This window comes from Luteibacter sp. HAY1-4A (assembly GCF_056755355.1).
In genome coordinates this window covers 57,672-103,235 of record NZ_JBNDHZ010000007.1, presented here as the reverse complement: position 1 = coordinate 103,235, position 45,564 = coordinate 57,672, and the positions used below count along the sequence as shown (strand labels likewise).

38 protein-coding genes and 2 pseudogenes (1 of these 40 cut by a window edge) are annotated in these 45,564 nt (G+C 66.2%); 18 read left to right on the top strand and 22 right to left on the bottom strand.

Annotated elements, in window-relative coordinates; all coding sequences use genetic code 11:
• The 5 genes and pseudogenes from ACPYOD_RS03820 to ACPYOD_RS03800 form a co-directional block, all read right to left on the bottom strand.
• A partial coding sequence (locus ACPYOD_RS03820) for an oxidoreductase (RefSeq protein ID WP_481300403.1) occupies positions 1–678 on the bottom strand: 678 nt, incomplete at its 3' end.
• 88 nt (positions 679–766) lie between these two features.
• Positions 767–2,311: an alpha/beta hydrolase gene (locus ACPYOD_RS03815; protein WP_481300402.1), complete on the bottom strand. Its 1,545-nt coding sequence runs from the start codon at positions 2,309–2,311 to the stop codon at positions 767–769.
• Positions 2,312–2,420: 109 nt separating this feature from the next.
• Positions 2,421–2,783: pseudogene (locus ACPYOD_RS03810) on the bottom strand (response regulator); the annotation flags it as partial.
• Between the two features lie 99 nt (positions 2,784–2,882).
• A pseudogene (locus ACPYOD_RS03805) lies at positions 2,883–4,004 on the bottom strand (ATP-binding protein); the annotation flags it as partial.
• Positions 4,005–4,106: 102 nt separating this feature from the next.
• Positions 4,107–4,943, bottom strand: a complete 837-nt coding sequence (locus tag ACPYOD_RS03800; RefSeq protein ID WP_481300401.1) for an alpha/beta fold hydrolase — start codon at positions 4,941–4,943, stop codon at positions 4,107–4,109.
• A 129-nt stretch (positions 4,944–5,072) separates the two neighbouring features.
• On the opposite strand from ACPYOD_RS03800, the gene ACPYOD_RS03795 reads away from it, so the two are divergent.
• The gene (locus tag ACPYOD_RS03795; protein ID WP_481300400.1) at positions 5,073–7,097 is read left to right on the top strand and encodes a M13 family metallopeptidase; all 2,025 of its coding nucleotides are present in this window, start codon (positions 5,073–5,075) and stop codon (positions 7,095–7,097) included.
• Between the two features lie 15 nt (positions 7,098–7,112).
• Here the strand turns inward: ACPYOD_RS03795 and ACPYOD_RS03790 are convergent, their stop codons facing one another.
• Both ACPYOD_RS03790 and ACPYOD_RS03785 read right to left on the bottom strand, forming a co-directional pair.
• Entirely contained in the window at positions 7,113–8,102 is a 990-nt protein-coding gene (locus ACPYOD_RS03790) for a zinc-dependent alcohol dehydrogenase family protein (RefSeq protein ID WP_481300399.1), read from the bottom strand.
• 129 nt (positions 8,103–8,231) lie between these two features.
• The gene (locus ACPYOD_RS03785) at positions 8,232–9,086 is read right to left on the bottom strand and encodes a LysR family transcriptional regulator (RefSeq protein ID WP_481300398.1); all 855 of its coding nucleotides are present in this window, start codon (positions 9,084–9,086) and stop codon (positions 8,232–8,234) included.
• A 148-nt stretch (positions 9,087–9,234) separates the two neighbouring features.
• Between ACPYOD_RS03785 and ACPYOD_RS03780 the strand changes: the two genes are divergently transcribed.
• Positions 9,235–10,149 carry a hypothetical protein gene (locus tag ACPYOD_RS03780; protein WP_481300397.1) on the top strand — a complete coding sequence of 305 codons (915 nt, stop codon included), beginning with the start codon at positions 9,235–9,237 and terminating at the stop codon, positions 10,147–10,149.
• Between the two features lies 1 nt (position 10,150).
• Here ACPYOD_RS03780 and ACPYOD_RS03775 read toward each other — a convergent pair whose 3' ends face one another.
• Positions 10,151–11,689, bottom strand: coding sequence for an FAD-dependent oxidoreductase (locus ACPYOD_RS03775; RefSeq protein ID WP_481300396.1), 1,539 nt, complete (start codon positions 11,687–11,689; stop codon positions 10,151–10,153).
• Positions 11,690–11,966: 277 nt separating this feature from the next.
• Between ACPYOD_RS03775 and ACPYOD_RS03770 the strand changes: the two genes are divergently transcribed.
• The 3 genes from ACPYOD_RS03770 to ACPYOD_RS03760 are packed head-to-tail and all read left to right on the top strand — an operon-like array spanning position 11,967 to position 13,549.
• Positions 11,967–12,305, top strand: coding sequence for a DUF6152 family protein (locus tag ACPYOD_RS03770; protein WP_481300395.1), 339 nt, complete (start codon positions 11,967–11,969; stop codon positions 12,303–12,305).
• Positions 12,305–12,784: a DUF6644 family protein gene (locus tag ACPYOD_RS03765; protein ID WP_481300394.1), complete on the top strand. Its 480-nt coding sequence runs from the start codon at positions 12,305–12,307 to the stop codon at positions 12,782–12,784. Before ACPYOD_RS03770 ends, ACPYOD_RS03765 begins: the two co-directional genes overlap by 1 nt.
• Before the next feature lie 6 nt (positions 12,785–12,790).
• Complete coding sequence (locus ACPYOD_RS03760) at positions 12,791–13,549, top strand: YoaK family protein (RefSeq protein ID WP_481300393.1); 759 nt, start codon at positions 12,791–12,793, stop codon at positions 13,547–13,549.
• A 23-nt stretch (positions 13,550–13,572) separates the two neighbouring features.
• Here the strand turns inward: ACPYOD_RS03760 and ACPYOD_RS03755 are convergent, their stop codons facing one another.
• Positions 13,573–14,529 (bottom strand): NADP-dependent oxidoreductase, encoded by a 957-nt coding sequence (locus ACPYOD_RS03755; RefSeq protein WP_481300392.1) that lies wholly within the window; start codon positions 14,527–14,529, stop codon positions 13,573–13,575.
• A 99-nt stretch (positions 14,530–14,628) separates the two neighbouring features.
• Positions 14,629–15,180, bottom strand: a complete 552-nt coding sequence (locus tag ACPYOD_RS03750; protein WP_481300391.1) for a hypothetical protein — start codon at positions 15,178–15,180, stop codon at positions 14,629–14,631.
• A gap of 121 nt (positions 15,181–15,301) precedes the next feature.
• Here ACPYOD_RS03750 and ACPYOD_RS03745 point away from each other — a divergent pair, with 121 nt between their 5' ends.
• From ACPYOD_RS03745 to ACPYOD_RS03735, 3 genes are all read left to right on the top strand, one after another.
• Positions 15,302–15,895, top strand: coding sequence for a TetR/AcrR family transcriptional regulator (locus ACPYOD_RS03745; protein ID WP_481300390.1), 594 nt, complete (start codon positions 15,302–15,304; stop codon positions 15,893–15,895).
• Between the two features lie 95 nt (positions 15,896–15,990).
• Complete coding sequence (locus ACPYOD_RS03740) at positions 15,991–16,926, top strand: GlxA family transcriptional regulator (protein ID WP_481300389.1); 936 nt, start codon at positions 15,991–15,993, stop codon at positions 16,924–16,926.
• 103 nt (positions 16,927–17,029) lie between these two features.
• Entirely contained in the window at positions 17,030–18,022 is a 993-nt protein-coding gene (locus ACPYOD_RS03735; RefSeq protein ID WP_481300388.1) for a VOC family protein, read from the top strand.
• A gap of 23 nt (positions 18,023–18,045) precedes the next feature.
• Here the strand turns inward: ACPYOD_RS03735 and ACPYOD_RS03730 are convergent, their stop codons facing one another.
• Complete coding sequence (locus tag ACPYOD_RS03730) at positions 18,046–20,244, bottom strand: prolyl oligopeptidase family serine peptidase (protein WP_481300387.1); 2,199 nt, start codon at positions 20,242–20,244, stop codon at positions 18,046–18,048.
• A 107-nt stretch (positions 20,245–20,351) separates the two neighbouring features.
• On the opposite strand from ACPYOD_RS03730, the gene ACPYOD_RS03725 reads away from it, so the two are divergent.
• From ACPYOD_RS03725 to ACPYOD_RS03705, 5 genes are all read left to right on the top strand, one after another.
• The gene (locus ACPYOD_RS03725) at positions 20,352–20,918 is read left to right on the top strand and encodes a DUF924 family protein (RefSeq protein ID WP_481300386.1); all 567 of its coding nucleotides are present in this window, start codon (positions 20,352–20,354) and stop codon (positions 20,916–20,918) included.
• A gap of 97 nt (positions 20,919–21,015) precedes the next feature.
• Complete coding sequence (locus ACPYOD_RS03720) at positions 21,016–22,794, top strand: thiamine pyrophosphate-requiring protein (RefSeq protein WP_481300385.1); 1,779 nt, start codon at positions 21,016–21,018, stop codon at positions 22,792–22,794.
• A gap of 83 nt (positions 22,795–22,877) precedes the next feature.
• Positions 22,878–23,942 (top strand): glycosyltransferase family 4 protein, encoded by a 1,065-nt coding sequence (locus tag ACPYOD_RS03715; protein ID WP_481300384.1) that lies wholly within the window; start codon positions 22,878–22,880, stop codon positions 23,940–23,942.
• Positions 23,943–23,949: 7 nt separating this feature from the next.
• Complete coding sequence (locus ACPYOD_RS03710; RefSeq protein WP_481300383.1) at positions 23,950–26,091, top strand: amylo-alpha-1,6-glucosidase; 2,142 nt, start codon at positions 23,950–23,952, stop codon at positions 26,089–26,091.
• Positions 26,092–26,182: 91 nt separating this feature from the next.
• On the top strand, positions 26,183–28,405 hold the full coding sequence (locus ACPYOD_RS03705; RefSeq protein WP_481300382.1) for a TonB-dependent receptor: 2,223 nt from the start codon (positions 26,183–26,185) through the stop codon (positions 28,403–28,405).
• Between the two features lie 25 nt (positions 28,406–28,430).
• Here ACPYOD_RS03705 and ACPYOD_RS03700 read toward each other — a convergent pair whose 3' ends face one another.
• From ACPYOD_RS03700 to ACPYOD_RS03680, 5 genes are read right to left on the bottom strand one after another with little or no spacing between them, the layout of a single operon-like run.
• Positions 28,431–29,915, bottom strand: a complete 1,485-nt coding sequence (locus ACPYOD_RS03700) for an efflux transporter outer membrane subunit (protein WP_481300381.1) — start codon at positions 29,913–29,915, stop codon at positions 28,431–28,433.
• A gap of 13 nt (positions 29,916–29,928) precedes the next feature.
• Positions 29,929–31,056: an ABC transporter permease gene (locus ACPYOD_RS03695; RefSeq protein WP_481300380.1), complete on the bottom strand. Its 1,128-nt coding sequence runs from the start codon at positions 31,054–31,056 to the stop codon at positions 29,929–29,931.
• Complete coding sequence (locus ACPYOD_RS03690; RefSeq protein WP_481300379.1) at positions 31,053–32,177, bottom strand: ABC transporter permease; 1,125 nt, start codon at positions 32,175–32,177, stop codon at positions 31,053–31,055. The genes ACPYOD_RS03695 and ACPYOD_RS03690 overlap by 4 nt, the downstream gene beginning before the upstream one ends.
• On the bottom strand, positions 32,174–33,958 hold the full coding sequence (locus ACPYOD_RS03685) for an ATP-binding cassette domain-containing protein (RefSeq protein ID WP_481300378.1): 1,785 nt from the start codon (positions 33,956–33,958) through the stop codon (positions 32,174–32,176). The genes ACPYOD_RS03690 and ACPYOD_RS03685 overlap by 4 nt, the downstream gene beginning before the upstream one ends.
• Entirely contained in the window at positions 33,955–34,968 is a 1,014-nt protein-coding gene (locus ACPYOD_RS03680; RefSeq protein ID WP_481300377.1) for an HlyD family secretion protein, read from the bottom strand. The genes ACPYOD_RS03685 and ACPYOD_RS03680 overlap by 4 nt, the downstream gene beginning before the upstream one ends.
• A 103-nt stretch (positions 34,969–35,071) precedes the next feature.
• Between ACPYOD_RS03680 and ACPYOD_RS03675 the strand changes: the two genes are divergently transcribed.
• A complete protein-coding gene (locus ACPYOD_RS03675) occupies positions 35,072–35,761 on the top strand; it encodes a TetR/AcrR family transcriptional regulator (RefSeq protein WP_481300376.1) in 690 nt (229 codons plus the stop codon).
• A gap of 7 nt (positions 35,762–35,768) precedes the next feature.
• Here the strand turns inward: ACPYOD_RS03675 and ACPYOD_RS03670 are convergent, their stop codons facing one another.
• Complete coding sequence (locus ACPYOD_RS03670; protein WP_481300375.1) at positions 35,769–36,950, bottom strand: lactonase family protein; 1,182 nt, start codon at positions 36,948–36,950, stop codon at positions 35,769–35,771.
• A 633-nt stretch (positions 36,951–37,583) separates the two neighbouring features.
• Between ACPYOD_RS03670 and ACPYOD_RS03665 the strand changes: the two genes are divergently transcribed.
• Positions 37,584–38,618 (top strand): alpha/beta fold hydrolase, encoded by a 1,035-nt coding sequence (locus ACPYOD_RS03665; protein ID WP_481300374.1) that lies wholly within the window; start codon positions 37,584–37,586, stop codon positions 38,616–38,618.
• Between the two features lie 65 nt (positions 38,619–38,683).
• Complete coding sequence (locus ACPYOD_RS03660) at positions 38,684–39,526, top strand: class I SAM-dependent methyltransferase (protein ID WP_481300373.1); 843 nt, start codon at positions 38,684–38,686, stop codon at positions 39,524–39,526.
• Between the two features lie 8 nt (positions 39,527–39,534).
• On the opposite strand, the gene ACPYOD_RS03655 is transcribed toward ACPYOD_RS03660, so the two are convergent.
• Positions 39,535–40,320 carry a LytR/AlgR family response regulator transcription factor gene (locus tag ACPYOD_RS03655; protein ID WP_481300372.1) on the bottom strand — a complete coding sequence of 262 codons (786 nt, stop codon included), beginning with the start codon at positions 40,318–40,320 and terminating at the stop codon, positions 39,535–39,537.
• Positions 40,317–41,432, bottom strand: a complete 1,116-nt coding sequence (locus ACPYOD_RS03650; protein WP_481300371.1) for a sensor histidine kinase — start codon at positions 41,430–41,432, stop codon at positions 40,317–40,319. The genes ACPYOD_RS03655 and ACPYOD_RS03650 overlap by 4 nt, the downstream gene beginning before the upstream one ends.
• 173 nt (positions 41,433–41,605) lie before the next feature.
• Here ACPYOD_RS03650 and ACPYOD_RS03645 point away from each other — a divergent pair, with 173 nt between their 5' ends.
• Both ACPYOD_RS03645 and ACPYOD_RS03640 read left to right on the top strand, forming a co-directional pair.
• Positions 41,606–41,935, top strand: coding sequence for a hypothetical protein (locus tag ACPYOD_RS03645; protein WP_481300370.1), 330 nt, complete (start codon positions 41,606–41,608; stop codon positions 41,933–41,935).
• An 81-nt stretch (positions 41,936–42,016) separates the two neighbouring features.
• Complete coding sequence (locus ACPYOD_RS03640; RefSeq protein WP_481300369.1) at positions 42,017–42,670, top strand: DUF6766 family protein; 654 nt, start codon at positions 42,017–42,019, stop codon at positions 42,668–42,670.
• A gap of 6 nt (positions 42,671–42,676) precedes the next feature.
• On the opposite strand, the gene ACPYOD_RS03635 is transcribed toward ACPYOD_RS03640, so the two are convergent.
• The 3 genes from ACPYOD_RS03635 to ACPYOD_RS03625 form a co-directional block, all read right to left on the bottom strand.
• Positions 42,677–43,771 (bottom strand): ATP-grasp domain-containing protein, encoded by a 1,095-nt coding sequence (locus ACPYOD_RS03635; protein ID WP_481300368.1) that lies wholly within the window; start codon positions 43,769–43,771, stop codon positions 42,677–42,679.
• Between the two features lie 58 nt (positions 43,772–43,829).
• Entirely contained in the window at positions 43,830–43,967 is a 138-nt protein-coding gene (locus ACPYOD_RS03630) for a hypothetical protein (RefSeq protein WP_481300367.1), read from the bottom strand.
• 188 nt (positions 43,968–44,155) lie between these two features.
• Positions 44,156–45,564 carry the 3' portion of an MDR family MFS transporter gene (locus ACPYOD_RS03625; protein WP_481300366.1) on the bottom strand. It continues 103 nt past the right edge of the window, so the window shows 1,409 of its 1,512 coding nt (coding positions 104–1,512); its start codon lies beyond the right edge, outside the window; it ends in the stop codon at positions 44,156–44,158.

Genomic DNA, 45,564 nt, shown 5'->3' with positions numbered 1-45,564 from the left:
GGCCTTGCGCGGATCGCCCAGCTGCTTGCCGCTCACCTCTTCCCGGGCGCGGCGGATGGGGTCGAACAGTGCATCGTAGTCGGGGATGCTCCGTGGCGATCGACGCATGGACCGGCCGGCCCAATCCGTCCGGAAACTGCCCGGCGCCACGGCGGTAACGTGCACGCCGAGGGAACGGAGTTCCTTGCCGAGCACTTCGCTGATGCCCTCCAGGGCAAACTTGCTTCCGCAGTAGTACGCGATGCCGGGCATCGTGATGTAGCCGCCCATCGAGGTGATATTGATGATGTGCCCTTGACGGCGCTCGCGAAAACGAGGCACGAAGGCCTTGGTCACCGCTACCGCACCGAACACGTTCACATCGAACTGGCGGCGCATTTCCTCGAGGGGCGATTCCTCCAGGACGCCTTCGTGGCCGTATCCTGCGTTGTTTATCAGCACATCGACGGGCCCGAAGCGCGACTCCGCTTCCGCCACCACGTCGGGAATCGCGTCCGTGTCCGTGACATCCAGTATGACCGCATGCGCCTCGCCGGCATTCGCGGCGAGGAACGCCTGCCGCGAATCCTCGTTGCGAACCGTGCCTATGACACGGTGGCCCGCGCTTATGGCTTCAGCGGCAATCGCAGCGCCAAAGCCGCTGCTCACGCCTGTGATGAAAATCGTCTTCGTGTTCATGGATTGCCTCCAGATCGGGACCCGGGGCAATCGTACGTGTCACACGCAAGTCACCCCATGGCCCAGGGTATGGGGGCATTGCCTGATCCTATGGAGCGCTCGCCACGACGCTCGCTTGTCGCGCGGGCGGCGCGAATTCCGGGATCTTGAACGTCGGCGCGGCCAGGGTCACTTCCGATGGAAGATCCTTCAGTTCCCCTGTGCGCAGGAACGCATAGACCGCGTTCTTCGCCGCCGGCTCGCCGCGCAATTGGTAGAACGTGCCGTCGTGACCGCCACGGTGCACGACGATGCCGTGGCCCTTCGGAAAATAGGCCAGCTGCATGAGCATGTTTTCGATCGGCGTCGACGTGTCCCAGTCGCCGTGCACCAGTATCACGGGAATCGTGCTCGGCGCGAACGCACGGAAAGCGTCGCCCATGTCCGGTGTCGGCCAGTCCTTCGCGGATGCGATATAAGGCGCGAAACCACCGGTGCCCAGCAGGGGTACCACGGGATCGTTGCGCAATTGGAACTCGCGTGCGGGCGAGGCGCCCAGGCTCGTGTCGATCAGCGGGCCGATGAGCTTGTATGGCTGGGCCTGCCGTTCCTCGATGGCCGACTTCGCCCATGCATCGTTATGGCCGTAGTACAGCGAGAGGACGAACGCGGGCCAGGTTTCCGGGTCGCTCGCTTCGTCCAGGAGAGACGACTGGAAATCCACCTGTCCGAGCACGATGGCCTGCTCCTTCCCGTCGCTTCCCTTCACCTTTACCCGCACGGGCGCCTTGGCGAACCGTTCTTCCAGCGTGCGGACCGCCGCCATCAGTCCGCCCTTGGGCAGGTAAGGCGCCAGTCCCGCATCCTTGTCGGCATCGAAGGCTATCCGCTGCATGGCGGCGTACAGCTGCGAGGGCATGTCGTAGCCGTAGTCGAGGGGCTCGACCGCGGAGAGCACCGCCCGCGCCACGATCTCCGGATGCAGCCGCATCACGGCGAAACTCCACTGCGAGCCGAAGCTGCCACCGAAGAGGCTGATGCGGTCGTAACCGAGCGCGCGCCGCAAATCGTTCACGTCGTCCGCGCAGGCCGCAATGGTGTAACCGGCCAGGTCCTTCGTCGGGTTCGCCTTCACGGCCGCTTTCGCGAGCGCGATGGTGGTGGCGACATCCGCGTCCACGCTGCCAGGACGATCCAGCGGCGACGCCGGTGCCGTGATTTCCAGGCGTTCGCCGCGGATGGTGTAGCCGCGCTGCTCGATCACTACCAGGTCGCCCACGCCGCCATAGCTCAGCCATGAATCCAGTCGCGAACGTGCCGCGGGGCTCTTTCCGTCGAAGGCATCGAGCACGCTCAGACCCGGCCCGCCCGGCAACCAGAAGACAGGCGGGGCCCCGGTGGGCACCTTTGCCTTCAAGCGTGCGAAACCCACGCCGATCAATCGGCTGGTCGGCGATTGGCGGTTTTCCGGCACATAAAGCGTGCCGATCTCATACGGAACGGTCGAGCCATCGGCGGCATGCACGACACCCGTTTCGATCTCGACGTCACCGGCTTTGGGCGTTGCGGCGCGGGCGGCGTGGGGGAAGAAAGTGCAGGCCAACCAGAACGGGACGGCGAGTGCTATCGAACCAAGCGGATACCTGGACTGCATGCGTCAGACTCCCCGGGCGAGGCGGCAAGCTTCCCCGGCGTGCCTCGCCATGTCAATCGCATGCAGAATCGGCTCTCGTCAGACTGCGGGCCAGCCTGCAAAAGCGCAATCAAATGGGAACGCCCGATCCGTTCGGCGGGACGAACCTCTGGGCCGCGGCCGCGATGGCCGAGGCCAGCGCCGCCCTGTCGAAGGGCTTGGAAAGACGCGTGATGCCGGGACCTGCCGCCGAGAGCGCTTCCGCGTAGCCGGTGGCGACCACGATGGGCAGGTCGGGCTGGAGCCGTCGCAGCGCCTCGGCCAGTTCCGCACCCGTCATGCCGGGCATGGAAAAGTCGGTGACGAGGAGATCGAATTTCCCCGGCGTCTCGAAGGCCACGATGGCGTGCTTCGCGGATTCCGCGGCGACCACGACGTGGCCCATGTCTTCCAGCATGGCGCAGAGGGTCTCGCGTACGAGCGAGTCGTCATCCACGGCCAGGATCTTCAGCGACGGGCCCGATCGGAGATCATTCGTCGGGGCGCCGCCCTGCGTGTCGCCGCCGGACGGTACGTTATGCACCGAAGCCACCGGGAAGCGCAGTGTCACCGTCGTGCCCTTCCCTGGTTCGCTCTCGATCGAAAGGCGACCGTTCGATTGCTCGGCCAGTCCATGGACCATGGACAAGCCCAGTCCCGTGCCTTTGCCGACGCCCTTCGTCGTGAAGAACGGGTCCGCTGCCCTGGCGAGGGTTTCCGGCGGCATGCCTTGCCCATCGTCGGAAACCGAAAGGCACACATAGCGACCTTCCGCCAGTCCCGACGGATGGCCCGCACGGATCGATTCCACCGAGCCCGAGATCTCGATGTTGCCGCCCGAAGGCATGGCATCGCGCGCATTGACGAGGAGGTTAAGCAGGGCCAGCTCGAGTTGGTGGGGATCGACCATGGCACGCGCGAGCGACAGCGGGAAGCGCGTGGTCACCATGATGCGCGAGCCGAGTGTCGTCTTCGTCATCTCGCTCATCCCGAGCACCAGCGCAGGGATGTCCACCGCCGTGGGGCGAAGTTCCTGTCGCCGGGCGAACGCCAGCATGCGCTGGGTGAGCGAGGCGCCGCGGTTCAACCCCGCCATGGCGGTCTCGAAGATCGACTGGGTCCGTGCGTCGTCGGGCAAGCGCTGGCGAAGCAGTTCCAGGGCGCCCTGCACCGCCATCAGCAGATTGTTGAAGTCGTGCGCCATGCCGCCGGTCAGCTGGCCGATGGCTTCCATTTTCTGCGCCTGGAACAACGCTTCGCGAGCCTGTTCCAGTTGTTGCGTGGCAGCGCGCTGCTCGGTCACGTCGCGCGTGATCTTCGCGAAGCCTATCAGTTCGCCCTGCTCGTCGAGGATACGGTCGATGACCACATGGGCCCAGAAGCGGGTGCCGTCTTTCCGGACACGCCAACCTTCGTCTTCCACCCGCCCCGTGCTGTTCGCGATGCCCAGGTTTCGCTCGGGCACACCGGCGGCACGGTCTTCCTCGGTGTAGAACTGCGAGAAATGCGTACCGATGATCTCTTCCAGCTGGTATCCCTTGATCCGTTCGGCTCCGGGGTTCCAGCTCGACACATGCCCGGTCGGGTCGAGCATGTAGATCGCGTAGTCGCCGACGCCCTGCACCAGGATCCGGAACTGGGTTTCACTGGTGCGCAAATGTTCGTCCCTGCGCATCTGCTCGCTATCTGTATGGTTCTCGCTCAACGTGTGTCTCGCTTCTACGGCGTGGCCGTCTGTTAACAGGGCGAGGCTGGAGAATCATTTGTGAAGGGGGTGTCAAAGCCGCGATGTGCCGCGCTTCGCATGCACTTCCGCCAGGAACTCCAGCATGGCCCGGTTGAACGCGTGCGGGCGCTGCAGGGGCGCGAAATGGCCGACGGAAGGCAACAGGACGAAGCTGGCGCCGGGAATGCCGCGGGCAATGGCTTCGGCGTGCGCTCGCTCGATGAACTCGTCGTGCTCGCCCAGCACACTCCAGACCGGCACCGCCACCTCGCCCAGTTCCCGCTCGCCAAAGTCGGGCTGGGTGGCCTGCATCAGGCCAAGATCGTCGCGCATCGCTTCGAAGGCGCCCGGCAGCGGAGCCAGTCTCGCGTAGTCCGCGACATGATGCGCGTACACGCGGTCGATGAGTGCCGACGCCTGGAAAGGCTTCGCGCCGGTGCTGTCGACGTTGCAGGCGAAGAAGAACACGCCCGAGGAACGCGCCGGCGTTTCGCGAGAGAGCACGAGGGCAGTGTCGGCACCGTCGCTCCAGCCGATGAAGGCCGCCCTGGCGACACCCAACGCGTCCATCACAGCACGCGTGTCGGAAGCCATGAGCTGGTAGCTGTAAGGCCTAGCGTCACGTGTCGAGCGGCCCTGTCCGCGGCTGTCGACGAGGATCGCACGATAGCCGGCATCGACCAGGGCCGGAACCTGGTACCCCCAGTTGTCCGCATTGCCCAGGCCGCCATGCAGCAGCGCCACGGGTTCGCCCGAACCCACGCTGGCATACCAGATGCTTGCGCCTTCGTTGATGGCGTAGCCACTTTGCACCGGCGCCGGCAGCGGCGGAATGCCATGCGCGGCGAAGTGGGTCAGGTCGTCGTCCTCGAACGGAGCGTCGTTCATCGCGAATCCGGAGCGTTGGTTGGCGCATGTTATACGGCCATGGCGGGCCCGCCGTCCCGTGCGGATGGTTGGCACGGCCGGCCGTCCCCGATAGGCTCCGATGTCCACAGAGGTGGCGGGACCAGGGGCATGAAGACAGTCGGCGTGGCTTTTCTTTCGATGGCATTGGCCTGCGGCATCGCGCGCGCGGTGGCCGCCGAACGGCCCACGCAGCCGGAAATCCGCCCCTTCGGTTTCGACCTGGCCGGCATGGACCGTTCCGTCGCGCCGGGCTCGGATTTCTATCGCTACGCGAACGGCGCGTGGGAGCGCACCACGTCCATCCCCGCGGACAAGTCGAACTTCGGCATGTTCACCCGCCTCGACGACCTCAACCGCGAGCGTGTGAAGGGCCTTCTCGAAGGAAGCCGTGGCGATACGCACAGCAGGGCCGGCACGGCCTACGCAGCCTTCCTCGACGAGGCGGCGATAGAGAGCCGTGGGCTCGCTCCGGTACGACCGTGGCTCGACCGCATCGACACCATCGCCACGGCGGAGGATTTCGCGCGCGTCGCGGGACAGGCCCTGCGCGAAGGCGTGGCCGTGCCATTAGAGGTGAACGTCACCCAGGACGACCGCCATCCGGATGCCTATGTGTTGAAGCTCGGCCAGGGCGGTCTGGGGCTGCCCGACCGGGACTATTACCTGGGAACGGACGACGCCATGGCGCGGATGCGCGTTGCCTATAAGGCCCATGTCGCGCGCTTGCTCGGACTGGCCGGGCTCGCGCCGCACGATGCGGCGAACCGGGGCGAGGCCATCCTGGCGATGGAAACGCGTATGGCGAAGGTCAGCTGGAGTCGCGTCGACAGCCGCGATGCCGCCAAGACGTACAACCGTCTGACCCGAGCGCAGGTGCGCGACCTGGCCAAGGGCTTCGACATCGAGGCGTTCCTCCATGCCGCGGGCGCTCCTGCGCGCGACGTGGTGGTGATCCAACCGAGCGCCGTCGGCGGCATCGCCGGCGTCGTCGGATCCACACCGTTGCCGGTGCTGAAAGACGCCCTGCGCGTTGCCGTGCTGGATGCCTATGGCGACGTACTGCCGCGAGCCTTCGCGCAAGAGCGCTTCGATTTCCACGATCGCCTGCTGAGCGGTGCCGAACAGCCCGAGCCGCGCTGGAAGCGCGCGGTGGCCTTTGCCGTCGACGCCGTGCCCGATGAGGTCGGCAAGGCCTATGTCGCCCGCTATTTCCCCGCGGACCACAAGGCGGCCGCGGAGTCGCTGGTACGGAACCTGGTGGCGGCCATGGACAAGCGCATCCAGGCCCTGGATTGGATGACGCCGCAGACGAAGCGCCGTGCACGGGCCAAGCTGGCCGCCTTCCATCCCAAGGTGGGCTATCCCGAACGATGGCGGGATTATTCCGGGCTCGACATGCAAGCCGGCGATGCGTTCGGCAATCGCCTGCGTGCGCGCACCTTCGCCTTCAACCGCGAGATGCGCAAGATCGGTCAGCCCTTCGATCGCGACGAATGGCGCGTGACGCCCATGACCGTCGATGCGTTCGCGAACTTCTCCGCTGTCGAGATCGTCATTCCCGCGGCCATCCTGCAACCGCCGTTCTTCGATCCCGCCGCCGATTCCGCGGTGAACTACGGTGCGATCGGCGCCTCCATCGCCCATGAAATCACCCACCAGTTCGACGACCAGGGTTCGAAGTACGACGAACACGGCCGCCTTACGACCTGGTGGACTCCCGAGGACCTCGCGGGATTCGAAGCGCGAACCAAGGTCCTGGCGCGGCAGTACGACACCTACGAGCCGCTGCCCGGACAGCACGTCAACGGCGCCCTGACCCTTGGCGAGAACATCGCCGATCTTGGCGGCCTCGCCATCGCCCACGACGCGTGGCGTCTCTCGTTGGCGGACCGCGAGGCACCGACGCTGGACGGCTTCACCGGCGAGCAGCGGTTCTTCCTCGGCTGGGCGCAGATCTGGCGCCTCAAGTACCGTGATGCCGACCTGCGCCAGCGCCTGCTGACAAATCCCCACGCGCCCGCGGCCCAACGTGTGTGGACTTCGCGCAACCTCGATACCTGGTACAAGGCATTCGACGTTGGGTCAGGGCAGTCGCTGTACCTTCCGCCGAACGAGCGCGTCAGGATCTGGTGAGCCTGACGCGGTCCGTTACGCCACGTCCACGACCACGCGTCCGCCCGCTGCGGGCGTCCCGACGAGCGCATGCGCCTCGGCCACGCTCTCCAGGTCGAACCGGTGCGGACTCATCCGCGGCACGAGCGCGCCTGCATCCGCCAGGCGGGCGGCCTCGCGCAGGATGTCCCCGTGATGCGTGCGCCCCGCCCCGGTAAGCAGGGGTAACAACGTGAACACCCCCGAATAGGTCGCGGCACGGAACGACAGCGGAGCCAACGCGTGCGTGCCCCAGCCCAGGGCGCTGACGACATGACCGAAGCGGCGCACCGCCCGGAAGGAGTCGTCCAGCACCGCGCCGCCTACCGTGTCGTAGACGATGTCGAAGCCTTCGCCGCCCGTGTGCAGCGCAACGTATGCCTCGACGCCCATGTTCCTGTCGACCGGGATCGCCCCGAGTGCCATCAGTTCCGAGTCGCGTTCCAGCCTGTCGGTGGCATACACATGGGCTCCGCGTGCCTTGGCGAGCTGGACGGCGACATGGCCCACGCCGCCGGTACCGCCTTGCACCAGCACCTTCATGCCCGGCTGCACGTTCGCCCGGTCCACGAGGCCTTCCCAGGCCGTGATGAAGACGAGCGGAAGCGCCGCCGCCTGGCGCATCGAGAGCGTGGCCGGCTTCGCAGCCAGGAGCCTGGCATCCACGGCCGCGAACTCCGCAAGGCTGCCCTGGTGGCCGCCGACACCGCCGGTCATTCCCCACACCTCGTCGCCTGGCCGGAAACCTTCGGCACCGGGTCCGACCGCCTCGACCACGCCGGCCAGGTCGATACCGAGCACCGCGGGAAGTGGGCGGCGAGCGTGCTCCGCCCGTCCGGCGCGGATCTTGGTGTCGAGGGGATTCACGCCGCTGGCGTGGATGCGCACCAGGACCTCCCCCTCGCGGGGAACGGGCCTGGGCAGGGTCTTCAGCACGAACGGGCCATCGGTGGTCTCGACGACGGCCGCACGCATGTCGCTGTGCATGGTGAGTGTCTCCTGTGAAACGGTTCGATTCGACAGGTGGATCCCTCACCCCGTGCTTACCATCCCCAGATTCGCATGAGCTCCATGCGTACCTGCATGATGCATTCGCTTCAGACGCTTCGCTGAGGTCTATGCCGGTGCGAGCCTCGCCACGATCAGGTCGATGAGGACACGCAGGCGCTTCAGGTGCCGCAGGTCGCGGTGGTAGCCGATCCACGTGGTGCGGGTGGGCGGTTCGTCGCCGAGGTCGATACGTTCCAGTTCGGCGTAATGCTCTGCCAATGGAATGGGCAATACCGCCACGCCTGCGCCATGGGCACACAACCGCGCCTGTGCATCGCGATTGTTGCTCCGGTAGGCCACGCGCGCGTTGGGAAGCCGCTCGCGAATCCAACTCACGTCCGGCATCGAGGCGAAGGCCGTATTCATCGTAACGATGGTGGCGCCCGCGCCGTCGCCTGCCACGGGAGGCGGGGCGCCTTTGCGGATGTAGGCGCCGTAATGCATCGTCAGCACCGCGCGCGACACGATGTCCGGTTCGTCGAACGGCCGTATCCTGAAAGCGAGGTCGGCTTCGCGCCGGGCCAGGCTGTAGAACCGCGACGACGTCAGCAGCTCCACGGTGACCTGCGGGTTGGCCGCGCCGTACTCGGCGATGATCGGCGCCAGCATGTAGGCCCCGAACCAGTCGGAAGCGGTGATGCGGATCGGCCCCTCGACGAGATTGCCCTGCCCTGCAAGCCTCCGCTGGAACGCAAGCGCCTCCTGCTCCAGCCGTTCGGCATGCACCAGCACCGCGGCACCCTCCTCGGTGAGGACGAACCCTTCGCTCGTTCGCTGGAACAGTTTTTGCCCCACGGCCTCCTCGAGGGCGGCAAGCCTGCGGCCCATGGTCGGCTGCGACTGGCCTAGCTCGCGCGCGGCCGCGCCCAACGTGCCCCCACGCACGACGGCAAGGAAAACGCGAATGTCGCCCCATTCCATAAGGTCGCTATCTTGTCGCGAAGCCGCGGCGGAGTGCGCGGCCCCACCTATACAATTTCGCATGCGCCCCATGCAATCTCCCGTGTTCCCATCGGTCGTCCCCGCCGGTAGCGTCGGCCCCATTCAAGATCGTTCCGGAGTCCTTCCAGTGCGTACCATTGCGGCAGCCTGTTTTCTCTCCCTCCTGTCGATCGGCGCGTGGGCCGCGGAGCGTCCGGCAGATCCCGATGTCGCCGCCGTCATGGCGAAGCTGTCGGTACCCTCCGCGAAGGCGATCGAACGCTTCACCGCGTCGGGCATGCAGGGGATACGCCCGCACTCCCTGGCGCCGGACGAACGGCTGGCCGTGGAACGCGCGATCGCTGCGTTGCCGGCCCTGCATCGGCAGGTTCTAGCGGACCGTCTTCATTCATTGAGCTTCGTCGACGGCCTTCCCGGCGCGGGAACAGGATTGACGTCCAAGGTAGATGGCGGCAATACGTACGACATCACCCTTCGGGCCAGCCTCATCGCCGAATCGCTGTCGCACTTCCTGACGGTGAAAGAGCAGCGCGTCTTCCAGCCGGCGGACGAAGCAGTGGTCACGGTAAGCGGCACAGGCGTCGATGCCCTCACCTATGTGTTGCTGCACGAATCCACCCATGTGGTCGACGCGACGCTGGGCCTCACCCGCGAACTCAAGACCCCGTTGACGCAGGGCGTCTGGACGGACCGCGCCACACCCGGCGAACGCATTGCACACGAACCGGCCGCCAAGACAGCCTTTCGTGGCGCGCCTCCCGTGCCGGCATCGGAAGCCGCCGAAGTCTACCGTTCGCTGTCGCGCACACCGTTCGTCAGTCTCTACGCCACGGCATCGTCTTCGGAGGACCTGGCGGAGCTGGTCAGCTGGTATGTCGTGGAAACCCGGTACAAGGGAACGCTCACCATCAGCGTCAAGGCAGTGGACGGAGGAAAAGCCGAGACGTTCCGGCCGCTGGGCTTCCTTGGCGTACGCGCGAGGTTTCCGGAGGTGGACAAGCTGCTGTCCGCGCACTTCGTCGCGAACGCACCCTCTGCATGATTCAAGGCGCGCCGAACCAGCGGCGGGCCGCTTCCTCGGCATCCGTGACGGGGGTACCTTCTTCGCCGGCCCAGGCCACGATGCCGTCCGGACGTACCAGCAGACCGGTCAGTCCGAGGCGATCCTCCACGTCGCCCGCCACGTAGGTCAGGCGTCCGGCCCAGCGGCTGGCCCGCTCGCGTGCCGGTGCCCGCGCGTCGAAGTCCAGCCAGAGGCCTCGTCCCGGTTCGAGCAGCTTTCCGGTTCGGGCGCCGTCGACGAACGCGAAGTCGGGCACGCTGCGCCCCACCAACGGGTGGCTGTCGCCCAGGTCGTAACGGATCGTCAGGCCCCACACACGTTCGGCGACATAGGTGGCCCCGTCGCGCGTGCCGATCAGGTCGCGCATGATCGCTTCGAGTGCCCGCGAGCTGCGGCTGGGGCGCATCAAACTCACCTGGGCACGCGACCAGTCGAGCACCTGTGCGCCGACCGGTTGCCTCTCTTCGCCATAGCTGTCGAGCAGGCCCGCCGGGGCGGTACCGCGGATCGTGGCGGCCAGCTTCCATCCGAGGTTCATCGCGTCGCCGATGCCCAGGTTCAGTCCCTGGCCGCCGAGCGGTGAATGAATGTGCGCCGCGTCGCCCGCAAGGAGCACGCGCCCCTTGCGATACTCGGTCGCCTGGCGGGCGCGGTCGGTCCAGGTAGTGGCCTGGCGCAATGCGGTGACCGTCCCGTCCACGCCCGATACGCGCCGAAGAACGTCCTGAACATGCTCCGGCGTCAACGGAGTGCCGCGGTGGCATGCGCCGCCGTCGAAATCGACCATGGCGACCGTGCCCGGTGGCGCGAAGGTGTACATGCCCGTGGGCGTATAGGTGCGCCCGGGGCGCAACTTGCCGGGGTCGTCCAGTTCCACTTCGACGGAGTAGCCAGTGAATTCCGGTTCGGTGCCGGCGAAGTCGAAACCACCCAGCTTGCGCACTGTGCTTCGGCCGCCATCGCATCCGACAAGCCAGCGGGCACGAACGCTCGCGTCGCCTGCATGCACCGTGACGCCTTCTTCCGACTGTTCCACGCCGTCGACCCGGATGCCTCGCCGGACGTCGACACTCATGGACGCGGCCCGATCCGCGAGGACGGCTTCGAGCGACGCCATGTCCACCATCAGGTGGTACCCCGCGGGACCCGGTAAACGATGGTGCCAACGCGCCGTGTCCACCTGATCCAGCAGGACGGGGATTCCGGCGAAGTGGCCACCCGAACGCGGCCCCTGCCGCATCCAGTGTGCGGAAGCGCGCGTGGCACCCGACAGCTCGTTGTCGCGCTGCACCTGTTCGATCGCGGCCAGGAGTCCGCGCCGGTAGAACGCTTCGATCGTGGGCGCGGAAAGCCCCCGCATGCCGAATGGAAGGCGCTTCAACGGAGAGCTGCTATCGGAAGCTTGTTCGAGGACGGTGACCGATAAGCCCGCCAGTCTGAGTTCGCAGGCGAGGAACAGCCCTACGGGGCCGGCGCCGGCGATGACGACGTCGATGGGATGGATGGTGTGGATAGACATGCATGGCTCCGGAGTCGAGATTCGACCGGAGCGTTCCTCGCGTGCGAGCACCTCACGGACGAATGAAGGGACGCCCGAGGCGTCCGATATTCGTCGTGGGGATCCCGGCACGGGGCCAAAGACCAGAGCTTTCGTCACCGAAAGGACTTGGGCTTACCAAACCAAGTCTGCCTTTTCCGACGGGCGGAGGTTAGCACGGCTCATCCAGAAAACATCGAACACCTGTCCGCAATTTCTTGCGTAGAATCGGGACACCTCTGCCCAACGGGAGATCGTCATGAAACGCTGGTTCCTGCTGGCCGCCCTGACGGCCACCTCCGCCGCCGCCCACCACGGCTGGAGCGAATACGACGCCGACCACCCCATGGACCTGTCCGGCACCATTGAGTCGTCGAGCTATACGCAGCCGCACGGCCACATCCGCCTGAAGACGACGGAAGGCAGCTGGGACGTCGTACTCGCGCCACCCTCGCGCATGGAAAGCCGGGGATTGGACAAGAGCATGCTCGCGCCGGGTACGCATGCGTCCGTGCACGGATATCCACACCGCAGCAAGAAAGATGAACTGCGTGCGGAACGCATCACCGTCGGCGAGAAGACCACGGAACTGCGTTGATGGACGGCGTGGTCGACTGGTTGGCGGCCACGCCCCCGGCGCAGGCCATGCGAGACAGCCTGTTGCTTTATCCGATCGTGGAAACCGTGCACATCGTCGGTTTCTGCATCCTGGTAGGCGCGGTGGCGATGTTCGACCTGCGCGTACTTGGCTGGGGCCGGACACTGCCGGTGTCCGGCCTTGCACACCAGTTGCTGCCCTGGTCGATCGCAAGCCTGGTGCTGGTCCTCCCCGCCGGTCTGCTCATGTTCTCCAGCCAGCCTCATGACTTCCTTCGCAATCCGGCCTTCCTCCTGAAGCTGTCGCTGATACTCGCCGCCGCCATCAACGCGGTGTGGTTCCACCTTGGCGTGTATCGTTCGGTGTCGACGTGGGACACGGGGAGAACCGCACCCCTGCTCGCCCGAGGCCAGGCCGTACTTTCGCTGGCCCTATGGCTGGCCGTCATCGCCTGCGGTCGCATGCTGGCCTATGTTTAGCCTTCCATGCGTGGCTGCGGTTCGCGCGAAAACCCTATGGGGAATTATGCTGCCCACATCTTTCCAGCCACTGCCGTTGCGATGATTCCCTCTTTTCCGCGTTGGATCTGGTCCTGGGCCTTTCTCCTGCCGCTCGTAGCCGGCAGCGTCAATGCCGCCGCTTTGATGTCCTTGCATCATGGCGGCGTGGCGCACCTGACGGGTATTTCAACCGAGGCAGCGATCGGCCTGGGCTCTGGCAACTTCGCACTCCTGCTGCATGCCCTGGGTGTCGTCGCGTTGTTTACCGGCGGTTGCGCGGTCAGCGCATGGCTCGCCCGTGGGCCGCGCTGGATACCTTCCATCGCGGCGGGGGCCCTCCTTCTCGCCGTGGCGGTGCTGATAGCCATGGCCAGTGCGCTGATGGGCAACACGCCGTGGCTGGGCGTGATGCTCTGCGCCGCCGCGATGGGCCTTCAGAACGGCACAAGCTCGCTGGTGACAGGCGCGTTACTTCGCACCTCGCACCTCACCGGCATGTTCACCGATCTGGGTATCGCACTGGGACAGCAAGCCTGGGGCGGTCCGGTGGACCGTCGACGCGTCGCCGTATGCTTCACCGTCGTGGTCAGCTTCGTGTGCGGCGCCACGGTGGGAACGTTGCTTTACCTGCGATGGGGCGCGAGCTCCCTGATCGGAAGCGCCGTGCTCGCCGCCGGCGTGGGTATCGCCACGCTGGCCATGGCGCGACGGCAGGTCGCGAACGTCGCGGAAAGCCGCGCGTAACCTGCCGTCCGCCCGCCCGGCGTTCAGCGGATGACGAGGATCGTCTTGCCGCGTCTCGCCCTGCCCTCGGCTTCGTCGAACGCCTTGCGTGCATCGGCAAGCAGGTAACTGCGATCCACCAGCACCCGTATGCGTCCGTCGGCCACGCGGGCCACGATGTCGCGCAACTGTGCCGCATCGGGCTTCACGATGAACCAGTACGCTTCGATACCCTTGGTCGCGGCGCGCTCCGGTGAGGGCGCGTCCCCAGCTTCGCCGGAGATCGTCACCAGCCGTCCGCCTCGCGGCAGGAACGACCAACTGCGTTCCAGCAGGTCGCGGCCTACAGTGTCGAAGATCACATCCACCGGGCCCGCCACGTCCTCGAAGCGCTGCGCATCGGTGTCGATCGCCTGCGCGGCACCCAGCTCCCGGCAAAGAGCGGCGGCCTCTTCACCACGGGCCGTCGCGACGACGCGTGCGCCTGCGTCCTTCGCAATCTGGATGGCGAACGTACCGACCGCCCCCGCACCGCCATGCACGAGCACGGTTTCTCCCGACTTCAGCTTCGCGTGATCGAAGAGCGCCTGCCAGGCGGTCAACGCGCCGATGGGAAGCGTGCATGCATCGGCGGCGCTCACACCCTCGGGAATCCGTGCGATCTCGTCCGGTAGCACGACGGCCTGCTCCGCCGCGGCGCCGTTCCGCCAGAAGTCGATCAAGCCGAAGACGCGGTCGCCCTTGGTGAAACCGGACGTCGCGGCGCCCGGTATCGCCACGCGACCCGCGAACTCGTGCCCGATGATGACCGGCAACGGTCGCGGCGATCCGTCGGGCAGTGGCTGGGCGCCATTCGTCACCCAGGTGGGCTCGGCGAACGTCAAGCCCACCGCCTCGACGTCGACGAGGATGCGATCCTCGCCCACCTGCGGGGCATCGGTGTCGCCGACGGTGATGGAGAGATCGCCAGAGGCGGCGTTGGTGATCCAGGCAGCTTTCATGGATGGGCTCCAGGCAGTGCCCCGTTCGTCAGGGCACTGACCATGTTCCCACTCGTCCGCCACGCGCTCTTGTATGGATAAGGCGTCGAGTCGCCGCCATCAAGGCGCCGCGTGCAGCGACGCCGCACGGGACTGCTTGTAGGTGAGGCGCAGTGCCGCCAGCAGGAAATAGAACCCACCGAACGCCGCGTAGGGTGCGAGCTGCGCAATCGTCGGGGCATGTCCGAAAGCCTGGATGGTCATGAGTACGCCCGCCAGCGCGGACTGCCCGCCACTGATCATCATGAAGGCTTGCCCGCCCAGCTTCCGGCGCCGAATGCCCACGAAGAGCTGGAACAATCCCGACAACAGGGCCCAGACGCCGAAGATCAGTACGCCGCCGGCGGTGCCACGGGTGGCGAGAGCGACGATGAGCGCGACGGCCGTCACCACGCTGACGAGGGCATTGAGGCGCTGCCCGGGATTCGCGCTCAAGCCACCGGACCGGCGCGCGTCCAGCAGGTTCGCGGCGGCGTCCCACGCGGGATAGAGCACCAGCAGGGTGCCCGTGACGGCGAGGGGGAGATCGAGACGGGACAGACCGACCACCAGCCCCACCCAGACAAAGGCCACCGCGGCGCGGAGGAAATAGAAACGCTGCAGGAAGTTCATGTGCTGACTCTCGCCGAAAAGGGAAAGTCATCCTACTAGTAGGTAGATTTAATAGTCAAGAAGATTACTTCGTGGCGCCCTTTCATTGCCAGTGAAACCTACCTAATGGTAGGCTATACATATGAAAACGCGAGAAAAACTCCTCGACTCCGCCCGGTACCTGATCCAGACCCGTGGCTACAACGGCTTCAGCTACGCCGATCTGGCTGAGCAGGTGGAGGTGCGCAAGGCGAGCATCCACCATCACTTCCCCACGAAGGCGGACCTGGCACGAGCGGTCGTCGAGCAATCCAGGGCGGTGATCACGGAACAGACGAGGCAGCTGGAAGCCAGCGTTTTCGATCCCGTGCGGCAGTTGCAGTTCTATACGGGATATTGGGAAAAGTGCATCGCCGACGCGTCGGCGCCCTTCTGCGTCGCCGGCATGCTGGCCAGCGAACTGCCGTCGTTGCCGGAAGACGTCGCGGCATGTGTTCGCGCCCACTTCGTCGACCTGTCGCGGTGGCTGGAAACCGTCCTCACTGCGGGTGCCCAGCTCGGCGTCTTCCATCTCAAGGGAGCAGCCAGTGCCGAAGCCGAGTCCTTCATGGCCACGGTCTATGGCGCGATGCTGATCGCGCGCGCGTACGGCAGCCCCGAGAAGTTCTCGCAGATCGTGCAAGCCGCATTCAGGCGGCTGCACGGGCCGGAATCGGCTGTCCAGCCGCAAGCCTGACCTACGCCGGTCGGTTCCCTGCCCGCCAGACCTTGACGGTCCGCCGAGGCGTAGGCCATTTTGCGATCATCGGATCGAAGATCGTGGCCACCTCCATGCGACGCGACATAGCCATCGTCGTTTTCCCGGGATTCCAGTTGCTCGATGCCGCGGGCCCCGTCGCTGTCTTCGAGATGGCCGAGCGCTTCCGGCCCGATAGCTATGCCATCCACGTGCTGGCTCCGGGTGGTGGCGTCGTGCGGAGTTCGTCTGGCGTTTGTCTCACGGCTGCGCCGATCGAGCAGGCCTGTTTCGATACGGTCATCGTGTCCGGCGGCACGTTGGCGCAGGTCGAGGCAGGCCACCTCGACATCGCCGCCCTGCTCGACAGCGACGCGTGGCGCCGGGCGGCCGGTGTCTGCTCGGGCGCCTTCTTCCTCGCGCAGGCGGGATTGCTCGACGACCGCCTGGCCACCACGCACTGGGCGGCCGCGGACCGCTTTCGAGAGCTGTATCCGAAAGTGCGGCTCGATGCCGACCGCATGTTCGTCAGGGACGGCAAGCTGTGGACTTCCGCGGGGATATCCGCCGGCATCGACCTGGCCCTCGCGCTCGTCGAAGACGACCTCGGGCCGGGCATCGCACGGCGCACCGCGCAGCAGCTGGTCGTGCACCAGCGCCGCCACGTGGGCCAGTCGCAGTACTCCGTGCTCGTTGAACAAGGTGGAAAAACAGGGCGGTTTGGCGAACTCATCGGTTGGATGCGCGCGCAGATCGCCGAGCCGATGACGATCGAGCGCCTCGCCGAACGGGCCGCGATGAGTCCGCGCAACTTCGCCCGGGCGTTCGTGGCCGAGATCGGCGCCACGCCCGCGAAGGTAGTGGAAGGCCTGCGCCTGGAAGCCGCGCGCGTCGCGGTGGAAACCAGCCATCTGCACCTCGACCACATCGCCGAGTCGACCGGTTTCGGCGATGCCACGCGCATGCGGCGTGCCTTCGTGCGCGCCTTCGGCACCTCGCCGCAATCGCTGCGGCGCAGCGCGGGCGCCTGATCGCCGGCTGGCGGTTTTTGTCCGGAATTTGTCCTTGCCGCTCGTGTCGGGGGCGCCCTAAAACTACGCCGACGCTTCGCACCCACCATCGACGAGGATTCGCATGCGCCCGCTCCCATTCGTTTCGGCCTGTCTCGCGTGCCTGCTGGCTGCCGGGCCGTCGCTCGCGGCAACGAACGTTCCGACCACCCGGCTCGACCACGTATTGCTCTGGGGCCGGAACATCGACGAGGCCACGTCGGTCATGGCGGTCAAGCTCGGATTCCAGGTGCGACCGGGCCGGGATCCCGGCGGCGTGGCCAATCGTTACATTCGCTTCGCGGATACCAGCTTCATCGAATTGCTCGGCGTCACCCGGCCCGACCCGACGTTCGATCCCGGCATGAAGGAGGACCGGCAGGCGCTCAAGGAAGAACCGGGGGCGCGCACGTTCGGTTTCCGCTCGTCGTCGCTCGATACGATCCGCAGTTCGCTCGCGGCGCTGCACTACGCCGTAACGCCTTTCTTCACCGGACCGGATACCGCGAAACCCGGCTGGCGCCTGTTCGCCTTCGAGTTCGACCATCCGCCGCTTTCCAGCAATACCTTCTTCATCGACTACGCCAACGACTACCGCCCGGACCAGTTCGATCCCTCGAATGAAGGCGACTACCGCATCACGCGAGAGCATCCGAACGGCACGCGCGCACTCTCTTCGATCTGGCTGCTGTCGAACGACGCGGAGGCGGATCGTGCGCAACTGGAGAAGATGGGTTTCGGTCACGCGACGCCCGTGACGTTGCCCGAAGTCGGTGCGAAGGGATTCTGCGTGCCTGTCGGCGCAACTGCGTTGCTGGCCCTCGAACCTGCGGGTCCGGGCCTCGCGCGGCAGACGATGGTGGGAGGCCCGCGCATCCTCGGCGTGAGCTTTGCGGTCGCCGACCTCGGTCGCGCGCAACGCTGGGTCGAGCGCGGATACGAACAGAAACTACCGACCTACCGCGGTGTCTCGGGCCAGTCCTTCCTGGCGCCAACACAGCAAGATCTCGGCCTGTCCATCGAATTCCACTCGATGGAACAGGGCCGCTCCCCCTGCCCCGGTGGCGGCCCCATGTAAGGGCCGCTACAGCAGGTGGCCAACTAGCCCCCTGGCAGTTCCGCATCGAGGAAAGCGAATACATCGGCCCACTGAGCCGCCTCGGAGCCGAGTGAAGCCTGGATACCGTGGCCCGCGTCGGCGTCGGTACGTATCCAGATAGGCTTTCCGCTCGTGTTCGCCGCGCGGGCTTTCGCCACGAACTTGCCCGTCTGCCAAGGCACCACGCGGCCGTCGTTGAGACCGACGAGCAGCAGCATCGCCGGAAATTTCGTATGCGGCTTGATCTGCTGGTAAGGATCGCTGGCGAGGATCGCCGGGAAATCCGAAGCCTTGCGGGGGTCGCCCATTTCGCCGATCTGGTTGGCACCGTTGGGAGCGTGCATCAGCCGCACCGGATTGAGCACGGGAACGAGAATGATGGCCGCGCCGAACCGCTGGGGATACGCCGTTACCGCGCCGCCCACGAGCAGTCCGCCGGCACTCCCCGAGACGAGGGCGGTGCGCTCGGGGCGGCTGTAGCCGAGTTCGGCCAGGCGGTCGACGGAGGCGATGAAATCCTCCACGGCCTTGTGCTTGTTGGCGCCCTTGCCAGCCAGATGCCAGGCGTCGCCCTTTTCCCCGCCGCCGCGCACATGGGCATACGCGAAGATGTTGCCCTGCTTTACCCATTCCATCCTTACGGGCTTGAACGACGGCTGCAACGTGAGGCCGTAGCTGCCGTAACCGAACACGATCGCGCGATGGTTGCCGTCGAGCTTCGCATCCTTGCGGTGGAGGATCGTCAGTGGGATACGCGTGCCGTCCTTGCTGACCATCTCGGTCTCGGTCACCTCCACCATGCTGTAGTCGGCTGGGCTTGCCTCGTCCTGCCCAAGGCTCGTCATGCTGCGTGTCGCGGGGTCGTATCGCCATGCTTTCGGTGGCGTCGTCCAACCACGCAGTTCCAGGAGGAAGCCGTCTTCCCGGTCGTTCGTGCGCAGTAGTGACGCCGTGCCCGGCATGGGCATCGCCACCGTCTCTGCCTTACCCGTGCCGTAATCGATGCGACGGACGCCGTCGATGCCGTTGACCGACACCTTCAGGTAAAGCGCATCGCGTGCGGCCGAAAGCGTCACGGCATCGGCCAGGGTCAAACCCACGATGATCTCGTCGTCCTTGAGCTGGACAACCGGCCTCCCATCGCGAAGCGAGACGTCCGGCTTCGACAGGTCGAGCGAGAGCAACTGGCCGTTCGAATGTTCCTTGCTGGAGATGATGTAGAGCGTGTCGCCGTGGATCGCGGCGCCCACGATCTTGTCCTCGGGTCGCGCGATGCACCGCCAATGGGCGGACGGCTTCACGACGTCGGCGGCGAGCGCGACGCAATACGTGCCCTCGTTCTGCGCGCCCGTGGCCGAACCCAGCGCCCAGCGGGACCCGGCCGGGAACTCGACGATGGGAAAGCGATTGCTGGGAATCGGAAATGTCGGATTGGCGCCTTCGCCCTTGCCGGCGCGAAGAAGCATGGTGTCCCGGGCCGCAGGCTGGCCAAGCATGTGCACGCGCAGCCTCATGTCCTGCAGCGGGTCGCCGTCCGTTCGCTCGTTGGGCGGTGCCATCTGCGTATAGGTGAAGCCTGTGCCGTCGGGCAGCCAGTGAGCCTCGAACTCGCCCCACACGGGTTCCACGCTGTCGCCTGACGGCTTGCCGGTCTTCACGTCGAGTATGTCCACCTGCGTCAGTTCATTGCCGCCACGGTCCACGTTGACGGCAACCTTGCTGCCATCGGGAGAAAGCGCGTAGTTCGTGATGGAAGGCGTGCCGCTGTCGCGCTTCAGGGTGGCGGGATCGAGAAGCACGCGCTCGCTGCCATCCGCCTCGCGCACCATCAGGGTTCCCGTTCCCTGTACGGACTCCCGGATGAAAAGCATACGGCCGCCGGCAATACGCTGCATGCGGTGGATGACGGCAGTGAGGCTCGTCGCCTTCAGCGTCTTCCGCCAGCCGTCGAGCGTCGGAAGGGCGTCCAGCTTCGCGCGGGTGAAGTTTCCCTCCGCGACAAGCCACTGCTGGAATTCCGCATTGTGCTCGCCCTCCATCCACCGGTAGGGATCGTGCACCGTGATGCCGAAAAGGTTTTCCACCACGTCGGCGCTTCGTGGCGCTGGCGGCGCGCTTTGCGCAGCGGCGGAAGCGATCGTGGAACCTGCCGCGATCGCGGCGACCGCCAGACGAGTACAGACCCTGGCCAACCGACACATGACGTGATCCTCCCTAGTCGCGTAATGGCGGGGCCGTGGTATGGTCGAGCCCCCAAGCGACCTCAGACGCTATCACCATCGACGGCTCCTTGTGAGTGCCACATTTCATGCCGAATCCATCCACGCCTCTCGCCCTTCCTGAAACGCCCGAGCGCGTGCTGCGCTTCTGGCGCGACGCCGGCTACGACCGCTGGTTCGGTCACGACGCGGCATTCGACGTCCTCTTTCGCGAGCACTTCCTGGGAGCGCACATGGCAGCCGCCCGCGGCGAACTCGATGCATGGCTCGAGAGTGCCGCCGGGTGCCTCGCGCTGCTGATCCTGCTCGACCAGTTTCCGCGCAACGCGTTCCGCGGCACGGCGCATATGTACGCCACTGATCCTCTCGCGCGCTCCGTCGCGCGGCACATGCGCGAGCGCGGATACGACCAGGGTTTCGATGCGGACATGCGCGCCTTCTGCTACATGCCGTTCGAACACTCGGAAGACATGCACGACCAGGAGCTCTCGGTCGAGCTGTTCAAGCCGCTGGGCGGGGCGTATCCCGCCTACGCCGAAACGCACCACGACATCGTCCGGCGCTTCGGACGCTTTCCGCACAGGAATCGTCAGCTCGGACGCGGCACCACGCCGGAAGAACAGCGGTACCTCGACGAAGGCGGCTTCGCGGGCTGACACGGCGCGACGTATGAATTTGCGAAAGCGCGACGTTCACACTTGCGCGATCCGCTGCGGCTCAGCATAGGCGGCCCGACCATCGACGGAGCCCGTGATGAGCAAGACAGTGGGAGATTTCCTCCTCGAACGCCTGAGCGAGTGGAACGTCCGCCGCATCTATGGATACCCCGGCGACGGCATCAACGGCATCATGGGCGCGATGGGCCGCGCGGCGGAGCGCTTCGACTACATCCGCGTGCGGCACGAGGAAATGGCGGCCTTCATGGCTGGCGGCCACGCGAAGTTTACGGGTGAGGTTGGCGTCTGCCTGGCAACGTCGGGGCCGGGTGCCATCCACCTGCTCAATGGCCTCTACGACGCGAAAATGGACCACGTGCCGGTGGTCGCCATCGTCGGGCAGCAGGCGCGTTCCGCCCTGGGCAGCGACTACCAGCAGGAAGTCGACCTGCATGTCCTCTTCAAGGACGTGTGCAGCTACGTCGAAACGGTGGTCAGTCCGGCCCAGATGCGCCACGTGGTGGACCGTGCCTTCCGCATCGCCAAGGCCGAGCGCGCGGTCACCTGCATCATCGTCCCGAACGATCTCCAGGAGATGCCCGCGGTGCCCAGCCCGCCGCGCGCGCATGGCAACGTCTATTCGGGCGTGGGCGAAGCCTCGCCGCGTCCGTTCCCGTCCGATGCCGAGCTGCAACAGGCGGCCGATGTGCTCAATGCCGGGTCGCGGCCCGCGATCCTCATCGGTGCCGGGGCCCTCGGCGCGGGCAAGGAAGTGACGCTCGTCGCCGAAAAACTGCAGGCGGGCGTGGCCAAGGCGCTGCTTGGCAAGGCAGCCCTGGCCGACGACCTGCCCTTCGTCACCGGCTCGATCGGCCTGTTGGGCACGAAGCCGAGCTGGGAGATGATGGATCACTGCGACACCCTGCTCATGATCGGCACCACGTTCCCGTATTCGGAATTCCTGCCGGAAGACGGCAAGGCGCGGGCTGTGCAGATCGACATCTCGCCGCGCAACGTATCGATGCGCTATCCCACGGAAGTGAACCTCATCGGCGACAGCGCGGCGGTGCTGCAAAAGCTGTTGCCGCTCCTGAAGCAGCAGACCGACAACGAATGGCGCGAGCGCATCGAGGTGAACGTCCGCAAGTGGTGGCGGACACTTGAACTCAAGGCCATGCAGCCCGCGTCGCCGATCAACCCGCAGCGCGTCTTCTGGGAATTGTCGTCCGCCCTTCCCGACCGCACGATCGTCACGGGCGACAGCGGTTCGCATACGAACTGGTTCGCGCGCGACATGAAGCTGCGCGACGGGATGATGGCGTCCGTATCCGGCAAGCTCGCCACCATGGGCAGCGGTGTGCCCTATGCCATTGCGGCAAAGATGGCGCATCCGGACCGCCACGTGCTCGCCGTGGTCGGCGACGGTGCCATGCAGATGAATGGCAACGCCGAACTCGTCACCGTGAAGCAATACTGGAAACGCTGGTCCAATCCTAACTTCGTCGTCATGGTCCTGGTGAACAACGACCTGAACCAGGTGACCTGGGAGCAGCGTGCCCTTGCCGGCGATCCGAAGTTCGCCGCCGCACAGGACGTCGAGCCGTTTCCCTATGCACGCTACGGCGAGATGCTCGGCTTCAAGGGCATTCGCGTCGAACGTCCCGAGGATATCCTCGACGCATGGCGGGAAGCGTTCAGTGCGCCATGCCCGGTGGTCATCGAATTCGTCACCGATCCCGACGTACCGCCGTTGCCGCCGCACATCACGTTCGCCCAGGCGAAGGCGTTCATGTCGTCGCTGGCGAAACGCGATCCCGACGCACCGGGGATGATTCGTCAGGCGCTGCGCGAGATCTGGGCCGGACTCGGCGCGTGAAGCGCCGCAACCACGTTCCCTCGACATCCATTGCGCGAGCATGAGCGACGCGGTCGCGCAGAATGTGGTTCAGGAATTCGCCGATGAAGATCGCCCAGGTCGCCCCACTCCATGAAGCCGTGCCGCCAAAACTGTACGGCGGCACCGAGCGTGTCGTGTCCCACCTCACCGAGGCACTGGTCGCGCAAGGCCACGACGTCACTCTTTTCGCCGCGGCCGATGCCCTCACCCACGCGGTGCTCGCACCATGCCGCGAGCGCGCGCTGCGCCTCGATCCCGTGCCGCTGAAGTCGGACCTCGCTGCGCACCTGAACATGCTGCACGACCTCCGCGAGCGCGCGCATGAGTTCGACGTGATCCATTTCCATACCGACCTCCTGCACTTCCCGCTGTTCGAGCCGGTCGCGGGCCGCACGGTCACCACGCTGCACGGCAGGCTCGACATGGACGACCTTCCGCAGGCTTACCGGCGCTGGCATCGCTTTCCGCTCGTGTCGATCTCCCAGTCGCAACGGGCTCCCATGCCCTTCGCCAATTGGGTGGGCAACGTTCCGCATGGGCTCGATCCCGCGGCGTATCGTGTTCCCGTGCGCCCCCGCGGCGACTACCTTGCGTTTCTTGGCCGCATCTCGCCGGAAAAGCGCCCGGACCGCGCCATTGCCATCGCACGCGCCGCCGGCTTGCCGTTGCGTATCGCCGCGAAAGTAGACGCCGCCGACAAGGAATACTTCGAGCAGACGATTCGCCCCCTGCTCGGTGAAGGCGTGGAATTCGTGGGCGAAATCGGCGATGACGACAAGGCCGACTTCCTTGGCCACGCGCGAGCGCTTCTTTTTCCGATCGATTGGCCCGAGCCATTCGGGCTGGTGATGATAGAAGCCATGGCCTGCGGACTTCCCGTCGTGGCCTGGAACAACGGCTCGGTACCCGAAGTCGTCGACGACGGCGTGACCGGCTTCATCGTGGAGGATCTCGCGACTGCCGTGGACGCCGTCACGCGCGCTGGCGAACTGGACCGCCGTCTCATCCGGCAGGTGTTCGAGCGCCGCTTCACCGCACAGGCCATGGCACGAGCGTACGTCGCCATCTACGAATCGCTTTGCCCGCCCCGGGACGCGCACCAGGGCGCGCAGTTCGGGAGTCCCTGAGGTGGACATGCCGGACGAATCCCCCAGCCTGCTCGATCCCCAGTTCGAAGCCCAGGCGACCATTTCCCAGTTCGCGCTGAAGGAAGGCGACAGTTTCCTCGTGGCCGATGCGCACGGCAATGTCACCGGCGCCGGCGACGGGTTCTTCCGCAACGACACGCGCGTGCTCTCGTCGTTCGTGCTCACCCTCGGGGGCACCCGGCCGTCGTTGCTGTCGAGCGGTGTCAGCCAGGACAACCTGTATTTCACCGCGCACCTCACGAACCAGCCGTTGCCGTCGCTCGGTTCGCCCACGCCGCAAGGTGTGGTCCATGTGGAACGAAAGCGGTTCCTCTCCGAAGGTCGCATCTTCGAGTTCATCCGCCTGGTGAACTACAGCGACGTCATCACGCGTATGCCCTTGCGGCTCCGCTTCGGCGCGGATTTCCGGGACATGTTCGAAGTGCGCGGCGAAAGGCGCGCGCGGCGAGGAGTGTTCCACGATCCGCTGGTCGTCATGCGTGGCGTCGAGTACGGCTACGAGGGCCTGGACGGCGTGCTGAGGCGCGTCGCCATTTCCTTTTCCGAGACGCCGAACGAACTCGAGGCCGGCCAGGCCACGTTCCAGGTGGAGCTTGCCGCGCGCGCCGATTGGGTGCTTTACCTCGAAATCGGCCCGGAGGCGGCTGAACCTTCCCGTGCCCGCTACCGGCAAACCGCGGCGCGGGCGTGGCGCCACCTGCGCCTGCGGCGGCAACGCGGTGCATGGACGACGGCATCGGGCCGGCTGTTCCAGTCATGGCTGGACAAGTCGCACGCCGACCTTGCCCTTCTCACCACCGATCTTCCGACGGGGCCGTATCCGTATGCGGGCATCCCGTGGTTCTCCACGCCCTTCGGTCGCGACGCCATCGTCACCTCGTTGCAGACGCTATGGCTCGATCCCGGCCTGGCGCGTGGCGTGTTGTCGTTCCTCGCCGAGCATCAGGCGCGCGAGACGTCCACGTTTCGCGACTCGCAGCCCGGCAAGATCATGCACGAGACGCGCAAGGGCGAGATGGCGTCCGTCGACGAAGTGCCGTTCAGCCGTTACTACGGCGGCGTGGACACCACGCCCTTGTTCGTCATGCTCGCCGGCGCCTACGCGCGCCGCACGGGCGACAGGTCGTTCATCGACGAGCGTTGGCCGTCGCTCCTTTCGGCCGCCGCATGGATCGAGACGACGGCCGCGCTCCATCCGCATGGGCTTATCGCGTACGAGCGCGGCGAAAGCAGCGGCCTGGCGAACCAGGGGTGGAAGGACAGCAACGACTCCGTATTCCACGAGGACGGCAGCAGTGCCGAAGGCCCCATCGCGCTGGTCGAGGTGCAGGGCTATGCCTATCGCGCCTACCGCGACATGGCGGAGATGGCCGAGTGGCGTGGCGAGAGCGGGGCCGCCGAGCACTGGCGCCGGCTTGCGAAGAAATTGCGCGATGCCATCGAGCAGCTGTTCTGGATCGAGGACATGAAGTACTACGCCCTCGCGCTGGACGGACGCCAGCAGCCTTGCCGGGTGCGGAGCTCGAACCCGGGCCATCTCCTCTACACCGGCGCGGTGCGCAAGCAGCGAGCCGCCGCCGTCACGAGACAACTTGTTTCCGGGGCGCTGAGCAGTGGCTGGGGTGTGCGCACGCTGGCCGTGGAGGCTGCACGGTTCAACCCGATGTCCTACCACAACGGATCGGTGTGGCCGCACGACGTGGCGTTGTGTGCGGCGGGCATGTCCCGCTACGGCGATCGGGTGAACGTCATGCGCATCCTCTCGAACATGTTCGAGGCGTCGGTCCACTTCGGCATGCGCTTGCCCGAACTGTTCTGCGGTTTCGAACGCGCGGTGGGCGAGGCGCCCATCGCCTACCCGGTCGCGTGCCTGCCCCAGGCCTGGGCGGCCGGCAGCGTGTTCATGCTGTTGCAGGCGTGCCTGGGCTTGCAGATCGACGGTAAGCGGCACCGCCTGCTTGTGGAGCGTCCCAGTCTTCCGCTGGGCGTCGATCACCTGCGGATCCGGAAACTGCCGATCGGCTCCCGAACCATCGACCTCGACTTCCACAGGGTGAACGGCCAGGTGGTCGCTTCCGTCGAGCGGCAGGCCGGTGCCGAGGGCGTGACGGTGGACGTGCGCGTGTAGGGCGGTGACTAGGCAGAAGCTCGGTGAATGCCTCATAATGCGAGCGGTTCGCATTTGCATTCGCATCCGGGCACCGCCCACTGGACATTCCATGGCTTCCAAGCCACGTCGTACCCCTTCCCTTTCCCAGGCCATCCGTTTCGCGCTGGCCGGCACATGGCTCATGGCGGCCTCGGCGCATGCCGGCGAAGCCACCGTGGCGCCCGACCCGCAACAGAAGGCTCGCGACAACAGCACCACGCTGTCCGGCGTGCAGGTGGACGCCAACGTGGCGGCGCCCACCGCCGAGTATGCCGGTGGCCAGGTGGCTCGCGGCGGACGCTTCGGCGTCCTGGGCAACCAGGACGCGATGAACGTGCCCTTCGCTATCGCCAGCTATACCGACACCCTCATCCGCAACCAGCAGGCCCGCAGCCTGGGCGACGTGGTCTCCAACGATCCTGCGGTGCGCACCGGGTTCGGCTTCGGCAATTTTTCGCAGACCTTCACCATCCGCGGTTTCCAGGTCTACAGCGACGACATCGCCTTCGACGGCCTCTACGGCCTGCTGCCCCGCCAGCTCCTGGCCCCCGAACTGATCAGCCGGGTGGAGGTGTTCAAGGGAGCCAGTGCGTTCCTCAACGGCATCAGTCCTGGGGGCTCGGGCGTGGGCGGAAGCATCAATATCGCGCCCAAGCGCGCGGAAGCCACGCCCGTCACGCGCGTGGGCCTCGATTGGGGCAGCGACAGCCAGGTGGGTGGCAGTGTCGACATCGGTCGCCGCTTCGGAGCGAACGATGCCTTCGGCATTCGCGTGAACGCGGTCCATCGCGACGGCAACACGGCGATCGACGGCGAGCAACGCCGCGTGACCGCCGCTTCCATCGCCTTCGATTATCGGGGAGACAACCTGCGCGTGACCACCGACGTGGGTTACCAGAAGCAGGTGATCACCGGCGGTCGTGCCGTCGTATACACCACGGGCATCACGTCGGTGCCCCGCGCTCCCTCGGCAAAGACCAACTATGCGCAGCCGTGGTCCAACTCCTCGCTGGAAGACACCTTCGGCGTGGTGCGTGCCGAATACGACTTCGCGCCCTGGCTCACCGGCTACGTGGCGGCAGGCGCGCATCATGGCAACGAGTTCGGCGACTACGTCAGCCCGTCCCTGCTCGACCGTGCCGGCAACGCCACCGAAACCCGCTTCACGGTGCCTTACATCGCGGACACGGCTACGGGCGAAGCAGGATTCAACGCCTTCTTCGACACGGGTGCTGTGAGCCATCGCGTCAACGTGGGCTTCTCCGCCCTCACCTTCCGCAAGAAAGCGGCCTATGCGGGTTCGCTGGACCCGATCCGCACCAACCTCTACGCACCGTCGTACGTTGCCGTTCCGGACTTCGCGTACAACGTCGGCCCCATCAGCGATCCGGGCATCACCGGCCGCACCCAGCTGCGCAGCGTGGCGGTGTCCGACACGCTCGGCCTGCTGGACGGAAGCCTCGAGGTAACCTTGGGCGCGCGCCGCCAGAAGCTGCACACGCTGGGATACAACTATGCGGTAAACGGCGTGGACGGAGCGAAGAACTCGGAATACGAGCGCTACGCCACCAGTCCGGTCGTCGGTGTGAACTATCGTTTTGCCGATCAGTGGTCGGTGTACGCCAACCACATCGAGGCGCTGACGCAGGGCGACCAGGCCCCGGCCACGTTCAACAATCTCCCGGTGACCAATGCCGGGCAAGTCTTCGCGCCTTACAAATCGAAGCAGAACGAAATCGGCGTGAAGTGGGATGCCGGCACCATCGGCAGCGCGCTTGCCCTGTACCAGATCAAGCAGCCCAGCGCCTATGTGGATGCCTCGAACACGTATGTCGTGGACGGGGAACAGCGCAACCGCGGCATCGAATGGAGCTTCTTCGGCCAGCCGGTGCAAGGCGTACGCGTTCTCGGTGGCGTGAACTACATCCGCCCGGAACTGGTGAAAACGCAGGCCGGTGTCAACGACGGCAACGACGCGATCGGCGTGCCGCGCTTCCAGGCGAACGCCGGCGTGGAATGGGACATCCCCCATTCGCCCGACATCACCCTGAGCGCGCGTGCGGTGCGGACGGGCCATCAGTACCTGGACGCCGCGAACGACCTGAAGGTGCCGGCGTGGACCACGTACGACATCGGCGCACGAACGACCACGCACCTGGAAGGCGTGCCGGTGACGTTCCGGCTCACGGTGCAGAACGTGGCGAACAAGGGCTATTGGGCCTCGGCGAACGGCGGGTACCTGACGCAGGGCACGCCCCGCACGTTCTACGTGTCGGCGTCGTTCGACCTTTGACGAGTGCGGGCGACGGCGCGATGGCTTACTGCGGGTCGCCGCCTCCGATGGCTTTGCATACGGCCACATAGCGGACAGCGACCTGCGCGTCGCTGTCCGCTTTGTCGCTCCGTGCGGCAAGCAGGGTCCGCTGTGCGTCCAGGGCGTCGATATAGCTCGATTCACCGTTCCGGTAACGTGCGTCGGCCAGTGTGTCGGCATCTTTCGCAAGGCGTTCGCGCTCGGCGAGCCGTTCGTTGCGCTGCCGCTCCGCGGTGTAGGCGTTGAGCGCCGCGTCGATGTCCGTCCACGCCTGGAGTACGGCCTTCTGGTATGCGACGGCCGCCTCCTGCTGCTCCAGCGTGCGGAGCCTTACCACGCTCCGCCGCCGGCCCATGTCGAAGACCGGCAGGTCAAGGCGCGGTCCGATCGACCACCGGCGGCTGCCCCAGTCCCCGAAGTCGTCGGTGTGCAGGGATTCGAATGCGAATCCCGCGCCCAGCGTGATGCGTGGATAGAAGTCGGCAACGGCGACGCCGATGTTGGCCGTGGCGGCGTGCAGGCGCGCTTCGGCCTGCCGGATGTCCGGCCTTCGTCGCGCCACATCGGACGGCAGCCCAAGCGCGAGATCGGGCATGCCACGCGTGGCCTCGTTGCTTCCGCTGCCCGCAAGCACGGCCTGGAGGCTGCCGGGCGGTTGCCCCAGCAGCAGCGACAACTGGTCGACCGCATCGGCTTCGCGTTCCAGCAACGGGGGCAGCCGGGACGTGAGGTCGGCCAGCAGTTCGCGTTGCCGTGTGGCGTCGAGATCGCTGGCCATGCCGCCATCGGCCCTCGCCTTCATCAGGCCGAACCGCTCGCTCGCGGCGTCGATATCCTGCCGCGCCAGGGCGGCCCGCCGTTGCAGGCCACGCCATTCGAAGTAGCGCCGGGCGACTTCAGCGGCCACATCGAGACGCGCGCCATCGAACAAGGCGCCGGCTTCGTTCACCTGCGCATCCGCGGCTTCCACCGAGCGGCGCACACGGCCCCAGAAGTCCGGTTCCCACGACGCGTCGAACCCCGCCTCATAGACGTCGAAAGGCTGGCTCAGGAGCTTGAGCAGCGACGCGCGTTGCTCCGCCGGGGCCAGCACGTCGATCGTGCGGCTCGTGGCACCGTTCTCGCTGGGCCGCTGCCGCTGGGCGCTGGCGGACAGCCCCACCTGCGGCCCCCACGATGCCGATGCCGCGCGCCTGCGTTCGCGACTCTGGGCGAACCGCAGTGCCGCGGTTCGCAGGTCGGGGCTGGCCGAGGCGGCGCGTGCTTCCAGTTCGTCCAGCACGGGATCGCCGAAGGCCTTCCACCATTCGCCGGAGGGTTGCGCGGCGCCCGAGAGCGACGGATCGTGCAGCGACGCATCGCCCGCGCGCGCGACCGACCAGGTCGCCGGCGCATCCGGTCGCGGTGCCTGGAAGTCGGGCCCGACCGCGCAGCCCGCCAGCATGCAGACGGCTAAGACAGGAAGGGTTGGGACGAGGAACATGCGCATGGGTCGCACCCGATCAGACGAGCCGGTTTCGGAAGAGCCATGCCGCGAGCGGCAAGGTGACGATGGCGATGGCGAGCAAGGGAAGGATGTCGCCGAGCACGGTGCCGAGGCCGACGCCTTCGAGGTACACACGCTGCACCATGTGGATGGCGTAGCGGGCGGGGTCGACCGTCGTCAGCCACTGCATCGCGACGGGCATGTTGGCGATGGGCGTGGTCATGCCGGACAGGAGCACCAGCGGCATCATCAGCACGAAGGTATAGAGCATCGCCTGCTGCATGTTTGCGGCCATGGCGGAGATCGCGAGCCCGATGCCCACGCAGGCCACCATGAACACGAGCAGCACCACGTAAAATGTAAAGAGCGATCCGGCCATGGGAATCCGGAACCACAACGTGGCGATCAGCAGCACCAGGCTGGCCTGCACGAGGCCCACGACGATGGACGGCACGGACTTGCCGATCATGATCTCCACCGGCGTGCATGGCGTGACCAACAGTTGGTCGAAGGTGCCCTGCTCGCGCTCGCGCGCCACGGACAGCGCGGTGAGCATGAGCGTCTGCAGCATGCTCAGGATCGCGATCATCGCGGTCATCATGAACCAGCGCGTTTCCAGGTTCGGGTTGTACCAGCTGCGTATGTCCAGGGTCATCGGCACGGTTCCACCGCCGTGTTCCATTCGCCAGTCCGCGTTGAAGCGCGCCACGATCGCGCCGAGGTAGCCCGCCGCGGTGCCCGCCGTGGTCGAATTGCGCGCGTCGAGGATGAGTTGCACCGGCGTGGTCTCGCCTGCCTCCAGCCGCTGTTCGAACCGTGGCGGGATCGCCACCACGAACAGCGCGTCGCCGGCATTCACGATCGGCGCGATGTCGTGCTCGTTGCGCAACGTGGCCACACGCTGGAACACGCCCGAACTCTCGATCCTCGCCACGAGCCGCGTCGCCGCCCGCCCGTGGTCGTGGTCCAGCAACGCGTAGGGCGCCTGGCGCAGGTCCAGCGTGGCCGCGTAACCGAACATCAGCGACTGCACCAGCACCGGCGCGAACAGCACGACACGGCTGGAGGGATCCTTGAGGATCACCGTGAGCTCCTTGCGGCACAGGTTCGCCACGCGATACAGGAAGGCAAGCAGGCCGTTCATCCCACGCGTTTCCGTGTCTTCACGCGGGCCGCACCGAGCAGCACCACCGCGTAGCCGATCAGGATGGCGCAGTTCTTCAGCACCATCGGCCAGAGGTTGCCGGCCAGGAACAGGCTCTTCAGGGTTTCCAGGAAATACGTGGCGGGGAGCACACGCCCCACGCCCTGCACTAGCAACGGCATGTTGCGCAGGTCGTAGATGAAGCCGGAAAGCATGAGCGCCGGCATGAAGCTTGCGATGAGCGCCACCTGGCTGGCGGTGAACTGGTTCTTCGTCACCGCCGAAATCAGCAGCCCGACACCCAGCGCCACGATGAGGTAGAACACGGAAACGACGAGGATCAGCAGCAGCGAGCCCTCGAGCGGCACGTGGAACAGGAACCTGGCGGCCAAGAGGCACATGGCGAGGCCGATCAAACCCACGCCGAAGTAAGGGATGATCTTCGCCAGCAGGATCTCGAACGGCCGCACCGGCGTCACGAACAGGGCCTCCAGCGTACCGCGCTCCCACTCGCGGGCCATGACGAGCGCCGTGAGGAACGCACCCACCAGCGTGGTGATGAGGACGATGAGCCCTGGAACGAGGAACCACGTACTGGTATTCGCTTCGTTGAACCACAGGCGCTGGTCCAGCCGTACCGCGCCGATCGAACCGCTACCCGCACCGTCGGGCTGCAGCGCCGACTGCACGTATCCCTGCACGATGCGCGCGGTGTTGGCGTCGGCGCCGTGCAGGATGAGCTGGACGTGCGCATCGCCCAGGGAAAGCCGGCGCGTGAAGTCCGACGGAATGCGCAGTATCCCGTTGACCTTCCGGTCCAGCATCAACCGCTCGGCCCGGTGCATGTCGTGGACCGGCACCGGATCGAGGTAAGGCGACAGGCGCATGCCCGCGACGAGGTCGTTGGCCGTGGGCGAGGTGTCTTCCATCACCACGGCCAGGGGAGCGTTCTTCACATCGAAGGAAAGCCCGTAGCCGAAGATCAGGATCAGCACCACCGGCAGCGCGATGCCCATCATCAGGTTGCTGCGGTCGCGCAGCAGCTGCTTGACCTCCTTGCGCACAAGCGCCACCAGCCGCCGGAAGAAAGCGCTGCGCCGTTCTGGCCGGGCCTCGCTCATGCAGCTTCCCTCCCCTCGCCGCCGGCATCCTTGCGGGACTGCCGCACGATGGCGATGAAGGCGTGCTCCATGTCGAGCGGATGGTCGGCATCTTCCCCGGCCTGCCGCCGTATCTCGGCCGGCGTGCCGAGAGCCAGCACCTTGCCCGCGTCCTGGATCACCACTCTGTCGCAGTACTCCGCCTCTTCCATGAAGTGCGTGGTGACCACCACGGTGGTGCCACCCTCCGCCAGCGCGGTGATCCGCCGCCAGAACTCGCGTCGCGCGAGCGGGTCGGCACCGCTCGTCGGCTCGTCCAGGAACAGGATGTCAGGTTCGTGCAGCAGGCCCGTCGCCATCGCCAGGCGCTGCCTGAATCCTCCCGGCAGGAGGCCCGCCGACGAATGCGACACCTCGTCCAGTTCGAATTGCGCTTTCACGGCCCCCATGCGCTCGCGCAGGTGCGCGCCACGCAGGCCGTAGGCACCGCCGAAGAACGAGAGGTTCTCGTCGACCGACAGGTTGCCGTACAGCGCGAACTTCTGCGACACGTAGCCGATTTGCTGCCGCGCCCGCGCGCGTGCCTTGCGCAAGTCGTAGCCGGCGACACGTAGCGTTCCGGAGCTGGCGGGCAGCAGGCCGCAGAGCATGCGGAACGTGGTGGTCTTCCCGGCGCCGTTCGGCCCGAGCAGACCGAATATCTCGCCGCGCTCGACGGTGAAACTCGTGCGATCCACCGCCGTGAAGTCGCCGAAGCGGCGAACAAGATCCTTCACCTCGATGACCGTATGGTCGGCTTCAGCCGGTGGAGAGGCGGACGACGCCACCGAAGCGGCAGCCGAGAAATCACGGTGCACCTTCGCCCGCAGGGCGAGCATGACGCCGTCCTCGAGCGTCGGCGGAACGGCAACCGCTTCGGCCTGCCCCGCAAGCGTCGCAAGGCCGGCGTCGCCCTGCGCCGCGACGTCCTTCGCGCGCACCACGTGCACCTTGCCTCCGCGCGGCACGGCGTCCACGGTGTCGCGATCGTCCAGCAGCACGGCCTGGAGATGGCGAGCCGTTTCCCCTGCCGGGGGCGTCACGGCGAAGCAGAGCCCCGCGGCGGTCTCGCGAATGGACGCCGGCGTTCCGCCCGCAAGCACGCGGCCTTCATGGAGGATCGTCACGTGCGCGCAGCGCTCGGCCTCGTCCATGTACGATGTACTCACCAGCACACTCAGCTTCTCGTCGCGCACGAGCTGTTCGACGATGTCCCACAACTCTCGCCGCGACAGGGGATCCACGCCCACCGTGGGCTCGTCGAGCAACAGCAGTTCCGGCGAACGGACCAGCGTGCAGGCCAAGCCGAGCTTCTGTTTCATGCCTCCTGAGAGCTTTCCTGCCGGCCGTCCCGTGAAGCGGCCGAGGTCGGTCATCTCCATCAACCGCGCATACCGCTCCCGTCGTGCATCGCGAGCCACACCGTGCAGGTCGGCATACAGGTCGAGGTTCTCCTGCACGCTCAGGTCGTCGTACAGCCCGAACCGCTGCGGCATATAACTGATGCGGTCTTGCACGGCCTGCGGATCGCGGGCGGCATCGATGCCCAACACGGTCATGGTTCCCGCGTCCGCGACCATGAGGCCGGCGGCCAGGCGCAGGAGCGTCGTCTTCCCGGCGCCGTCCGGGCCGACGAGCGCGTTGATCGCCCCCGTCCGCACTTCGAGCGACACATCGTCCAGCGCCTGCACCTCACGGCTGCCCCTTGCCGCCGCGAAGCGCTTGCCGACGCCGCATGCGGCCAGGGCGGCGCCATCGCTCATGGCTTCGCGGCCACGGTACCGGGAAGCGTCACGGTCGCGGGCATGCCCAGGCGCAGACGATCGTCGGGATCGTCCACGTTTACGCGCACCTCGTACACGAGGCTCGTGCGCAGGTCTTCGGTTTCGACATTCTTCGGCGTGAACTCCGACACCGAGGCGATGTAACCGATGCGGCCCTCGATGGGACGATCGGGTGCGCTGTCGGTGGTGACACGCGCCGCCTGCCCCGGCTTGATCCGGCTGAGGTTCGCCTCCGTTACGTATGCGCGCACCCACTTCGGATGCAGCACCGCCAGCGCGTAGACCGGCCGCTGCGGCGATGCCATGTCGCCGGGTTCGAGCATGCGGCTGCGCACGACGGCGTCGATGGGCGCCTTCAACTGGGCGTCTTCCAGTTCCTGCCGCGCCACCGCGCTTTCCGCCACGGCGGCGTCCCGCTGCGCGCGTGCCTCGTCGATGTCTTCTTTTCTCGCACCGGCCACCGACAATTCGTGCGCCTTCCGCACGGCGTCGACCTTCGCGTCCGCGGCGCTGGCGGCGGCGACGGCCTGGTCGAGTTCCTCGCGGCTCACGGCGCGGCCTCTCGTGCCCTGGCTGATCGCGCGTAGCCTGTCGAGGGTCTGGTGGGCCACGCGCGCGTCGGCCTGCGCGGCACGCATATTGGCATCGGCCTGGGCGATTTCCTGCGGACGATTGCCCGCCTCCAATCGGCGCACCACTTCGTCCTGCACGGCCACCTGCGCCTGGGCCTTGGCGGCGCGCAGTTTCAGTGTCGTGGTGTCCAGCGCGGCCAGCACCTGCCCCCGCGCCACGCGGTCGCCTTCTTCCGCGCGCATCTCGGCGATCCGCTCGCTCACCTTGAAGGCGAGCGAGACCTGGCGGATGTCGATGTTGCCGTGGAGCACGATCGGCTCGTCCGCGCGGGGGCGGAGCAGCCACCAGACCCCGAGACCCGCCAGCAGAAGGAGCACGATCGCGGTTATGACGATGGGCGGCTGGGGCTTGCGCATGGCGTGGCTCGGAGCGGCGGTGAGCCGAGTCTAGGCCGCTCTTCCCATCAAATCAAATGCAAATTTGAGTTATAAGTATCCGGTCTTAACCAGCCTCATCGCCATGCCCGGAAAAAAATCGCCCCACCCGGCCCCACGGCGCGCCACACGCCAGGATGGCGAGAGCACCCGTGCGCAACTGCTCGATGTAGCCGGCCGGCTGTTTGCCGAACACGGTTACCTTGGCACGTCGAGCAAGGACATCTGCCTGCGTGCCGGCGTCAACATGGCGGCGGTGAACTACCACTTCGGCAGCCGCGATGGTCTTTACCAAGCCGTGTTGATCGAAGCCCATCGGCAGGTGGTGAGCGTCGAAGACCTCGCCGCCTTTGCGGGTTCCGACAGGCCGCCGCGCGAAAAACTGCGTGGACTCGTCGCGCACTTCGTCACGCAGGCCCGGCTTGGCGAGCAATCATGGGGTTTCCGCGTGGTGCTGCGCGAGGTCATGGCTCCCTCGCCGTTCGTGAATACCCTGATCGAGGAAGCGGTCGCACCGAAAGCCGGCATCGTGTCCCGACTGATGGCGGAATACCTCGGCCTGCCAGCCGACCATCCGGCGGTGCAGCGGAGCCTGATGATGACGATCTTTCCATGCATCGCATTGCTCATTGCGCCGCGAGCGCTGCGCGACAAGGTGTTGCCTGCCCTGGGGCCGGGCGCACCGGGGCTCCTCGAGGACATGACCACCTTCCTGCTCGGAGGACTGGACGCCCTCGCGGCGTCGCCGGCCGGAGGCCCGGCCGGCACGCCTTGAGTCGTGCCTACTGCACTGCCAGGCCCTGGGTTCCCGAGAAGGCGGAAAACACCGGCGTCTCGCCCAGTGGCACCAGCGAACCATCCGCCCGCACCGCAAAGGCACTGACGCCGCCGGTTCCCGGCGTATTGACGTACAGGGATCGGCCGTCGTTCGAGAAGGCCAGGTCGGTCGGCGCATGCCCGGCACCAAGACTGGCGGCGATGCCGTCGGTCGTGGTGGGCGACACATGGCCCTGCGCATCCACGCGGAAGCCCGTGAGCGTGCTCGAGCCCGCGTTGGCCGTGAACGCATACCGTCGATTGGCCGCGAGCCAACACGTGGCCGCCTGCCCCGTGGGTACCGACTGCGAGATCACGCGCAACCCACCGTCGCGCTCCAACGCGTAGGAAGAAACGGCGTTCGCTCCGCCTTCGCTGATGAGCAGGTGGTCCTGGTCGTCGAAGGTGAAACCGAATGCCGCCGTGTCCATCGAAGGCGTGACGACGGGGTCCTGGGCGAGCGTGCCGGAACGATCCACGCCAAACACCTCGATGAAGCCCTTCGCGCGGGAATCCTTGACCGCTACCGCCAGCCACCGTCCCGTGCGGTCGAACTGCAATTGCGTGGCCGTGTTGCCGACGTTGGGCTGGTTGCCGACCAAGGGCTCGTCGGTGCCGATCAACCGCGATGAGCCGCGAACCTTCGACAGTGTGCCGAACGGCCCGATCCTGAAGGCGGTCACGTTTGCTTCGCCAGCGCTGTTCAGCACGTAGAGTTGCGACCCGTGCTGGGCAAGGCTGACGGGGAAGCTGCCGCCGGAATCGGTGACATCGATGAGCAGGAGACGGTCGCCGAGCACCAGGAACGTCGATATTTCGTTGCTGCCCGCGTTCACCGCGAACAGCAGACGACCGTCGTCGCTCAACAGCAAGGCGTTCTGCGACCCAAGCGGATCCGGCGGCGGATTGACGGTACCCACGCCGACGCCCTTCCCGCCCGTGACGAACGTGCCAACCTTGTCCAGATGGCCAGCGTTACCTTCCTTGAGCACCGCCACCGAATTCCAGTTCTTGTCGTTCGACATGACATAGACGTGCGTGGGCCGGTGCGAGCCGCCGCCGAACACATCGGCTTGCTGCGCCGAAGCCATGGAAGCCCCTGAGGCGGCGGCAAGAGCCGCCATTGCGAGTACGTGCCGTTTGCGCATGGTTTTCTCTCCTGTGGGCCCCGCCGATGCGGGGCATACAGGGAGTTCGTCGGGAAGGCGGGTTTCGGTTACGCGTTACGGCCAAAAACGGGAACGCCGTCGCACTTCGCGATAACTTTCGGTTCTTCACGCATCCCCAGGGAACAGCCCAGCCATCGATATGACGGCCCTGTCGCTGGTTCGATCAAGCTCGGCGTTCGCGCGACGCGGTATCGCCAGAGCGCTATACACCGGAGCGTCTCGCGGGGAGACCTTGGTGCCCACCCTCGAGGCGAGTTCCGCACAAGAGAGCGGCCGTAGGCCATATGAGTACACGGGCCGCGCCAGCGGCCCTTCCCCTTCGAACGCGGAGGACTGTCTGAGCAGCGAGGGTGGACACCGAAGGCTCTGGCCCTACCGCCCCGAGCCGACGGCGGCGCCAGCCGCTGGACACATGCATTCGCCTTGGCGAATGAACCGATGTACCCAGGCAGCGTCCCCGGACTTCCGTGAAGAACCTAACTTTCGCCCATATCGCAGCTTAACGGGCGGTGGCACGCGATGGTCGGCCCGTTCAACGTCGGCAGTTGCATGCAAGTCGAACGAGAACCCGAACACTAGAGTGTGCTCCATCGCAATCGCTCGGGAGATGACATGGACCACTTCGACAAGGAACGGCGCCGTTTCGTAGGGGCCACGGCCCTTGGGTTCGCCATGGCGCATTTCGGCACCGCCGTCGCGGCGCCCGCACCGGCGCCCACGCCACGCGCCGGCGATCCGAAAGGCGCCACCTCGTTCGCCCGCACCGCATCCGTCACCGCGGGCGTGCTCGAGGTCGGTTACGCGGAGGACGGCCCGGCAAACGGCGCGCCGGTCATCCTCCTGCACGGCTGGCCCTACGACATCCACAGCTATGTCGACGTGGCGCCCATCCTCGCGGCGAAGGGGTACCGCGTGATCGTCCCCTATCTGCGCGGCTACGGAAGCACGCGCTTCCTTTCGCCCGACACGCCGCGGAACGGGCAGCAGGCGGCACTCGCCTCGGACGTCATCGCGTTCATGGATGCGTTGAAGATCGACAAGGCGATCGTCGCTGGCTTCGACTGGGGCGCACGCACTGCCAACATCGTTGCCGCACTGTGGCCGGAGCGCTGCAAGGCGATGGTCTCCGTCAGCGGCTACCTGATCGGCAGCCAGGCGCTGAACGAGGCTCCGCTACCGCCGAAAGCGGAGCTGTCGTGGTGGTACCAGTTCTATTTCGCCACCGAGCGGGGCCGGGCCGGATACGCGAAGTACACGCACGAATTCGCGCGTCTCATCTGGGCGCAGGCATCGCCGAAGTGGCAATTCGACGACGCAACGTTCAACCGCTCGGCGCAGGCGTTCGACAATCCCGACCACGTCGCCATCTCCATCGACAACTACCGCTGGCGCCTCGGCCTGACGCACGGCGAACGCAAGTACGACGCGCTGGAAGCGAAGCTGGCGAAGCAGCCGGACATCACGGTGCCCACCATCACGATGGAAGGCGACGCCAACGGCGCGCCGCATCCCGATCCCGCCACTTATGCGAAGCGCTTCAAGGCGAAATACGAGCACCGGCTCGTGCCCGGCGGCATCGGTCACAACCTGCCGCAGGAAGCGCCGGAGGCCTTCGCGAAGGCGATCGTGGACGTCGACAGGTTCTGAGCCTTCGCCGTCCTTGGTACCATGGCTTCCTTTGCGCCGCCGAGTGCGGCGCCCGGGAATCGATCGTGCCGCATTACTCAGGCCCCCTGCTGACAAGCGACCTTGCCGGCGCGCTGTGCTCGGCTCGCGACGCCGGTGACGGCACCTGGTCCGGTTCGCTCGATCTCGGCCACGGTACCGGCACGGCGACACTGGGAACGGACCACTGGCGGTGGCGCGACAGCGGCTATCCCTATCCGGTGCGCCTGAAGGACAGGACCATCTATTACTGGGACGGCGACGACTTCGCCGCCGTCTCGCGTTTCTCCGGGTCGCTCATCAAGCTCGTGCCGACACCATGGGGCGCGCCCACCTTCGAGATCGATGGCATCAAGATGCTGCCGACCGCGAAGGAATCGCCGCTGGACGATGCACGGCGCAAGGTGGCGCTCATCGAACCGCGAGGCAAGACGGTGCTCGATACCTGCGGCGGCCTCGGTTACTTCGCGGCGTGCTGCCTCGACGCCGGCGTGGGCCGCATCCGCTCGTTCGAGAAGAACGAAGATGTACTCTGGCTGCGCACGCTGAATCCATGGTCTCCTGATCCTGCCTCGGCTTCATCCGCGGGACGGCTCGAACTCACGCATGGCGACGTATCGTCGGCCATCACGGGTATTCCCGATGCGTCGGTCGATGCGGTGCTGCACGATCCACCACGCTTCGGCATCGCCGGTGAACTGTACTCGGGCACCTTCTACGAGCAACTGGCGCGCGTACTGCGGCGGGGTGGCCGCCTCTTCCATTACACCGGCAGCCCGAACAAGCTCACGAGCGGCAGGGATGTTCCCCGCGAAGTGGCGCGCCGCCTTGAGGCGGCCGGCTTCAAGGCCGACCTGGCGCTCGACGGCGTGCTTGCCGTGCGGCGCTGAATTCCGGCTCAGCCCGGCTCCTTCTTCGTCCGGGTGGATACCAGCTGCATGAAGGCCTCCTGCTGGTAGCGGCTCATGCGCAGCTTCTGGCCGGTATCCATCGTCACCACGTGGTGCCCGTTGAACCACGGGTGGATGGACTGGACGCGGCGCACGTTGATGATCGCCGAGCGGTGCACGCGAGCGAAGCGGCGCGGGTCCAAGCGTTCGGCCAATGCCGTCATGGTTTCCCGGACTTCGTGCACGCGATCGGCAAGATGGATCTCCACGACGTTCCGATTGGCCTTGATCCAGACGATGTCGTCGACATCGACGAAGGTCACCCGTTCGTCGACGCGCACCGGCACACGCTCGAGGTAGTCCTCGCGCTTGCGCAGCGCATCCAGCACCTGTTGGATGGCGAGACCGCCTTCGGGATGGCTGCCACCCGGTCCCAACCGCGCCTTCGCGCGGCGCAAGGTCTCCATGAAACGCTCGCGGCCGAACGGCTTCACCAGGTAGTCCACCGCATTGGCTTCGAACGCGCGCACGGCGTACTGCTCGTACGCGGTGACGAATACCGTGGCAGGCATGCGCTCGGCCCCGATCGCCGCCACGACGTCGAGTCCGGTCATCGCCGGCATCTGGATGTCGAGGAACACCAGGTCCGGCGACCGTTCGCGGATCGCGCGGACGGCGGACGCGCCGTCACCGTATTCGCCCGCCAACTCGATATCCGGATCTTCCCGCAGCAGGCGAAGCACGGCATGCCGTGCGATCGGTTCGTCGTCGACCACCAGGGTGACAATGTTCATACGCTTGCGATCTCCGGGCCTTCGTCCACGTCCTCGGTTTCGCGAAACGGCAGCTGGATACGGCACGCCACGCCTTGCGGCCAGAGCATATCCAGGCGCACGTGGGCGGCATCGCCGTAAAGTTCGTGCAGGCGCAGTGCGGTGTTCGACAAGCCGATGCCATGTCCCGCCGTGTTTCCGCGCGCCTTCTCGTCCAGCACGCTGTTGCGATTGCGCACCTCGATGCAGAGGGCGTCCCCCTCGCGTCGGCTTTCGATCTCTATCTGGTCCGCCCCCACGCGTTCGCCGATGCCATGCCGGATCGCGTTTTCCACGATGGGCTGGAGGATCAGGCTGGGCACGGCGCAATCGAGCGTGGACGGATCGATGTAGATGCGCGTGGTCAGGCGATCCTTGAACCGCACGCCCTGGATGCCGAGGTAGAGATCGAGCAGCACGAGCTCGCGGCGCAGGCTGATTTCCTGTCCGTCGTAGTCTTCGAGGAAGGCACGCAGCAACTCGCTCAGGCGCAGCAACATGTCCTCGGCCGTGAGGGCATCTTCCTTCAGCAACGTCGCGATGGCATGCAGCGTGTTGAACAGGAAGTGCGGCTGCAATTGCGATTTCAAGGCTTGCAGTCGCGACTGCGCCAGTTCGGTCGCCAGCTGGTTCGCCTCACGTTCGCGCCGCGTCTTCTCCGCGTGGGATGCCATGGCCTGCTGGATCGCGAACAGCGCCCAATAGGTGAGGAAACCCGTGGCGAAATGCTGGCCGACGAACTGCCTGACCTGCTCGAGGAACGAACTGGGCTCGAATACCGTGGACACCGCCGCGCCGACCATGAGGGCCAGCATCGTCACGGCGGCGCTCGCCACCACCTGGATGCCGAGCCCGCGCACATGCAGTCCGCCCTGGCCGGGATACAGTGCCGCGAGGCGGAACACGAGCGGCGCCAGGGCCGCCCACGTGTACCACTGAATCATCGACCAGCGCAGGTAGTCCCAGGCATCCCAGTACTGGCCTATGAGTTGCGCGTTGAGGTACCGCTGGAAGGCGAACACCACGACGATGCCCGTCCACAACGCGAGATAGCGCCGGAGACCGATTTCCGTCGTACCGAGACGAACCTTCATGACGTGTATCCCGTTGACCCGTGGGGCCATGGTAGGCGGATGTACGGCGAGGGCAAGCAAATCGTTGCCGCGCTACGAACCGTCCCGCGGCATCGACGATTCGTCCCTTGGCGCTTTCCCGATCACCCTTCCGCCGGCTTCCATGGCACCGCCAACGCCATGGAGCGCACATCATGCACGCAGCACGCCTCGTCATTCTCGTCCTGTCCGCCATCGCTTCCCTGTCGCTCGCCAGGGCAGCGGAAGGCAACCGTGAGCCCGCCAGGTTGTTCACCCTGCTCAATGCCTCCGACAAGAGCGTGACCGCCGTTGCCGTGGGTGGCACGAGCCTCGCCCTCGGCGCGCCCCTGCAAGGCGGAACCACCGCCGCCACGGTGCGCTTGCCGGACGGTGGCTGCCTACGCGACTTCGAAGTGACCTTCGCGGACGGGCGTACCCACACCTATCCCGCCATCGACGTCTGCCGCTTCCACCGTCTGCGCCTGGGCTCCTGGCCCCGGTAGGCAATGCATTGCCTGCGCGCTGCTTTCACGCCTGGTGGGGTCTTCTTCGGCTTTCGGCGGAACCGGGTGCGAGATCCACGAATGAAGGATACGTTTTTCAGGCGCAACGGCCTGAGCATCGTCGTGCTGGCGATGATGCTCGCAGCCTGGGCGGCCCAGGCCGTCACCGGTCATGCCGCGCACAACCAGGAACTGGCCGAACATGGCGAGGCCGCCATCGGTTGGTCCGACTACCTCGTCAGCGGCGACTTCTGGTCGGCCACGTTCGAAAACTGGGAGAGCGAGTTCCTGCAGATGGGCATCTACGTCCTCCTTACCGTCTGGCTTCGGCAGAAGGGCTCCGCGGAATCGCGGCCCCTCGACGAGTCCGAGGAAGACGATGCGCCGACGCCCGAGCACCTCCAGCCCAAGGCCTGGCGGCGCGGCGGTGTCGTGCGCTGGCTCTACGCCAACTCCCTGTCGATCGCGTTCCTCTTGCTGTTCGTGGGCAGCTTCACGGGGCACCTGCTGGGCAGCTGGCGCAAGTCCATCGGCGAGGCCATGGAGCACCACCAACCGGTGGAAACCCTGGGCCAATATGCTCTCGATCCGTCGTTCTGGTTCGAATCGTTCCAGAACTGGCAGAGCGAGTTCCTCGCCGTTTTCTCGCTCGTCGTCCTGTCCATCTTCCTGCGCCAGAAAGATTCGCCGCAGTCGAAGCCGGTAGACGCGCCCAACAGCCAGACGGGTTCCTGAAGCGCGCTATTCCAGCGTGTACAAGGGGCGCTCCGGCGGCTTCCGCGACACGCTCTCGCGCAGCGCGGCGTACGCCTCCGATGCCCAGAAATCCTTCATGGAAACCGGCCGCAAGGCGTCGACCAGCGCATCTGTCCGGCCGCTCACCAGCATGGCCGCCATCGTCTGCAGTACCGGCGTGCCGGGCAGCATGTCCTCCACGAAAAGGAACTGTCCCGCCTGGTTCACTTCGAGGAAATGGAATGCACCGTCGCCATCGACGACAAGGTCGATGCAACCGAAGACAAGGCCCAGCTCGCGCATCAGCTCGCGGAGTTTCACCTCGACCATGGGCGGCAGGTCCATGCGCTCGGCGCGGAAGGCGGGGTCCTTGCTCTGGCCACGCCAATCCACGAACGCGCCATCGCTTCCCTTACCCAGCCGGATGGCGAAAAGGCGTTCGCCGATCACGGTGACACGCACGTCACAGCGTTTCTCGATGTAACGCTGGTAGATGCCGGGACAGACGGCGATGGCGTCGGCGGGCAGTTCACTGTCGCCGTTCAGCAGCGTGACCCCCACGGCGTGCATCCGCCCGTTGGCACGTTCTTCCCACTGGTGCACGAGGAAACTCTTGAAAACCACCAGGCCCCAACGCCGGACCAGCGCCGCGACTTCCGCCGCATCCGTCGTCACGACGGTGTCGGGGAACGGAATGCCCAGCCTGCGGCACGTCGCCAGTTGCACGAGCTTGTGCTCCGCACGCTGGGCCGCCGCGAATGGATTCACCCACAACGCGTCGGCATAGGCGCCTTGCACGCCGAAGACATTGCGCTGGAAGAGCTTCCATTCCCACGTGGCGAACGCACGGTCTTCCTCGGCGCAGTCGGGCACCGGATCGTGCACGCGGCGGTTCCAGACGGTGCTCGCACGATCTCCGGCCAGCAGCGAGTCGTGGAATGCTTCGTGATCCTGGCCGATGCGGAAGGTGTAGTGCGCTCCCTCGCCTGCCTTCAGCGATGGCGCCCACACCGGCTCGATACCCTGTCGCCGTATCGCCCAGGCGACCGCGCAGGCATGCGGATCGTCCGAAGGCGCGAGGATCAGTGGGCGGCTCTGCATGCGCTTTCCCTTGGGCCAAGTGCGCCCCGCGGTGCGGGGCGCGTCCTGCATCGACGCATCAGCCGCCGATGATGCCCACTTCCGGTTCCGGCCTGTCCGGATCGGTGTAGATGGTCAGGAAGAGTCCGCCATGATCGTCTTCGGCGAGCGGGGTGACCTCGAAGGCGCTCAGGCGGGCGAAGGCACGAACCTTCATGGAAGCATCATGGGACTGCGAAGCGCTGTTCTTCATCGAAAGAACTCCTTGGTTGATCGCACAGTAGGGATCGCAGGAAAACGCTGTGCCCGCGGCGCCGAAGCGAGGGGGCCGGTCGATACTACGTCGCTCCCGGCAGGTGCGCTGCCTCCTGGCTGGCCTGCTGCCGGAAACGCATACGATCCGTGCTACGGATGCGCCTTGCGCAGCGGCACGTCCCGCAGGCGCAACGCCATGAGGAAGGCCACCACCACGAGTGCCGCCGCCACGAAATACACCGTGTGCATCGAGGCGCCAAACGCGTGCACGTAACGTTGGTGCACGTCCGCCGGTAATGCCTTCACCGCCTGGGGGCCGAAGGTGTGCGCGTTATGCGCACCTTCCGGCAGCACCCCGCGCAACCGGGATTGCAGGCCGATGCTGAAGATCGCGCCGAAGAGGGAAACGCCGATGGACCCGCCGATCGACCGGAACAAGGTGACACCCGAAGTCGCGACGCCGAGGTGTTGCCTCTCCACGCTGTTCTGCGTTGCGAGCACTAGCACCTGCATCACCATGCCCAGGCCAGCGCCCAGCAGGCCCGTATAGATATAGATGAAGAACACCGGATCGCCCTCGGCCACCGTACCCAGCAGGGCGAGCGCCAGGGCCGAGAGCGCGGTGCCGAGGATGGGAAACATCCGGTAGCGGCCCAACCGGCTGATCAACCGCCCGACCACGATCGAACTGACGATCACGCCGCCCATCAGCGGCAACAGTTGCATGCCGGCCTCCGTGGGTGAGGCGTCCTTCACGACCTGCATGTACGGCGGAATGAAGGTGGTCGAGCCGAACAGCGCCGCACCGACGAAGAAGCCGATGAGGCTGCTGAGCAGGAAGATGGGATGCCGGAAAAGGTGCAGCGGCATGATGGGCTCCGCGGCGACACTTTCGGCGTAGACGAAGGCGAGAATGGCAGTCACGCCCACGGCCAGGATGAGCCACAGTTTCGCCGAGTCCCAGGGCAGTACCGTTCCGCCTTCGGTCGTGAAGAGGATCAGGCAACTCAAGGCCACGGTGAGCGAGGCCGCCCCCTTGTAGTCGATGGCGTGACGCACGTGGCGCACGTGCGGCCGGAACACCGCGGCAATGATGGCCACGCAGAGCAGGCCGAGCGGCAGGTTCACATAGAAGATCCAGCGCCACGAAAGGTGGTCCACCATGAAGCCGCCAAGGAGCGGACCGAGTACGGTGGCCAGTCCGTACACGCCACCGAACAGGCCCTGGTAGCGGCCGCGTTCCGCGGGTGGAATCACGTCGCCCACGGACGCGATGGTCACGACGACGAGGCCACCGCCGCCGAGGCCCTGCAACGCGCGCATGAGGATCAGTTCCACCATGTTCTGCGCCAGGCCGCACAGGACCGAGCCGACGAGGAAAATGGCGATGGCCACCTGCATCATCAGCTTGCGGCCGTACAGGTCGCCGAACTTGCCGTACAGCGGCACCACCACGGTGGAACTGAGCAGGTAGGCCGTGACCACCCAGGACAACTGGTCCAGGCCTCCCAACTCGCCGACGATGGTCGGCAAGGCAGTGGAGACGATGGTGCCGTCGA

Bases quoted from the DNA above. Each gene is read 5' to 3' on its own strand.
- ACPYOD_RS03815 (WP_481300402.1), bottom strand. From the start codon at position 2,311: ATGCAGTCCAGGTATCCGCTTGGTTCGATAGCACTCGCCGTCCCGTTC.
- ACPYOD_RS03800 (WP_481300401.1), bottom strand. From the start codon at position 4,943: ATGAACGACGCTCCGTTCGAGGACGACGACCTGACCCACTTCGCCGCG.
- ACPYOD_RS03795 (WP_481300400.1), top strand. From the start codon at position 5,073: ATGAAGACAGTCGGCGTGGCTTTTCTTTCGATGGCATTGGCCTGCGGC.
- ACPYOD_RS03790 (WP_481300399.1), bottom strand. From the start codon at position 8,102: ATGCACAGCGACATGCGTGCGGCCGTCGTCGAGACCACCGATGGCCCG.
- ACPYOD_RS03785 (WP_481300398.1), bottom strand. From the start codon at position 9,086: ATGGAATGGGGCGACATTCGCGTTTTCCTTGCCGTCGTGCGTGGGGGC.
- ACPYOD_RS03775 (WP_481300396.1), bottom strand. From the start codon at position 11,689: ATGTCTATCCACACCATCCATCCCATCGACGTCGTCATCGCCGGCGCC.
- ACPYOD_RS03770 (WP_481300395.1), top strand. From the start codon at position 11,967: ATGAAACGCTGGTTCCTGCTGGCCGCCCTGACGGCCACCTCCGCCGCC.
- ACPYOD_RS03765 (WP_481300394.1), top strand. From the start codon at position 12,305: ATGGACGGCGTGGTCGACTGGTTGGCGGCCACGCCCCCGGCGCAGGCC.
- ACPYOD_RS03760 (WP_481300393.1), top strand. From the start codon at position 12,791: ATGCGTGGCTGCGGTTCGCGCGAAAACCCTATGGGGAATTATGCTGCC.
- ACPYOD_RS03755 (WP_481300392.1), bottom strand. From the start codon at position 14,529: ATGAAAGCTGCCTGGATCACCAACGCCGCCTCTGGCGATCTCTCCATC.
- ACPYOD_RS03750 (WP_481300391.1), bottom strand. From the start codon at position 15,180: ATGAACTTCCTGCAGCGTTTCTATTTCCTCCGCGCCGCGGTGGCCTTT.
- ACPYOD_RS03745 (WP_481300390.1), top strand. From the start codon at position 15,302: ATGAAAACGCGAGAAAAACTCCTCGACTCCGCCCGGTACCTGATCCAG.
- ACPYOD_RS03740 (WP_481300389.1), top strand. From the start codon at position 15,991: ATGCGACGCGACATAGCCATCGTCGTTTTCCCGGGATTCCAGTTGCTC.
- ACPYOD_RS03735 (WP_481300388.1), top strand. From the start codon at position 17,030: ATGCGCCCGCTCCCATTCGTTTCGGCCTGTCTCGCGTGCCTGCTGGCT.
- ACPYOD_RS03730 (WP_481300387.1), bottom strand. From the start codon at position 20,244: ATGTGTCGGTTGGCCAGGGTCTGTACTCGTCTGGCGGTCGCCGCGATC.
- ACPYOD_RS03725 (WP_481300386.1), top strand. From the start codon at position 20,352: ATGCCGAATCCATCCACGCCTCTCGCCCTTCCTGAAACGCCCGAGCGC.
- ACPYOD_RS03720 (WP_481300385.1), top strand. From the start codon at position 21,016: ATGAGCAAGACAGTGGGAGATTTCCTCCTCGAACGCCTGAGCGAGTGG.
- ACPYOD_RS03715 (WP_481300384.1), top strand. From the start codon at position 22,878: ATGAAGATCGCCCAGGTCGCCCCACTCCATGAAGCCGTGCCGCCAAAA.
- ACPYOD_RS03710 (WP_481300383.1), top strand. From the start codon at position 23,950: ATGCCGGACGAATCCCCCAGCCTGCTCGATCCCCAGTTCGAAGCCCAG.
- ACPYOD_RS03705 (WP_481300382.1), top strand. From the start codon at position 26,183: ATGGCTTCCAAGCCACGTCGTACCCCTTCCCTTTCCCAGGCCATCCGT.
- ACPYOD_RS03700 (WP_481300381.1), bottom strand. From the start codon at position 29,915: ATGCGCATGTTCCTCGTCCCAACCCTTCCTGTCTTAGCCGTCTGCATG.
- ACPYOD_RS03695 (WP_481300380.1), bottom strand. From the start codon at position 31,056: ATGAACGGCCTGCTTGCCTTCCTGTATCGCGTGGCGAACCTGTGCCGC.
- ACPYOD_RS03690 (WP_481300379.1), bottom strand. From the start codon at position 32,177: ATGAGCGAGGCCCGGCCAGAACGGCGCAGCGCTTTCTTCCGGCGGCTG.
- ACPYOD_RS03685 (WP_481300378.1), bottom strand. From the start codon at position 33,958: ATGAGCGATGGCGCCGCCCTGGCCGCATGCGGCGTCGGCAAGCGCTTC.
- ACPYOD_RS03680 (WP_481300377.1), bottom strand. From the start codon at position 34,968: ATGCGCAAGCCCCAGCCGCCCATCGTCATAACCGCGATCGTGCTCCTT.
- ACPYOD_RS03675 (WP_481300376.1), top strand. From the start codon at position 35,072: ATGCCCGGAAAAAAATCGCCCCACCCGGCCCCACGGCGCGCCACACGC.
- ACPYOD_RS03670 (WP_481300375.1), bottom strand. From the start codon at position 36,950: ATGCGCAAACGGCACGTACTCGCAATGGCGGCTCTTGCCGCCGCCTCA.
- ACPYOD_RS03665 (WP_481300374.1), top strand. From the start codon at position 37,584: ATGGACCACTTCGACAAGGAACGGCGCCGTTTCGTAGGGGCCACGGCC.
- ACPYOD_RS03655 (WP_481300372.1), bottom strand. From the start codon at position 40,320: ATGAACATTGTCACCCTGGTGGTCGACGACGAACCGATCGCACGGCAT.
- ACPYOD_RS03650 (WP_481300371.1), bottom strand. From the start codon at position 41,432: ATGAAGGTTCGTCTCGGTACGACGGAAATCGGTCTCCGGCGCTATCTC.
- ACPYOD_RS03645 (WP_481300370.1), top strand. From the start codon at position 41,606: ATGCACGCAGCACGCCTCGTCATTCTCGTCCTGTCCGCCATCGCTTCC.
- ACPYOD_RS03640 (WP_481300369.1), top strand. From the start codon at position 42,017: ATGAAGGATACGTTTTTCAGGCGCAACGGCCTGAGCATCGTCGTGCTG.
- ACPYOD_RS03635 (WP_481300368.1), bottom strand. From the start codon at position 43,771: ATGCAGAGCCGCCCACTGATCCTCGCGCCTTCGGACGATCCGCATGCC.
- ACPYOD_RS03630 (WP_481300367.1), bottom strand. From the start codon at position 43,967: ATGAAGGTTCGTGCCTTCGCCCGCCTGAGCGCCTTCGAGGTCACCCCG.